The organism is Rhodococcus sp. C-2 (assembly GCF_027854095.1).
In the GTDB taxonomy this organism is placed as follows: Bacteria; Actinomycetota; Actinomycetes; order Mycobacteriales; family Mycobacteriaceae; genus Rhodococcus_F; species Rhodococcus_F qingshengii.
Genome location: NZ_JAQGFI010000001.1, coordinates 812,724 through 853,861 on the forward strand (window position 1 = coordinate 812,724; position 41,138 = coordinate 853,861).

The window sequence follows — 41,138 nt, forward strand, 5'->3', positions numbered from 1 at the left end:
TACAAACATAGTACTACGAACGGAGCGTTATATGCGAAAGCTTGTGTACTACGTGGGAGCTTCCCTCGACGGATACATCGCGGGGCCTGGTGGCGAATTCGATTTCCTCCCGGTCTCCGAACAGATCACGGCCTGGATATGCGATCGATATCCTGAAACCGTGCCAACGCATGTGCGGCCCGCTCTCGGAATCGAGGACGCGCCCAACAGGACCTTCGACACGGTCGTCATGGGCCGCGGCTCCTACGAGCCCGGGCTGGCCGCCGGAGTGAAAAGCCCCTTCGCGCACCTGCGTCAGTTCGTCGTCTCCACAACCATCCCTGACGCCGAGGATCCCCCCGTCACCATCGTTCGCGCCGATCCGCTTGGGGTAGTCAGATCTCTCAAAGAGGAAGAAGGACAAGATATCTGGCTGTGTGGCGGCGGAACTCTCGCCGGCGAACTACTACCGGAGATCGACGAGTTGATCATCAAGAGGTATCCGGTAGTCGCCGGCGCAGGCATACCGATGATCAGAGGTAACTTCGAGCCGACACCGTTCACACCGACTACAACCGAATCGCTCGACGACGGCGCAAGCATCACCTGGTTGAAGCGAAATACCTAAGGAAGAAGATCCGGTCGACGCTCGGCCGTGCGCTGCAGCGACTGCTCATGGCGCCACGCTTTGATCTTCGCGTGATCACCGGAGAGAAGCACCGGCGGAACTTCGAGGTCGCGCCACACAGCCGGGCGAGTGTAGCTAGGCCCTTCGAGAAGGCCGTCGGAAAACGAATCCTCTTGGTGTGAAAGCTGATTGCCGAGAACGCCGGGCATCAGCCGCACGACAGCCTCGACCATCACCAGCACCGCTGCTTCGCCGCCGATCAGGACGTAATCGCCGATGCTGACTTCTTCGACTCTGACCCGCTTGGCGGCGTCGTCGAAAACCCGTTGATCGATACCTTCGTATCGGCCGCAGGCAAACACAAGGTGCTTGGCGTTGGACCAGCGGTGCGCGGTCTCCTGGGTGAACGGAACGCCGGCGGGAGTGGGCACCACCAGAATGGTCTCGGCATCATCGGGGCCGGAAGAATCGGAGCGCCCGATCACGTCGTCCAGTGCCGGGCCCCAGACGGTGGGTTTCATGACCATGCCGGGTCCGCCGCCGTACGGGGAATCGTCGACGGCTTTGTGTACGTCATGGGTCCACGACCGCAGATCGTGGACGTCGACCGAGATCAAGCCGCGTTCGATTGCCTTGCCCAGCAAGGCAGCACGAAGCGGTTCGAGATACTCGGGAAAGATGGTGACTACATCGAGACGCATGACAAGCGATCAGTCGCTGTCGGCGTTCGAATTGTCGCTGTTCGACTTGTCACCGAAGTCCGGGTCGAGCAGTCCCTCGGGGGGCTCGATCACCACGACGCCGTCGGCGATCGACACCGAGGTGACGATGGCGGCGACAAACGGGATCAGCAATTCGCCGGATGCCTCACCGGTACGGCGAATCGAAAGCAATTCGCCTGCGGCGGAATGCAATACCTCGATGACCGAACCGACCTCGGCACCGTCCGTGAGGACGACCTTCAGTCCTTCGAGTTCGTGATCGTAGAACTCGTCCGGATCATCCGAAGGCTCGAGTTCGGAACTGTCGATGACAAACAGTGTGCCGCGCAACGCATCTGCGTCGCCACGGTCACTGACGCCTTCGAGGCGCAGCAGAAGCCGCCCGGAATGATCCCGGGCGGCTTCCACTGTGTACGACTTCAGTGTGGACTCGCGCGGCTTGCGCCCACGCAGCACGGAACCTACGGCAAAACGATCTTCGGGCTCGTCTGTACGAACCTCGACTACCAATTCACCTTTGATGCCATGCGACTTCGCGACACGACCGACTACGAGTTCCACCTGTTTACTGCCGTCTACTGATCGGTGTCGACGACATCAACACGGATACCGCGGCCACCGATGCCGGAGACCAAGGTCCGCAGAGCGGTCGCCGTGCGACCACCCCGACCGATGACCTTGCCGAGATCGTCTGGGTGCACGTGCACCTCGACGGTCCGTCCCCGACGTCCGGTGATCAGCTCGACGCGCACATCGTCGGGATTGGCGACGATGCCACGCACGAGATGCTCTACCGCATCAGCGACGACGGCACTCACTTGTCAGCAGCCTCGGCGTCTGCAGCGGGAGCCTCGGCGTCAGCCGCGGTGTCTTCTGCCTTGGCCTCGTCAGCCTTTGCAGCCTTCTTCTTCTTGGGGGTGATTGCTTCTGCAACCGGCTCGTTCTCGGCCTGCGCGAGCGCAGCCTGGAAGAGCTCGAGCTTGGTGGGCTTGGCTTCCTTGACGCGCAGGGTGCCTTCGGTGCCCGGCAGGCCCTTGAACTTCTGCCAGTCACCGGTGATCTTGAGGAGTGCCTCGACGGGCTCGGTGGGCTGTGCGCCCACGGACAGCCAGTACTGAGCGCGCTCGGAATCGATGTCGATCAGCGAGGGCTCTTCCTTGGGGTGGTACTTGCCGATGGTCTCGATCGCACGGCCGTCACGACGGGTGCGCGAGTCGGCGATGACAACGCGGTACTGAGCGTTGCGGATCTTGCCGAGGCGGGTGAGCTTGATTTTGACAGCCACAGCTGCAGTTCTCCTTCAGCGCGCACAACAGTGCTGCGCATGTCACGTGCAATTCAGCGACCCACACGATTTGTGAGCCCGGTTTTGCCTCTATCCTGTGACCGTCGCAGCGGTACGTAACCGGTTGCGACGAACAATGGTCCATTGTGCCAGATGGGTGGGCTCGTTCGGAAACCACCCTGTGCGCGCTTCGAGAGAGCGGGGACTCCCTAACCACTCACGGGGGTTCCGCGGAGGATCACACGCATCGGCTTCGCGAGCACATCGGGGTTTCCGCGCGGATCTTCGGAATAAACCACCAGGTCGGCGGGCGCTCCTTCTTCGATCCCCTGCGCACCCAGCCAACTCCGCGCGTCCCAGCAGGCTGCGCCCAGCGCCTGATGCGCCGTCAAACCGGCAACTTCGAGTTCGGCGATCTCGTCGGCGATCCGCCCGTGCCTGATCGATCCGCCGGCATCCGTTCCGGCATAGATCGGAATCCCGGCCTCGTGAGCGGCACCGATCGTCCGATGTCGACGAGCGTGCAGATCCCGCATGTGCGCCGCGTAGATCGGATACCGCGTGGCAGAGTCCGCGATCTCGGGGAAAGTTGCGATGTTGATCAGCGTCGGAACCAAGGCCGTGCCGTGCGCGACCATCAACTCGATGGTCGCGTCCGTCAATCCGGTGCCGTGCTCGATGCAGTCGATGCCGGCGTTGATCAGGCCGGGCAGAGCATCCTCGGCAAAGACGTGAGCGGTGACCCTTGCGCCTTCGGCATGGGCGGCAGCGATGGCCTCGACCAGAATCTCGTCGCTCCACAACGGGGCGAGGTCACCGATGGAACGATCGATCCAGTCCCCGACGAGCTTGACCCAACCGTCACCGGCGCGTGCCTGACGCACCACCTCGGCCGGCAACTGAGATTCGTCGTCCAGGTCGACCGGCAGGCCCGGGATGTACCGCTTCGGTGCTGCGATGTGCTGACCTGCGCGAATGATCCGCGGCAGATCGAGGCGCTCGTCGATGAACCTGGTGTCGACCGGCGATCCGGCGTCGCGGAGCAACAGCACGCCCGCGTCACGTTCGGTCTTCGCCTGCCCCAGCAAGCCGTCGACGGTTTCGCCCCCGCCACCGCCGTAGCGGATACCGACGTGACAGTGCGCATCCACGAGACCCGGTGTGATCCAACCCGATTCGACGATCGTCTCCGCACCGGACACCGGCTCGAAGGAAATCACCCCGTCGACGATCCACAATTCGATCGGCTCGGCATCGGGCAGACCGATACCCCGCAGATGAAGCGCAGCCACCGACTACTTCTTGGGCAGCTTGAGCTGGGAGAGATCGATGCCTTCCAGTCCGGGCGGCAACTGATCGAGACCCTTGGGCATGTTCGACAGGTCGGGCATGCCGGCCGGCATTCCGCCGGGCATACCCGGGAATCCGCCCATGCCGGGGAATCCTCCGCGCATCTTGGGCTGCGTCGGGCCCTTGCCGCCCTTCTTGCCCTTCTTGCCCTTCTTGCTGCGAACCTGCTTACGCGCGCCGGGCATGCCCATACGGCCGGCCATGGCAGCCATCATCTTGCGGGCTTCGAAGAAACGATCCACCAACTGGTTGACGTCGGAAACCTTGACGCCCGAACCGTTCGCGATGCGCAGTCGGCGTGAGGCGTTGATGATCTTCGGATCGTCGCGCTCGGCCGGCGTCATACCGCGGATGATGGCCTGAATGCGATCGAGTTGCTTCTCGTCGACGTTGGCCAGCGCGTCCTTCATGCCGCCGGCACCCGGCAACATACCGAGGAGGTTGCCGATCGGGCCCATCTTGCGGACGGCCATCATCTGATCGAGGAAGTCTTCGAGGGTGAGCTGACCGGAACCGATCTTCGCTGCGGTCGCTTCGGCCTGATCGGCGTCGAAAACCTGCTCGGCCTGCTCGATGAGGCTCAGGACATCGCCCATACCGAGGATCCGGCTGGCCATGCGATCGGGATGGAAGACGTCGAAGTCTTCGAGCTTCTCGCCGGTGGAGGCGAAGAGGATCGGCTGGCCGGTGACCTCGCGGACGCTCAGCGCGGCACCACCGCGGGCGTCGCCGTCGAGCTTGGTGAGGACGACACCGGTGATGCCGACTCCCTCACGGAACGCGTCGGCCGTGCTGACCGCGTCCTGACCGATCATGGCGTCGAGGACGAAGATGGTCTCGTCCGGGTTGACGGCGTCACGGATACCGGCGGCCTGCGCCATCAGCTCCGAGTCGATACCGAGGCGACCGGCGGTGTCGACGATCACGACGTCGTAATGCTTGTTGCGTGCTTCTTCGACGCCGGCGCGGGCGACCTCGACGGGGTCGGCTGCGGACACGCCCAGTGCGTTCTCGCCGCCGCCGATGGAGGTACCGGGATGCGGCGCGAAGACTGCGGCGCCTGCACGCTCACCGACGATCTGAAGCTGAGTGACGGCGCCGGGACGCTGAAGGTCACAGGCGACGAGGAGGGGCGTGTGCCCCTGATCCTTGAGCCACTTGGCCAACTTTCCGGCCAGCGTGGTCTTACCGGAACCCTGCAGACCGGCCAACATGATGACCGTCGGCGGAGTCTTGGCGAACTGCAGTCGACGGGTTTCACCGCCGAGAACCTCGACCAGTTCTTCGTTGACGATCTTGACGACCTGCTGAGCCGGGTTCAGTGCACCCGAGACCTCGGCGCCCTTGGCGCGTTCCTTGATCTTGGCGATGAAGCTGCGCACTACGGGAAGCGCGACGTCGGCCTCGAGCAGGGCAAGGCGGATCTCGCGGGCCGTAGCGTCGATGTCGGCGCCGGACAGACGACCCTTGCCACGCAGATCCTTGAGAGATCCGGTCAATCTGTCGGAAAGGGATTCGAACACCGAGTGCGCTCCTGAAGGTCGTGCGAGTTAGCCGTGGATATTCTCGGGCACCAGCCTAGCCGCTACGCCCGCACCGATCCCAGCCGATGCGGGCGTAACTGCCGAAACCGGTCCGTCAATCCTCTTTCTTCTTGGGTTGTGGCACCGGAACCACCGCCAGCACCGCCTCCTCGACGCGCTCTCGCGCCGCGCGGGTATCGGCCTCACCGAAGTCGAGGCAGAACGCGTCGACCACCGAGGAACCCAAGGTGGCGACCTTCGCCCACCGGATGTCGGCTCCACTGTGTTCGAGTGCTGCGGCCAGTCGGCAGAGCAGGCCGACGCGGTCCTCGGTACGCAATTCGAGGATCGCCTGACCGTCACCGGGCGCGTCGAACCAGATGACCCGCGGCGGCGCCTGCGCATAGAGCACCGGAACCGCGGAATCCTTGTTGGTCTGGATCGGGTCGTCCCACTGCTCTGCCCGTGCCTCCTCGTCCTTCGCGTCGAGAAGTTCGAGCAAATTCAGTTCACCGGCCGAAGCCCGGATCAATTCCTGCCGGAGCAACACCGCCTGCGGGGGTGTGCCGAACCTCGGCGTCACGACAAACGAGTTGACCGCCGAACCTGCATGCGACCCCAGCGATGCGGAATGCACCCGCAACGACTGCAGCGCCAGAACTCCGGCAGCCCGAGACAGCAGCCCGGGTGCGTCGGGCGCGATGACGGTCACGACGTAGGTGTGCGCATTCTCGGCCGGAACGAGCGAGACGTGAACCCCGCCCTCCTCGGCGATGGCCAATTGCTCGGGAGCGAGTGGATCGGGTTGCGGGAGCTCCTCCCCTGCCATCAGCAAACGACAACGACGCACCAGCTCGCCGATCAACGACGACTTCCAGTCGCCCCAGACACCAGGCCCGGTGGCCAGCGAATCCGCTTCCGCCAACGAATGCAGGAGATCGAGAAGGGTCCCGTCTCCCTCGAGTGCGTCGACCACTCGCTGCACCGTTGCCGGATCGTCGAGGTCGCGACGGGTGGCGGTTTCCGGCAACAGCAAGTGGTAGCGCACCATCGCCGTCAACGTCGCGACGTCGGAAGGCCAGAGTCCCAAGCGATTTCCGATCGCGGTGGCCAATTCGGCACCGACGACGCTGTGGTCTCCCCCTCGCCCCTTCCCGATGTCGTGGATCAACGCACCGAGCATGAGCAGATCCGGCCGAGCGACGCGAGTGGTGAATCCGCTTGCATACGCGGCGGTTTCGACCAGGTGCCGATCCACCGTCCACGTATGGACGGCGTCGCGCGGCGGAAGATCGCGAATGGTCCCCCACTCCGGCAGGAGTCGACCCCAGAGCCCGGTCCGGTCCATCGCCTCGATCACCGGAACCGCACGCGATCCCGAACCCAGCACGACCAAGAGATCGTTGACTGCATTTTTCGGCCACGGCTCACGCAGTTCCGGGGCGTTGTCGGCCAGGCGATTGAGCGTCGACGCGGAGATGGGCATGCCGTTGGTGGCCGCCGCTGCCGCGACCCGCATCACCAGACCCGGATCCTTCTTCGGTCTCGCATCGCGCGCCAGAACAACTTCGCCGGCATGCTCGACGACGCCCTCGTCCAGTGGCCGCCGCACCGGCGCGCGACGCAGCCGCGACAAACCACGCCGGGGCAAGGAGTTTCCGGCGGTACGGATACCGACGTCGACCGAATAGCTGATGGTGCGCGCCGATTCGCTGAGAAGGCGGGCCAGATCGAATCGATCACCGATCCGTAGCGCCGCACCGATCTCGTCGGCGTCCTGTGCTCGCAGTTGGTCGCGGGCGCGACCGGCAACGCGGTGAAGTTCGGTGCGCACGTCGAGCAACCGCCTGTGCGCAAGTGCCAGACCGCCGCCGGGCGAGTTGGGTCCCAGCCCCGGCATCCCGTCGGTCAATTGCGCGATGGACAGGGCGTTGAGCAGTTGGACGTCACGCAGCCCGCCACGACCGCTCTTGAGATCCGGTTCGGCGCGATGGGCGATCTCGCCGCTGCGCTCCCACCTCGTACGGGTCTGGGTGATCAATTCGTCGAATCGGCTGCGGATGTCCATGCGCCACTGTCGTCGGACACCACTGATCAACAAGTTGCTCAGCTCCACGTCGCCGGCAATGTGGCGTGCTTCGAGCATTCCGAGTGCTGCCGTCATGTCGGTGGCCGCAACCTGAAGCGCCTGCGGAAGCGTCCGCACGCTGTGGTCGAGTTTGATGTGCGCGTCCCACAGCGGGTACCACAGGCTGTCCGCGACCTGGGCCACGACTGCTGGGTCCATGTCGTCATGCAGCAGAATCAGATCGAGATCGGAATACGGCAGCAGTTCGCGTCGGCCGAGACCACCCACGGCGACGATGGCAAACCCACAATCCGGTTTGATGCCCAGTTCGGTCCCCTTGGTGGTCAACCAGAATTCGTGGAGATCGACCAGTGCATGTCGCAGCGCGGGGGCGTCGAGCCTCCTGTTCTTGACGCCTCCGGTGAGTAGGGCCTTGCGTGCGCGGGCCAGGTCCGCAGCTTCGTCGGATCCCCCTGACGAGACCGGCCCTGGCCCCGTCGCTTTCGCGACGGAACCAGGGCCGAAGTTCTCGGACCCTTTCGGGTCAGAGTGCATCGCCACCGCGTTCCCCGGTGCGAACCCGGATGACCGACTCGACTGGCGAGACCCACACCTTGCCGTCACCGATCTTGCCGGTTCGAGCGGCCTCGACGATCACCTCGACCACCTTGTCAACGGCCGCGTCGTCGACGACGACCTCGACCCGGACCTTGGGTACGAAGTCCACGGAGTACTCCGCGCCTCGGTACACCTCGGTGTGGCCCTTCTGTCGGCCGTAGCCCTGAACTTCGCTGACTGTCATACCCAGCACTCCGGCCTGCTCGAGTCCGGTCTTGACGTCCTCGAGCGTGAACGGCTTGACGATTGCTGTGATCAGCTTCATGTGCTCATCCCTTTCCAAACTCTGAAGTGCCTGAATTCACTTTAATCACGTGCTGATCACGCGAGGTCGTATGCGGTCTCTGCGTGTTCGGTCTCATCGATGCCGCGTGCCTCGTCCTCGGCCGAGATTCGCCAGCCCAGGGGCTTGAGTGCGAAGCCGATGATCGTCGTCAGAACGCCGGTGAAGACGAGTGCTGCGAGTGCGATCACGATCTGAACCACCAGTTGCTTGTAGTCGCCGCCGTAGAAGAGGCCGGTTGCGGTGCCGAAGAATCCGATACCGATCGTGCCCCACAGGCCGGAGACAAGGTGAACACCGACGACGTCGAGCGAGTCGTCGAAGCCGAAGCGGAACTTCAGGCCGACTGCGAGAGCGGACAGGATGCCGGCTACTGCGCCGAGGAAGATGGAACCGACCGGGTTGAGCGCACCGGCAGCAGGGGTGATGGCGACCAGACCGGCGACCGCACCGGAAGCTGCGCCGAGGCTGGTGGCGTGGCCGTCACGAATACGCTCGGTAGCGAGCCAGGCCAGGACTGCGGCGCACGTCGCGGTGGTCGTGTTGACCCAGGCGAGACCGGCGTTACCGTCGGCGGCGAATGCCGAGCCGGCGTTGAAGCCGAACCAACCGAACCAGAGGAGTGCGGCGCCGAGCATCACGAAGGGCAGGTTGTGCGGACGGAAGGCGGTCTTGCCGAAGCCGAGACGCTTGCCGACGATGAGTGCGAGGACCAGACCGGCCATACCCGCGTTGATGTGAACGACTGTGCCACCGGCGAAGTCGATCGGAGCGACGTTGGCGACGGTGACTCCGTCGTCGTTGACCGTGGTGCCGAAGAGCTTTGCCGCGATGCCGTCCTCGGAACCCGAGAGGAGTCCGCCGCCCCACACCATGTGTGCGAGCGGGAAGTAGACGACGGTGACCCAGATACCCGAGAACAGGAGCCAGGTGCCGAACTTGACCCGCTCGGCCAGGGCACCACTGATGAGGGCGGTGGTGATGATCGCGAATGTCACCTGGAACGCGATGTCGATGACGTTGGGGTAGCCCCAGGCGCCGGCGATGAAGTTGCCGTCAGCATCGGTGATGCTGTTCTTGAGGCCGAAGAACTCGAACGGGTTGGCAAAAATGCCCCCGATGTTCTCGGTGCCGTAGGACATCGACCATCCCCACAGAACGTAGATGACGCCGATGACGGCCATGGCCCCGAAGGACATCATCATCATGTTCAGGACGGACTTGGACCGAGACATCCCGCCGTAGAAGAAAGCGAGGCCGGGTGTCATCAGCAAGACCAGAGATGCAGCCATCAGCATCCATGCGGCGTTACCGGAGTTCGCCAACAAATCGTCGGTACTCACTTACTACCTCCTAGTCGCACGTGCCGGGCAGCACGTCGTTAAGGAGAAGAGTGCTGGGCTGGTGTTTCGTCCATGGCGCTGTCGCGTTTCGCAGACGTGAACCAATTGCCCAACTTTGTTGCAAACAGGTTTCGCCAGGGGGTTCTACCGACCCTGTGCGCCTTTTCGGTAGTTCGCGCTACCAAAAAAGCGCACGGGGGCGTCAGCCCAGCAGGGCGTCGACGAACGCACCCGGCTCGAAGGGCGCCAGGTCGTCGGCACCTTCACCGAGACCGACCAACTTCACCGGCACACCCAGTTCATGCTGAACCTGGAAGACGATTCCGCCCTTGGCGGTTCCGTCCAGCTTGGTCAGTACGACGCCGGTGATGTCCACGACCTCCGCGAACACTCGTGCCTGCGCCAGTCCGTTCTGGCCGACCGTCGCATCGAGAACCAGCAGAACGTCGTCGACCGACGCCTTCTTCTCGATAACCCGCTTGACCTTGCCGAGCTCGTCCATCAGGCCGGTCTTGGTGTGCAGGCGGCCGGCGGTGTCGATGAGGACCACGTCGACGCCGTCCGCGATGCCCCGTGAGACCGCGTCGAAGGCAATCGCAGCGGGATCGCCACCCTCCTTGCCACGAACAACTTCAGCGCCGACACGCTCGGCCCACGTCTGGAGCTGATCGGCGGCGGCCGCGCGGAACGTGTCCGCGGCACCGAGCACGACGCGACGACCGTCGGCGACGAGCACGCGAGCCAACTTGCCGGTGGTCGTTGTCTTGCCGGTCCCGTTGACGCCGACGACGAGCAGAACAGCCGGGTGATCATCATGCGGCAACGCGCGGATGGAGCGGTCCAGTTCGGGACGCAGTTCGGCGATCAACACCTCGCGCAGAAGGGCGCGGGCGGCAGCCTCGGTCCGGACGCTGCGGGCCGCCATCTGCTCACGAAGCTTCGTGACGACTTTTTCCGTGGTCGCGGAGCCGAGGTCCGCGATGAGGAGGGTGTCCTCGACTTCTTCCCACGAGTCCTCGTCCAGATCGCCGCCACCGAGCAGACCCAGCAAGCTCTTGCCGACTGCTGACTGCGAGCGGGAAAGGCGCCCGCGCAGTCGGTCCAACCGACCCTCGGTCGGGTCGATCTCGTCCAGCACGCGCGGTGCAGGCTCGACTGGCGCGGGAACGACGACGGGCTCGGGTACGACAACGGGCTCGGGAACGACAACAGGTTCTTCGACAACCGGTTCTGCTACCGGCGCCTCTTCTACTACCGGCTCTTCGATAACCGGCTCCTCGACGGCGGCCGGCTTCTCCGCAACAGGTTCTTCGACAACCGGTTCCGCGACAGTTGGTTCCTCGATAACCGGCTCTTCGACGATCGGTTTTTCGACGACAGGTTCTTCGACGACGGGCGGCTTCTCGGCGACCGGAGGTGTCGGAACCACCGGAGGTGGCGCCGTTGCCGTCGACCCCTGACTGAAGTTGAACCCGCCACCGGCCTTGTAGCCGCCTGACTTGTCCTTCTCGGGGGCGCCGAGCTCCGGCTTCGTCTCGGGCGCCTTCAGCGATACCTGCCCCTTGCGGTAGCGCAGGAATCCGGCAACGAGAACGACGAGTAGTACGGCCGCTACAGCCGCGATGATGATCCAAGCCTGGGTAGTCACCGGCCCATTGTTTCAGGCTCCGACCCGGAAAGTGAGCAGGGCTTACGTCGAGGCCATGTCTTGACCGCGAAGTCGCTGCGAAATCACGGTGGTGATGCCGTCGCCGCGCATGCTGACGCCGTACAACGCATCGGCGATTTCCATCGTCGGTTTCTGGTGAGTGATCACGATCAACTGCGACTTCTCCCGCAATTGTTCGAAGAGTCCGATCAGCCGCCGCAGGTTGGTGTCGTCCAACGCCGCCTCGACTTCGTCCATCACGTAGAACGGGGACGGGCGTGCCCGGAAGATCGCGACCAGCATGGCCACCGCGGTCAACGACTTCTCGCCGCCCGACAGCAACGACAACCGTTTGACCTTCTTACCGGGCGGACGCGCCTCGACTTCGATGCCGGTGGTGAGCATGTCCGAGGGATCGGTGAGGACCAGCCGCCCTTCTCCCCCGGGGAACAATTTCTCGAACACTCCCACGAACTCACGCTCGACGTCGGCATAGGCCTCGGTGAACACCTGCAGTATTCGTGCGTCAACGTCTGCGACCACAGCAAGAAGGTCCTTGCGTGCGGTCTTGACGTCCTCGAGCTGAGTGGAGAGGAAGGTGTACCGCTCCTCGAGAGCTGCGAATTCTTCGAGCGCCAGCGGATTGACCTTGCCGAGGGTGGCGAGGTCCTTCTCGGCCCGCTTGGCGCGCCGTTCCTGAGTCGCGCGGTCGTACGGAAGCGGAGCGGGGGCGGTGACCTGCTCCCCACGCTCCTTGGCCTGCTCGTACTCCTCGATTTCGAGAGCGGTCGGCGGCAGTTCGACCTCGGGCCCGTACTCGGCGATCAGATCGTCGAGGCCGATACCGTACTGATCGAGGATCGACTCCTCGAGTTGTTCGATGCGCAGCGCTGCCTGTGCCTTCGCTACCTCGTCGCGGTGGACGGCGTCGGTGAGCGAAGCGAGTTGTCCGGTCAGTGCTCGGACTGTCTCGCGGACCTGATCCAGCTTGGCCGTGCACTCGCTGCGGGCCCGAGCCAACTCGTCGCGGTGAGCAAGAGCCGCGGCGACGACGGTCTCGAGTTCGGCCGCCACGCGCTGTCCCGACTCGGCGACGGCAGCTGCAACTTCCGCAGCGTGCGCTCTGGCGCGCAGAGCCCGCTCGGCGCGAATCCGCGCTTCTCGTTCCGCGGCGGCCGCACGCCGAAGCGAATCGGCCTTTCCGCGTACGGATTCCGCACGCTCTTCGGCGGTGCGGACGGCAAGGCGAGCATCCATTTCGACGATGCGCACTTCGGCGAGCGATGCTGCGGCCATTTCGCGATCGGCAGCGGTCGATTCCGCACCGTGTCCCGGTGCACTGCCGTCGGTTTCGGCGACGCGCAGACGTTCCTCCAGATCCGCGAGCTTTGTCAGCGACTCACCGCGGCCCTCCTCGGCACGCACTCGCTGGGCGGTCAACCGCTCGGATTCCGCGTGGGCGACTCGTGCTGCCTGCCCCAATCTGCCCAACTGCTCGTAGATGGCGGACATGGCGGCGTCCGACTCGTTGAGCGCTGCCAAAGTTTGCTCCGCGGTCTCGCGTCGAGCGGCTTGTTCGGCCAGAGCGCCGGACAGCGCCGCGTCGAGTTCCTCGGATCGGCTCTCCGTTGCCGCCAGTTCCGCTGCTGACGCGTCGATCGCCGCCTGCACCTTGAGCGTGCTCGGTTGCCGATCCGAGCCACCGATCATCCACCCCGAACCGTGCAGATCGCCAGAACGCGTCACTGCGCGAATTCCCTTGTGGTCAGCAACAACTCGAATCGCGTCATCGAGAGTCTCGACCAGGACGACGCCATCGAGGATGGCGGTCAATCCGGCACGCAACTCGTCAGGGCAGTCGATGACGTCGACGGCCGGACGACTACCCGGCGCGATCTCGGCCTCGCGCTTGATCGCCGGTTCACCGCTCACGATCAGTGATGCACGCCCACCGTCCTGATCGGCCAGTGCTGTGACAGCGGAGCGAGCAGAGTCCAGCGACTGCGCCACGACGGCGTCCGCCGCCGGCCCCATCGCGGCAGCGATCGCGGCCTCGTAGCCGGGTTCGACGTGAATCAATCCGACCAGCGAGGTGATGCCGTCGTCGCCGCGGTGTTCGAGCAGCCAGCCGCCACCGTCCTTGCGCTGCAAACCCATCGACAGTGCCTCGATGCGCGCCCGGAGCGAAGCGATGCGTTGCCCGCTCGTTTTTTCTTCCTCACGAAGCTCTTCGACGCGCGCGTCGATCATCTCGAGAGCCTCGATGGCGCGTTCGTGATTGGTATCGAGGCCGACTTCACCGGCGTCGAGGTCCCCGATGCTTTCTTGCACCGTGTCGAACTCGGCCTGTGCGGCATCGCCACGCAGACGAGCCTCGTCGATCGCCTCGGTCAGCCGAGACACTTCCGCGTCGACGGATTCGACGCGGGTACGCAGAGTGTCGACCTGACCGGAGAGTCGAGCAAGACCTTCACGGCGGTCGGCGACGGCACGAACTTCCGCCATGTGCGCCCGTTCCGCTTCTGCTGCAGCATCTTCGGTGGCTGCGAGCTGGTCCCGAGCAGCTTCCGAGGCCGCTCGCGCGATTTCGACGCCTTCGAGGAGTTCGGCCTCCTCGGCAGCAAGACGTTCGGCGCGCGCCTCCATCTCGTCCGGGTCCTGGCCGCGGTTGCCGACGGGTTCGGAGTCGAGATGACGCGCACGCTCGCGGGCGATGCGCACAGTGGCGTTCACGCGTTCGGCAAGCGCGGAAAGCTGGAACCAACTCTGCGCAGCGGCTTCCGATCCCGGAGTCAGACGAGCGAGAGCCTGCTCCTGGCGCCCGAGTTCGAGGTTGGCCTCGTCGAGCGCAGCCGCCACCTGGTTGTGCTGTTCACGGGCCGCTTTCTCGTCCTGTGCCTGGTCGTTCAACTGGTTTCGACGGGTCACCAGATCGTCAGCGGCCAGACGCATCTTTGCATCACGCAGGTCAGCCTGGACCGTCTGTGCTCGCCGAGCAACCTCGGCTTGGCGTCCCAGCGGTTTGAGTTGCCGACGCAGTTCCGCGGTGAGGTCACTGAGGCGAGCGAGATTGGCCTGCATGGAATCGAGTTTGCGCACCGCTTTTTCCTTGCGGCGGCGATGTTTGAGGACTCCCGCGGCTTCTTCGATGAAGGCGCGTCGATCTTCGGGACGGGATTCGAGGATCGCGGCGAGCCGTCCCTGCCCGACGATGACATGCATTTCGCGGCCGATGCCGGAGTCGCTGAGCAGTTCCTGGACGTCCATCAGACGGCAGGACGAGCCGTTGATCTCGTACTCCCCCGCGCCGTCGCGGAACATGCGGCGCGTGATCGACACCTCGGAGTACTCGATCGGGAGCGCCCCGTCGGCGTTGTCGATGGTCAAGGTCACCTCGGCGCGGCCCAGCGGCGCGCGGCCGGAGGTGCCGGCAAAGATGACATCTTCCATCTTGCCGCCGCGCAGGGCCTTGGCGCCCTGCTCGCCCATCACCCAGGTCAACGCATCGACGACGTTGGATTTACCCGAGCCGTTCGGGCCGACCACACAGGTAATTCCCGGCTCGAACCGAAGAGTCGTTGCCGACGCAAAGGATTTGAATCCCTTGAGTGTCAGACTCTTGAGGTGCATGGGGGGAAACTTTACCGCCAAACCGGTCAGCGTTCGACGAACCCTGTCAGGTCGCCCCTGGCGGTGTCCCAGCTGTCGACCACGAGATCCACCGTGCCCGGGGTAGTGCCGGAGCGCAGCAGCTCCACCAATCGCTCGAGCTGCGTGCGTTGGCCTTCCGCCACGACGAGCACTCGACCGTCACGCTGATTGGACGCATATCCGATCAATCCGAGTTCGAGAGCGCGGGCCCTGGTCCACCACCGGAACCCGACGCCTTGAACGTATCCGTGAACCCACGCCGTCAACCGCACAGGCGCTGCTTCAGCCATGACGCTCAGCCCGCCACACGTTCGAGACGGTGAACGTCACCCAGGAATCCGGTGGTGTAGAGCGCGTTGGGATCCCAGCCCGGTCCGGCGCCGAACTTGACCGCAGATGTGAACGGCAGACCCGAGGCGATCTCACACGAAGATCCCGAATCCGGATCGACGCGAACAACTTTGCCGCCTGCATTGAATGCGACGTACAACGCGCCGTCCGGTCCGACGGTCAGATCGTCCGCCATGTTTGCCGGACCGAACCCGGGGAGCGTGATCGTTCGCACCGGCCCGCCCAGATCGTTTGCGTCGAGGATGTGGACGGCGGTGACCATGTCGAAGGTCGTGCTCACGTAGATCGTCGAACCGGAGCGTGCGAGGCCGTCGACGGTGCCGAGGTCTTCACGAACGATCGAACTGCTTCCGTCACTGTTGACGACCGTGAGCCCCGGTCTGGCGAGTGTGCGGGCAGTGAGGAAACGGTTATCGTCCAGCTGCACAAGCCCGTTCGGCATCACCAGACCGTCGGCGATCGTTGTCACCGACCCGTCTGCGACGTCGACCTTGCGGAGGCTGCCGTCGGCGATTCCGAACAGTCCCGAGACAGTCGAGTTGCCCGTGGTGAAGTACACGGATCCCTCACGCGCGACCAGACCGCCAGGTCCGGTGAGGTCACCGACCAAAGTTGTCCGTGTTCCGTCCGGCGCCACTTTCAGCAGTGCACCCGGCCCGATCAGAGCCGACTGCGACAACACCATCGATCCGTTGCCGTCGAATTCGAGGTTCTCGAGCATTCCGGCACCAGTCGCCACGACGCTCGACGTCCATGTGCCGCAACTACCGGCCGAGCCGTCGGCCGGGACCGAGGCCTGTGCCGGAGCACTCAGCGCCACAACGGAACCCAGGGCGATCGCAGCGACAACGCTGCCGGCGCGGAACATCAGGCTTCCGTGTCGAACGACAGAGTGACCTTGGTTCCGGCCTTGAGGGTGCGCCCGACCGTGCATACCTTGTCCACGGAACGCTCGACGAGAGTGATGAGGCGCTGCTGTGCCTCGGCATCCAACTCGCTGAGATCGAGCTCGAGGACCTCGTCGAGCTGCGGGTAGACTTCGTTTTCACGATCGGCGGCTCCGGACACTCGGACCGTCGCATCGTAGTTGTCACCGAGCCGGCGCGAGATCGGGAAGTCGGAGCTCATCCCCGTGCATGCGGCCAGTGCAATTTTGAGGAGTTCGCCGGGCGTGAAGACTCCTGGCACCGATTCGGAGCCGATGAGAACCTCTGCGCCGCGCGAACTCTTGCCGGTGTAGAGGCGGGTTCCGGTTCGTTCGACCCAAAGCTCCGTGTGAGCCGGGGCGGTTGCAGTGGTGTCGGGAGTCTGTTCAGCCATGACGCAATCTTGCCACTCCGCCGAACCGAAGGGGCGGGAGACCTAGGCGATTCGCCGTGCCCTCGGGGTCGGCTGGCACCGCGGGCAACTGAACGACGATCGATTCATGAACTTCTCACGCTTGATCGGCGCGCCGCATCGCGGGCACGGGAGGTTTTCCTGCCCGTACGCCGACAGCGACCGGTCGAAGTAGCCCGATTCCCCGTTGACGTTCACGTACAGCGCGTCGAAGGACGTACCGCCCTGATCGAGCGCTTCACCCATCACCGAGTGTGCCGCGGTCAACAGTTCTCGAAGTTTGGGCCTGGTAAGCGTTTCGGCGATTCGGTTGCCGTGAATCTTGGCGCGCCACAATGATTCGTCGGCGTAGATGTTTCCGATTCCGGAGACCACCGTCTGGTCGAGAATCGCGCGCTTGATCTCGGTGTGCTTGCCCCGCAGGACTTTCACGACGGATTCGAGATCGAACGCCGCATCCATGGGATCGCGGGCGATGTGCGCCACCGACTCGGGCAGCATCGTTCCGTCGACCTCGACGAGGGGTGAAATCGACCAGCCACCGAAGGTCCGCTGATCGACGAATCGAAGATCGGCCCCGGAATCGAGGGCCAACCGAATGCGTAGGTGCTTTTCCCAGTCGACTGTCGGGGGTTGGACCAGCATCTGTCCGCTCATCCCGAGATGAACCACCAGTCCGACACCGGCAGGCTCGAGAACCAGCCACAGGTACTTGCCGCGACGCTCTGCCGAAGCGATGGTCTGCCCGGTGAGTTGGCCGATCAAGTCCTCGGAACCGAGAATGTGGCGCCTGATCGCGCGGGGATGGAGTACCTCGACGGCCTCGATCGCCGCACCTACAGCATGAGACTGTAGGCCGCGGCGAACGACTTCGACTTCGGGAAGCTCAGGCAAGAGTGAACTCAGCCGGCAAGATCAGGCGTGTCGTCAGCAGCGACTGCGGTAGCAGCGGCATTCTCCGACATCGTCTTCCATGCCGAACTTGCTGCCTTCTGCTCGGCTTCCTTCTTGGAACGACCGACACCGACACCCAAGGGTTTGCCACTGATGAGAACGGTGGCCGTGAATTCCTTGTCGTGATCGGGTCCTGTGGCGGTGATCTCGTAAACGGGAACTCCGGCACCGTGTTCTGCGGTCAGTTCCTGCAGACTCGTCTTCCAATCCAGACCCGCGCCCAGAAGCGGTGCGCGAGTGAGGAGATCGTCGAACAGATCGAGGACGACGCGTCGCGCAGTCTCGATGCCGTGCTGCAGGTGGATGGCGCCGAGAATCGACTCCATACCGTCGGCGAGAATGGACGGCTTGTCACGGCCGCCCGTCATTTCCTCGCCCTTACCCAGCAGCAGGTGTGCTCCGAGTCCACCTTCACCCAGAGTCCTGGCAACCTCGGCGAGTGCATGCATGTTGACCACGCTGGCACGGATCTTCGCCAGATCACCTTCGGATTTGTCCGGGTGGGACAGGTAGAGATTTTCGGTCACCGTGACGCCGAGAACGGAATCCCCGAGGAACTCGAGGCGCTCGTTCGTGGGCAGTCCGCCGTTCTCGTACGCGTACGAGCGGTGCGTGAGAGCCAGGGTCAGAAGACCGGGCTCTATATCTACGCCGACAGCGGCGAGGAGCTTGTCGTGATTGCCCTCGCCGCCGGCGGCTGAAACTGTATTTTCGCTCGTCATAGTCTTTCTCCGGGGAGAACTAGACAGCAGCGGTTACCTGGCGGCCCTTGTAAGTACCGCATGACGGGCATGCGATGTGGGGAAGGGTCTGCTCGCCACAGCCACGGTTGGGGCAGGTAACGAGGGTGGGCACAGTGGTCTTCCACTGGCTACGACGCGACCGCGTGTTGGATCGCGACATTTTGCGCTTGGGGACAGCCACTTCTACTTCTCCTCGGCTTCGGTGATCACAAGATTTTCGCTGGTGTTTGATTCCACGCCAAATTTGGCCGCGAGACCAGCCCAGCGAGGATCAAGTATGTCATGCCCATGCCCAGATTCCGCAATCGCCAGGCGAATGCCACATTCTGAGCACAATCCCAGGCAATCGTCACTGCACAGAGGCTGGAGCGGAAGCGCCAGCCCGACTGCATCGACGATGACCGGTTCGAGGTCGATTTCGTCGTCTTCGACCGCGTAGACCTCTCCCTCTTCCGTCGTCTCCTCGGTGGTGCTGTCCGGGTAAGCGAACAACTCCGTGAGATAGATGTCCACGGTGTCGGTGAAAGGTTCAAGGCACCGCGAGCATTCACCCTTGGTGGGTGCGTGCACGTTTCCGGTGACGAGAACGCCTTCGGACACTGCTTCGAGACGAAGATCGAGATCTATGTCCGCGCCCGCTTCGATCGCGATCAGATCGAGACCGATACGGTTCGGGGACTGAATTGTTCTCTCGACGGTACGCATCGACCCTGGACGACGACCGAGCTTGACCGTGTCCAGCAAAAATCCCGCATCACTTGACTGATGCGACGAACTACGACGATGCGTTGACAAAGAGAACTCACCTAACTGTTGAAACTGGTATGGGCAACCACTCCACAATACGGCAGCTACAAGGCAAATCCCAATTCGATCCACGAAAAAGTGGGCCGCCCCATATCGGACGACCCACCCTCGACTGACTTGTCTGCTCTATCGGCGCCGCTCGGAACGACGATCGTCGTCCTGGTAGTCGGGAACCCCCGAACCCGTTCGAAGCTGTTGACGACCACGCCCGACCGATCGAACCGTTCCGGTGAGGAACTCTTCGAACTCGGCCAACTTGGTGTCCACGTACAGGTCACACTCTGAACGCATCCTGTCGGACTCGGCATGAGCGGCGTCGATCACTCGCGCGGATTCCGCGTGAGCTGACTGGACAACCTCGGTCTGCGACACCAGACGAGCCTGCTCCGCCGTTCCCTCCGCCACCGAATGTTCGTACGAGGCCTGGCCGGACTCGATCATCCGATCGGCCTCGGCACGCGCCCGTCCGGTGACGGCCTCGTACTCACGACGGCCGTCGGTGACGGTCCGTTCCGCTTCTGCTTCGGCGTCCTCGACCAACTGATCGGCGTGCGCACGCGCTTCGGCAACCATGCGATCGGCCTGAGCCTTGGCATCGGACAGAATCCGGTCGGCGTCGTCGCGTGCGTTCTCCACAGTCGAGGTTGCCTCGGCATTGGCGCTGCTGACCGTCTTCTCGGCGTTTGCTCGCGCGTCACCGACCAATTTGTCGCGATGATCGAGGACGTCCTGAGCGTCGTCCAGCTCGCTCGGAATTGCGTCCCGGACGTCGTCGAGTAGCTCGAGTACGTCACCGCGAGGCACAACACACCCTGCGGTCATGGGAACACCGCGCGCCTCTTCGACAATTGCGACCAGTTCGTCCAGTGCCTCGAATACGCGGTACACAAGCAACCCCAATCTCTACCGGCCGAAATCGGCCCACATCGTCACCGGTCCACTCGGACCTGTGCCCGTTCCTGTCCAAGTTTGCCGGAAGAACGGCCAACGGGGTGTCGTCGTGGTCGGTGTGTCGGGGATCAGCTGTTTTCGGCTGCTCGCTCGGCGATACGTGCGAGTAGCCGAGAATGCACTTTGGCCGGCAACATGTCGGAGACGTCGCCGCCGAAAGTCGCGACTTCCTTCACCAGAGAACTCGACAGGTAGCTGTACGTCGGATTCGTGGCGACGAACAGTGTGTCGACGCCCGTGAGCTTCTGATTCATCTGAGCCATCTGCAGCTCGTAATCGAAGTCGTTCGCGCCGCGCAGACCCTTGACGATCGCGCTGAGACCTTCTTGTTTCGCGTAGTCGACCAACAATCCGTGCCACGACGTGACGCGAACGTTGGGCAGGTGACTCGTCGCGTCTTCGAGCATCTCGATCCGCTCGTCGATCGTGAACATGCCACGCTTGCTCTTGTTGATCAGCACGGTGACCACGACCTCGTCGAATTGCGCAGCAACTCTTCCGATTACGTCGAGGTGACCGTTGGTCACAGGGTCGAAGGATCCGGGGCAGACGGCGCCAGTCATGAGTCCAGACCGTAGCAGGTGGCCAGCTCGATGCGGGCTTCACCGTAGTTCTTGGCCTTGATCGGCTCGTAGCCCTGAGGCCACACGGTCTCCGGCGAGCGCGACGATCGTTCGAGTACCACGATCGTGCCCTCCCCCACCCATTTGTTGGCCTGCAGATCGGTGAGCATGGACACGACGGCCTCGTCGGTCACCGCATACGGTGGGTCCGCGATCACGATGTCGTATTCACGCGCGCTCGGACCCGAGACCACGGCCGCAACCGGAGCTGCGCGAACCGTCGCCCCAGGCAACGCGACAGTGCCGATGTTCGCCTTGATGACGGCAGCAGCCTTGGCATCCGATTCCACGAGAACAACGTGCTCGGCTCCCCGCGAGAGCGCCTCGAGGCCGAGAGCACCCGAACCCGCAAAGAGGTCGAGAACCGCGCACCCTTCGAGATCGATGCGCGCTTCGAGAGCACTGAACAGCGCCTCACGAACCCGATCCGACGTCGGACGGGTGCCGCTCGGCGGGACTCGCAGGCGTCGACCGCCCGCGAGTCCCGAGATGATGCGTGTCACTCTGCGGCGCTCTCCCCCGTCGAGACGACTACCAGCAGGTCTCCGCCCTCGACCTGTTGGACGGCGCTGATCGCGATCCGAGAGACGACGCCGGCGCGCGGCGAGGTGATCGCCGCTTCCATCTTCATTGCTTCGATCGTGGCCACGGTGTCGCCGGCCTCGATCTTCTGGCCTTCCTTCACCGCGAGCGTCACGACGCCCGCGAACGGTGCCGCCACGTGGCCCGGGTTGTTCTTGTCGGCCTTCTCCGCCACCGGTACGTCACTGGCAATGGAGCGATCGCGGATCGAGACCGGGCGCAATTGACCGTTCAGGATGCACATGACAGTGCGGTAGCCGCGCTCGTCGGGCTCGGAGATCGCTTCGAGACCGATGATCAGCTCAACGCCGGGAGCCAACTCGACGCGGTGTTCGTCGCCGCGCCGCAAACCGTAGAAGAACTGGTTCGCCGAAAGCCGCGACGTGTCACCGTACTTCTCGCGGTGTTCGAGGAATTCCTTTGTCGGGCCGGGGAACAGCAGACGATTCAGCGTCGCCTGACGGTCCTTCGACGAGCCCTCGAGCAGCACCTCGTCCTCAGCGGACAACGTCGCTTCGGGCTTGGCCTGGCCACGTCCTTCGAGTGCCTTGCTGCGGAACGGTTCCGGCCAACCACCGGGAGGCGTACCGAGTTCACCGCGCAGGAAGCCCACCACGGAGTCGGGAATGTCGAACTTCGCCGGATCTGCGGCAAACTCCTCCGAAGGCACGCCGGCGCCGACAAGGTGGAGGGCGAGGTCGCCGACGACCTTCGACGACGGCGTCACCTTCACGAGATGCCCGAGCATGCGGTCCGCGTCGGCGTACTTGGCTTCGACCTCTTCGAACCGGTCGCCGAGACCGAGAGCAACGGCCTGGGTCCGGAGATTGGAGAGCTGGCCGCCCGGAATCTCGTGCGTGTACACACGTCCCGTCGGCGCCGGCAGTCCGGATTCGAACGGCGCGTACACCTTTCGCAGCGCCTCCCAGTACGGTTCGAGGTCGCACACGTTCTGCAGGTTCAGCCCGGTGTCGAACTCGGAGTGCGCAGCGGCGGCAACGATGGCCGAAAGCGCAGGCTGACTGGTGGTTCCGGCCAGTGCCGCCGAAGCACCGTCGACTGCGTCGGCGCCCGCCTGCCACGCGGCGAAATACGTGGCCAACTGTCCACCGGGGGTGTCATGCGTGTGGACGTGAACCGGAAGATCGAAGTTGCTGCGTAGCGCCGTCACGAGCTTGGTGGCCGCCGGAGCGCGCAGCAGGCCCGCCATGTCCTTGATCGCGAGCACGTGAGCGCCCGCATCGACGATCTCTTCTGCCAACTTCAGGTAGTAGTCGAGCGTGTACAGCGTTTCGTTCGGATCCGACAGATCGCCGGTGTAGCTCAACGCCACCTCGGCGAGAGCCGTTCCGGTCTCACGCACCGCGTCGATGGCAGGGCGCATCTGGTCGACGTTGTTGAGCGCGTCGAAGATTCGGAAGATGTCGATGCCGGTGTCGGTGGCTTCCTGAACGAATGCACGCGTGACCTTTTCGGGATACGGCGTGTAGCCCACCGTGTTTCGACCGCGAAGAAGCATCTGGAGGCAGATGTTGGGAATCGCCTCGCGCAGTGCGGCAAGCCGGTACCACGGATCCTCGTGCAGGAAGCGAAGTCCCACATCGTAGGTCGCGCCGCCCCAGGCTTCGATCGAGAGCAGTTCCGGCGTCAACCGCGCAACGTGCCCCGCTACTCCGAGCAGTCCGCTGGTTCGAACTCGCGTGGCCAACAACGACTGGTGCGCGTCACGGAAGGTGGTGTCGGTGACGCCGACTGCCTTCTGCTCACGCAGTGCCTTCGCGAAACCTTCGGGTCCGAGTTCGAGGAGGCGCTGACGGCTACCGGCAGGAGGAGGCGTCGAAAGATCGATCTTGGGCAGCTTGTCCTGCGGGTACACCGCCGAGGGCCGCTCCCCGTGCGGCTTGTTGACAGTCACATCCGCGAGGTAGGTCAGGATCTTCGTGCCGCGGTCTGCCGAAGAACGCAGAGTCAGCAGCTGAGGACGTTCCTCGATGAAGGAGGTTGTCACGCGTCCGGCCCGGAAGTCCGGGTCGTCGAGAACCGCCTGCAGGAACGGAATGTTGGTCGAGACACCACGAATGCGGAACTCGGTGACCGCGCGGCGAGCTCGCGCCACAGCGGCTTCGAGGTCGCGACCGCGACAAGTGAGTTTGACCAGCATGGAATCGAAGTACGCTCCGACCTCGGCGCCGAGTGTGGCGCCACCGTCCAAGCGGATACCGGCTCCGCCCGGGGTGCGGTACGCGGTGATACGGCCGGTGTCCGGGCGGAATCCGTTTGCCGGATCCTCGGTCGTGATGCGGCACTGCAGCGCCGCGCCGCGAAGCTTGATCGTCTCCTGTGACAGACCAAGTTCTGCAAGCGTCGAACCGGACGCGATCTTGAGCTGCGACTGGACCAGGTCCACGTCCGTCACTTCTTCGGTGACGGTGTGCTCGACCTGAATTCGCGGGTTCATCTCGATGAAGACGTGGTTGCCGCGCTTGTCGAGAAGGAACTCGACGGTGCCCGCGCACGTGTATCCGATCTCCTTCGCGAAGGCGACGGCGTCGGCACAGATCTTGGCGCGCAACTCTTCCGAGAGATTGGGCGCCGGAGCGAGCTCGATCACCTTCTGGTGGCGACGTTGCAGCGAGCAGTCACGCTCGAAGAGGTGGATGACGTTGCCCTGCTCGTCGGCGAGGATCTGCACTTCGATGTGCCGGGGGTCGATGACGGCCTGCTCGAGGAAGACCGTCGAATCGCCGAAGGCCGATTCCGCTTCGCGTGCTGCGGCTTCGATCGATTCCTTGAGCTGTGAGCGCTCCGCAACACGGCGCATTCCGCGCCCACCGCCGCCTGCGACAGCCTTGACGAAGAGCGGGAAGGTCATGTCCTCGGCGGCTGCGAGCAACTCGTCGATGTCCGCTGACGGCTCCGAAGACGCGAGCACCGGGAGACCGGCGGCCTTTGCCGCTGCGATGGCCCGAGCCTTGTTTCCGGTCAACTCGAGGATCTCGGCGGACGGGCCGACGAACTTGATGCCTGCCTCGGCACACGCCGCCGACAAGTCCGGGTTCTCGGAGAGGAAGCCGTAACCGGGGTAGATGGCGTCGGCTCCGGCGCTCTTGGCGGCGGCGACGATTTCCTCGACCGAGAGATACGCGCGAACGGGGTGACCCTTCTCCCCGATCTGGTAGCTCTCGTCTGCCTTGAGACGGTGGATCGAATTCCGATCCTCGTACGGGAACACCGCGACGGTTCCGGCACCTAGTTCGTAGGCGGCGCGGAAGGCACGGATCGCAATTTCGCCGCGGTTCGCGACGAGCACTTTGGAGAACATTCGAGAAAACTACCCCGATTTCATCTTGCGTCTACATGCGGAGTCTCATATTTCGGACTGAATCGAGAAACCAACCCGGCGGTCCTCGTGCTATTCGATTTCAGCTTGTCGTCATACCCTTCACGACTTCTCGAGGTACTCGATCCGGTCGGAGTCCAGGGCAGCGGTCACCATGGAAGCGAGGGCGGGATGACCGTCGAGCGACGGATCGGAGTCGACGATTCCCTGAGCGAACTCCCTGGCGGACTCGAGGATGTCTCCATGGGCCATGAGGGAAAGCAGCCGCAGATTCGAGGTTGTGCCCGACTGCGCCGCACCGAGAATGTCTCCTTCACGTCTGGTCGCGAGGTCGAGTTGAGCCAGTTCGAACCCGTCGTTGGTCGCTGCCACCGCCGAGAGCCGCTCGTACGCCGGCCCCCCGGGATTGCTTCCGGTGACGAGGATGCACAGTCCCTGGTGTTTCCCTCGACCGACGCGGCCACGCAACTGATGGAGCTGACTGACGCCGAACCGCTCGGCGTCGACGATCACCATCACCGTCGCGTTCGGAACGTCGACACCGACTTCGACAACGGTCGTACAGACGAGGACGTCGATGTCACCGACGTTGAACGCGCTCATCACCACGTCCTTTTCGTCGGAAGGCAGTCGACCGTGCAGCAACCCGACTCGCAGATCGGCCAGCGGACCACTCGACAGCTCTTCGAAGACGTCAACCGCCGACTTGGTCTCGGGCTGCTTCTCCTCGGTGAACTGATCTTCGCCTGCACCCTGCTCGCCGTCACCGATCCGCGAGCACACGACATACGCCTGACGGCCGTCGGCGACGTCCTCACGGATTCGTTCCCATGCGCGATCGACCCACTGCGGCTTCTGCTTCGCGGGCACGACACTGCTCTTGATCGGGGTTCGCCCACGTGGAAGCTCTCGCAGGGTCGAGACCTCGAGGTCGCCGAGCACGGTCATGGCGATGGTTCGCGGAATCGGCGTTGCCGTCATCACCAGCAGATGCGGACTCAGTCCTTCACGGGCACGTGATCGCAACTGATCACGTTGCTCGACGCCGAAGCGGTGTTGCTCGTCGACGACAACCATGCCGAGGTTGAAGAACTCGACGTTGTCCTGAATGAGCGCATGGGTACCGATGACGATCCCGGCGTCGCCGGTCACGGCTTCGAGCAGAGCTGCGCGCTTCGCAGCGACTGGCAGCGAGCCGGTAAGAAGGGCGATACGGGTGGAATGTTCGGCAGAACCGAGTTCACCACCTGCAGCCAGCGAGCCCATCATCTTGCGCAGTGATCGCGCGTGCTGATTTGCCAGGACCTCGGTGGGTGCGAGCAACGCGCACTGATAACCCGCATCGACGACCTGCAGCATCGCGCGCAGAGCCACGATCGTCTTGCCTGACCCGACCTCGCCCTGAAGAAGGCGGCTCATCGGGTGTGGGCGGGCAAGGTCGGTGGAGATCTCCTCCGCGACTGCTTGCTGTCCCTCCGTCAGAGTGAACGGGAGCATCTCCTCGAACTGGTCCGCGATCCCGCCGGCGACCGGAGCGCAGGCCGGAGCCACACGCTCGGAATTGTCGTGACGACGCATCGCGAGGACCAACTGCAGAGACAGCGCCTCGTCGAAACGCAGACGATCCTGTGCTCGTTCGATGTCTTCCTTGGTATCTGGCAGGTGAACGGTGCGCAGCGCCTCGTCCAAACCGATGAATCCGTGCTCGGCCCGAGTCTCGGCGGGCAACGGCTCCTCGATCGGATCGAGTTGGTCGAGCACTTGCCGCACGCACCGCATGATGGTCCAGCTCTCGACCTCGCGGGTCGCCGGGTACAGCGGGATCAATGCGCGGTCGAAGACGGACAGATCGAGTTCGGCGCCGGGATCCTGATTTGCGCGAGCCAGGCCCGCAAGGTCACCGGCTCCCGTGATGGACGCAAGCGGAACTACCGAATCCTCTTCGCCGACACGAGGTTCCGGGAGAATCAGGTAGCTCGGATGAGTGAGAGACCACTTGCCGCGGAAGTACTTCACCGTCCCGGAGAACATCGCCCGAACGCCGGGCTTGATGACGTGCCGCACCTTCTGCGGGTTGAAGAACGTGACGTCCACGGTCTGCGAATCAGTCGCCAGCGATACTCGCAACATCTGCCCCGGACGGTTCTTCATCTTCACGACGGCGGCCGACGCCACACGCGCGATGATGGTGATGTGCTCACCCTCGGGCGGCTCCTTCTCGGCAAGTTCCTTGCCTGCCGACGCGTACCGGTGTGGGTAGTGACGCAGCAGGTCCTCGACGGTGCGGATCTCGAATGCCTCGTCGAGCGCGTCCGCGGTCTTCTTTCCCAGCAGCCGATCGAGTGGGTCGGCGAGCGTCGCCATCAGTTCCTCCAGCACAGTGTCGCGGTAAGCACATGTGTTCGTATATCAGCAGTCACCGACAGACCCGGTTCGATCACTCCACACCCAACTGGAACAGGTCACCCGGCTGATCACCCTGATAGACGAGCACGTCGACGCCCGGGTGGTGCGCGACGACGTGCGCCTCGAGCTGCCCGGCCAGGTCGTCCGGCGCGTCGGCGCCCATGAGTAGGGTCACGAGTTCGCCGCCGGATCCGAGCGCGAGGTCGACCAGTCGCGCACTCGACTCCGCGACGTCGGGACCGATGAGCACCACCTCGTGCCCCATCAGACCGATCGCGTCACCCGGATCACATGTCCCGACGTAGGTCAGCGAACGCTCGACCGCGATCCGCAACGATCCCCAGCGCGTGGCGGCCGCCGCCTCGGACATCGTGAAGCCGTCGTCGGCGACGTTGCGCTGAGGGTCGTGAACGGCAAGTGCTGCCAGGCCCTGGACCATCGACGACGTCGACAGCAGCAGAACCTGGTGAAGCGGATCGCGTGCAGCGGCACTGACTGCGACGAGTTCCTGAGCGGTCAAAGCTCCGTTCGGAAGCACCAGAACTTCGCTGCGTTCCATCTGACGAATGCGGCCGAGCAGTTGTGCGCGTGTCACCGGCGCATCGTCGCACCGAAGAACCGTCGCACCCTCACTCTCGAACAACGCCGCCGCGCTGTCACCGGCAACGACGGCCAGTACGCCGCGCGCGCCGGCCCCGGGGAATCGCCTCTCCGCCCGTGCCACCAACTGGTCGCGTTCGTCGACGAGAAAACTGCTGATGCGAATACCGTGCACCTTCCCGGCCTCGAGGCCGGCTTCCACGGCTGCACCGGCATCGCAGCAATGCACGTGCACCGACCAGCCGCCGAAACCGTCGCTGACGATGACCGTCGAATCTCCGAGGACGGACAGCCGCGTGCGCAGCGCCGTCATGCGATCGTCGTCGGAGTCGTCGACGAGGTACATGACCTCGAAATCCTGTTCCGAGTGATCACCACATTCGATCGGGCTCTTGTGAGCCCAATCGTGATCGAATGCGCTGACGTCGACAACTGCGCTCGACCTCGGGTCCGGCGTCCCCAGATCTTCGCGAACCTGCGGCTTCCCGGTCAGCACCTCGACAAAGGCGTCGAGGATCAGAACCAGACCGAATCCCCCGGCATCGACCACCCCGGCGGACGCGAGAACGTCCAGTTGCTCCGGCGTCTTGTTCAGTGCGACCGCAGCGGCGTCGGCAGCGGCGGCAACCACGGATGCAAGATCCTCGCCGCTCGGTGTCCTGGTGTCGACGCACTCCTGCGCTGCTTCTCCCGATGCACGCAATACCGTGACGATGGTGCCTTCCACCAGATCGGAGACAGCCCGAGAGGCCAGCGTCGTCGCCGTGGTCAGCGAGTTCGCGAAGCTACGGCCGTCGATGTGCTCACCTTGAACGCTCTCGGCGATGCCCCGGATCACCTGGGAGAGGATCACTCCGGAATTACCGCGAGCACCGGACACGGCGCCTCGAGCCAGAGCGTTGGCGACGCGGCCCGCACTGCGGACGTCGTCCTCGATCGTCTCGGCGGAATCGAGTGCAGCCCGCATCGTGAACAGCAGATTGGTGCCGGTATCCGAATCAGGGATGGGAAAGACGTTGAGGTTGTTGATCTCACCGCGACGTTTCTGGAGGCTGTCGACCGCCCGGCGGGCCCAGCGCCGCAGCAGATGTCCGTCCGCGACGGATTCCGCTTCTTCGGCGACGCGTTGCACTTCCCCCACTGACGGTTCCCCTCGACGATGGAAAGACTGACGATGAAAAAGAGATCGGTGATCGGTGCAGTCGAGGGTAGTCCGACGCTTCTGCGCAACCGTCATTACCGGGCGGTTTGGCCATTCGGGCCGGAAGCGGTTACTCTTACACGGTTGCCTCGAACGGGCTACACGAAATAATGCTGCACTTTGTTTGTTGCTGATTGACTGTTTTCACGTTCGGCTGCACAGTGAGCGGTCAAGGATCAGTTCGAAGTCGAGTATATTCGGATTGTAATTCTGGCTGCCCTACCGTGTAGGGTAACCACTTCAATATTCATTTCTAACAAGGAGTTCGCGACTATGGCTGCCGTCTGCGACGTATGCGCCAAGGGGCCCGGCTTCGGTAAGTCGGTCTCGCACTCGCACCGGCGTACCAATCGTCGCTGGAACCCGAACATTCAGTCTGTTCGTACCGAGGTTGCCCCGGGTAACACCCGTAAGGTCAACGTGTGCACCTCCTGCCTGAAGGCAGGCAAGGTCGCTCGGGGCTGATTGCCCGAGCACAAACTATTGCAGGCTCTGCCCCCGTCACTTCGGTGACGGGGGCAGAGCTGTATCTATATCTATGTGGCTGTATCTATGTGTCCCCGTGTTTCGTATGGCTGTCGGACACCCGTAATGTGCGTTGAGTGACTTCCATCGATGACCTGAGCAAAGTGACCCTCGACGAGGGCGTACTCCGCATCACCATTTCCACCGCCGCCAACGGCACCTCCCTCGACGACGAAGGACTGGTTCAGGGCGCGCAGGCGCTCGAGACAGTCGGAAACGACATCGGGAGCATCCTTCTGGTCGGCGAAGGCGCAAACTTCTGTGCCGGCGGCAACGTCCGTGCGTTCGCCGCAGCCCCTGACCGCGGCGAGTACGTCGCCGAGGTTGCCCGCGTCTTCCACGTGTTCGTTCGCGCGCTCGACGCTGCGACCGCTCCAGTGGTGGCCGGGGTCCACGGATGGGCTGCCGGCGCCGGAATGAGCCTGGTCTGCCTCGCCGACGTCGCAATCGGCGGCACCGGCACCAAGCTTCGCCCCGCGTACCCCTCCATCGGTTTCACCCCGGACGGCGGAATGTCGTGGACGCTTCCACGCATCGTCGGCGTGGCACGCGCTCGCGAGATTCTTCTCAACGATTCGGTGATCGGTGGCGACGAAGCCGTCCGCCTGGGGATCCTCACCCGACTCGTCGGTGACGACGAGGTCCAAGAAGAGGCAGCTCGCCTCGCCCGCGCTCTGGCCAACGGACCGAGTACGTCGTACTCGGGAATCAAAGCACTGCTGCGTTCGTCGCGGACGAACTCGCTCGCCGAGCAACTCGACGCCGAAGCCGCGTCCATCGCCATCGCAGCGAACAGCCCGATCGGACGCGAGGGCGTCGACGCGTTCGTCGACAAGCGTCGGCCCGATTTCACTTCAGCAAAGCAGGCCTAGTCGAACTGCCGTGCCGAACGTCGCGACTCGACGTTCGGCAGGCCGGTTCGTGCAGACACCGTTCGATCAGCCCAGATTCCAGTCGACCGGATCGGCTCCGAGTCCGGTCAAGAGTTCGTTCGCACGACTGAAGGGGCGCGAACCGAAGAAGCCACGCGAGGCCGAAAGCGGTGACGGGTGCGCGGATTCGATGATCGGTGTGTCGCCGAGCATCGGCGCGAGAGTGGCCGCGTCACGACCCCACAAGATCGCCACCATCGGCGACGACCGCGCGACCAGAGCGCGGATAGCCTGCTCGGTCACCGGCTCCCAGCCCTTCTTACGATGAGAAGCGGCTTGACCCGGCTGCACGGTGAGAACGCGATTGAGAAGCAGCACACCTTGTTTCGACCACGGTGTCAGATCGCCGTTCGGCGGTATCGGCAACCCGAGATCCTGGTGATACTCCTTGTAGATGTTGCCGAGACTTCGCGGAACCGGCCGCACGTCCGGTGCAACCGAAAAGCTCAACCCGACAGCGTGACCGGGCGTCGGATAAGGGTCCTGACCGACGATGAGCACTCGAACGTCCTCGAAAGGGTTCGTGAACGCACGCAAGACGTTCTCCCCCGCCGGCAGGTACTCCCGTCCCGCAGCGATCTCTTCGCGCAAGAACTTACCCATCGCGGAGATCTGCTCCGAGACCGGTTCGAGTGCCCGCGCCCACCCTGGATCGACGATCTCTGCAAGCGGCGCCATCAGTCGAGCCTGCGCAACGCGTCGCGGTAGTACGCCGCATTGGCTGCGTACATCTTGACGTTTCCGTCGAGGTGGCCGAGCGGAACTTCGTATCCCGCACGGACCTTGGCGGGCACACCGAGTGCCATGCTGCGCGGGGGAACCTGCATCTTGTTGGCCACCACCGCACCCGCGGCGACGATCGACCCCGTCCCGATCACCGTTCCGTTGAGAACAACTGACCCCGACGCGATCAGGCAATGGTCCTCGATGGTCGATCCCTCGATGTGCGCGTTGTGGCCCACGACGCAACCGGAACCGATGACAGTCGCATCGATGGCGGTGCAATGGATGACGGTTCCGTCCTGGATGTTCGATCCGATTCCCACCGAAATGGTTCCGTAGTCACCACGCAATACCGCTTGCGGCCAGATCGAGGTACCCGCTGCGAGAGTCACGGCGCCGATCACCACCGCGTCCGGGTGGACGTATGCGTCCGGATGAATGTCCGGAACTCTGTCTCCAAGTGCGTATACAGCCATGAACGCAACCTATACCGCGGTGGTACCGGTGGTCGAAAAGCTGTGCCAGCCCCCGTCGCTCTCGCGAAGCGAACCGTCGACGCTCACGCCCGAACCGGCGGCAACCTCACCGATCACGATCCAACCCGACGGAATCTCGACCTCAGGCCCGAAAGTTGCTGCGAATCCGTGATCTTCACCACCGGAGAGGATCCAGTCCAGCGGATCGACGTCGAGCGCCTCGGCCGCCGATGCGACATCCGGTGAGGTCGGAACCGCAGCCGAGAAGATGTCGAACCGCACGTGCGAGGCCTCTGCGAGATGTCGGAGGTCCGCGATCAATCCGTCGGACACGTCCGTCATGGAATGTGCTGATTCTGCGGCGTCCCATGCCGATTGATACGGCGGATTCGGAACGCGATGGGAGGCAAGCAAATCTGGAAAGTTTGCGGGCTTGTCGAGCAGTACGGCTTCGTCGAGCAGTAGTGCCAACCCTGCTGCCGAGCAACCGAACAACCCGGCGACCGCGATCTTGTCACCGATCTTTGCTCCCGAACGCAGAACTGCCGCACGGCCACCGAGATCGCCGAGCACGGTCACCGACACCACGATCACCGGTGACTGGACCAGGTCACCGCCGACCACACCGGCACCCAGATCGGTTGCCGCGTCCCAGATTCCCGCGGAGATTGCGTCGACCACGTCGACGGGTGTCGAAGGCGGGCACCCCAGAGACACCGTGAAGGCCGTCGGCCGCGCTCCCATCGAGACCACATCAGCAGCGTTCTGTGCCACTGCCTTCCGGCCGATGTCGCGTGGTGAAGACCAATCCATTCGGAAATGTCGACCTTCGACCAACATGTCGGACGAGACAACCACACGGCCGTCTCCGGAAGTCACGATGGCGGCATCGTCACCCGGCCCCAATTCAGTGGTGACCGGTTGGATTCGGCCGAGAAGAGATCGCGCGATCACGTCGAACTCCCCCACCTGCTCGACAGTGGGCTCCGACCCGAACTCCGATGACGCAGTGAACTCTGATGATGCAGTGAACTCCGATGATGCGATGAGTCTCTCCAATGCCGACGCAATTCGCTCGTAAGCGGCCTGCGGTACCTTCTAGCTGTGGTCGTGAATGCTTCTGCAAGCTCACGCGTGTGTCGGCAATCCTACCGATTCACCGACATGCTCTCAGAAGTGACAAGACCGCTGATCGACTGGACCAGGACCCGAGCGAAGAACTGAGCATGGCAGAAAACACCTCCACCGCAGACAACGCCGACATCGACCCCGACGGCGACGACGATCCGTCAGAGCGCCGCAGTCCGGCGCTGATCGCCACCGCCATCGCACTCCCGGTAGCCCTGATCGTCGGAGTAGTGATCGCGGCCGTCGTCGCGGGAAACAACCCTGAACTCTCGCCGGTTGCATTGGGACCCGTACCGGCACCGGCAGCGGAGTCGCCGGCCTGCGTTTCCCTTCTCGGCGCGCTCCCCGACAAGATCGACGACTTCACGAAAGCCGAATTGGTGGAACCTGCTCCGGCCGGTGCGGCAGCGTGGCAGCGCAGCGAAGGAGAGCCGATCGTCTTGCGCTGCGGACTCGACCGTCCGTCCGAGTTCGACCAGGCTGCAGCACTACAGGTCGTGAACGGTGTCCAGTGGTTCCAGGTCTCGGGAACCGACATCGGTTTGGCGGCGAGCACTTGGTTTGCCGTAGACCGCGGTGAATACATCGGTATCACGATCCCCGACGGGACCGGTCCGACGCCGATTCAGGAAATCTCCGACACCATCACGGCGACCCTCGAACAGAAGCCTCTCGACCCGGCGCCGGTCGCGGTTCCCTGATCAGCGAAGGCCGGTGCCGCGAGCGACGGCGGTGTCGACCAGAGTCGAAATCAAAGTGCGGTAATCGATTCCGGTGGCGTTCCACATCTTCGGGTACATCGAGATGGAAGTGAACCCGGGCATCGTGTTGATCTCGTTGATCACCGGGCCGTCAGCCGTGACGAAGAAATCGACCCGCGAGAGTCCCTGGCAATCTAGTGCCTTGAACGCGCGGACAGCAAGCTCCCTGATCTGGTCGCTCACCGACTCGTCGAGTTTCGCGGGGATGTCGAATTCACAGACGTCGTCGAGGTACTTGGTGTCGAAGTCGTAGAACGCGTCCGAATCGGCGTCGGAATCCGGCATCCGGATCTCGGCGACCACACTCGCCTTGACGTCGCCGTTCGGGAATTCGAGGACGCCGCATTCCACCTCGCGGCCGATGATCGCGCCTTCGACGATCACCTTGGGGTCATGCAGGCGTGCATGAGCGATCGCCCCGTCCAGACCGTCCCAATTGCTCACCCGAGTGATGCCGATGGACGAGCCTCCACGAGCGGGCTTGACGAAAACCGGAAGGCCCAATTCCGCCTTCTGCTCTTCGGTCAGCGTTGCGGTTCCCGGCCGAAGCACGACCTGCACTCCAACGGGAAGTCCTTCAGCAGCAAGAAGCTTCTTCGTGAACTCTTTGTCCATGCCGGCGGCGCTGGCCAGAACTCCGGGTCCGACGTACGGAACCCCGGCAAGTTCGAGCAGACCCTGAATCGTGCCGTCTTCGCCGTAAGCCCCATGAAGAACGGGGAACACGACGTCGACCGACGCGAGCACAGCACCGGCGTCGGAGCCGTCGAAGGAGATGACCTCGCCCTCGCGGGTGGGGTCCGCGCTGAGGACCACCGACGTTCCGTCTTTGTCGACCGACGGCAGCGCGCGCCCGCTGATCGCGAGGGAACTGGGGTCGCTCGAACCGAGCACCCAGGAACCGTCGACGGTGATGCCGATCGGTACGACGTCGTACCGATCGGGGTCGAGGTTGCTCAGGACGCTTCCGGCGGAAACACAGGACACTGAATGCTCATTGCTCCGGCCACCGAAGATCACGGCCACGCGGGTACGACTGCTGTTCACGCGTCAAACCGTACCGCCGAATCGACTGCGGCACGCGATCGGGCCGGACCGATTTCGTCGACCCGGCCCGTTTACGCGTCGAGTGCGCGCTCGATGTCAGCCAGGAGATCGGCGGTGTCCTCGATGCCACAAGCGATTCGGACAAACCCCGCACTGACCGGATCGCCCCAGCGCGCACGGCGATCCGCCGTCGTGTGGATCCCGCCGAAGCTGGTAGCAGCCGTGACGAGAGCGCTCGCTTCGACGAACGAGTGGAATGCCTGAGCCGAATCCAACTCGACGCTCACCAATCCACCGAATCGATTCATCTGACCGGATGCCGTTGCATAGGACGGGTCACCGCGAAGGCCGGGGTAACGAACGGACCGGACTGCTTTGTGATCCACCAACATCTCGGCAAGCGCCAGCGCGTTGTCGCACTGACGCCCGAATCGCAGGCCTGCCGTGCCGAGACTCCGGTGCGCAAGCCACGTCTCGAAGGGGCCGAGCACCGTTCCCGAGAGAAGTCGCTCACGCTCGATTTGCCGACTCACCGCCGTATCGGAGGTGGCGACGTAACCCATCAGGAGGTCACTGTGCCCGCTGAGAGCCTTGGTACCGCTGGCCACCACGACGTCGGCACCCAATTCGAGCGGGCGCTGACCCAGCGGTGTCGCGGTCGTGTTGTCGACGATCAGCAGCGCACCCGAACGGTGGCACACGTCGGCGAGCACGCGAAGGTCGACCACGTCCAGCACCGGGTTGGACGGCGTCTCGGCGACGACGACCACGCGGCCCGGTGACGCGTCGAGCAGATCTACGAAGCTCGCGTCGCCCATCTGCAGAGTCGAAACCTCGCGAACGGTGATTCCCAACGGCGCGAGGCGCTCGTTCGCGTACAACCGCACTTGGTAATACCCGTCCGAGGGCACGACGACGGTATCCCCCGCGACGAGGACGCTGCGCAAGGTAGCGGTGATCGCGGACATCCCCGATCCCATGACGAGGGCGTGGTCCGCTCTCTCGAGCGCCGCGAGCGCGGATTCGAGTCCGCGCCAACCCGGGTTCGATGCACGTGCATAGGTATCGGACTCTGAACCTTCGTCCGCCGAAAGTTGGTACGGCGCAGCGAATATCGGGCCCAGTTGCATGGGCTGACCCGCGGCGTGTTCGCGCGCGACGGCGCTCACGCTGCGCGTCGAATCCCCGTAATCCTCGAAGCGACCCACACCGATTTCACTCATTCCGGCTTCGTCCGGCGTCCGAGCAACTGACCGATCGCATCGCTGACGGCCATGCCTTCGTGGCACACCCGGTGGACCGCGTCGGTCAACGGCATCTCCACGTCGTATCCGGCAGCGAGTGCGCGTACCGACGTGCACGACTTCACGCCCTCGGCGACCTGACCGTTGGTTGCCTTCTGTGCCGACTCCATCGACCCGCCTCGTCCGAGCCGCTCTCCGAACGTCCGGTTTCGCGACAACTCGGACGTGCAGGTCGCTACCAGGTCACCGACGCCCGCCAAGCCTGCAAGAGTCGACGCCTTGGCGCCGAGCGCAACGCCGAGACGAATCGTCTCGGCGAGCCCACGGGTGATGATGCTGGCAACCGTGTTGTCGCCGAATCCACTGCCGGCGGCCATGCCGCAGGCCAGCGCGATCACGTTCTTACACGCACCACCGATCTCGCATCCGATGACGTCGGAGTTGGTGTACGGCCTGAAATAGCCGGTAGCACAAGCATCCTGGAGAGCGAGGGCACGCGAGGAATCCGAACAGGCGATCACCGTCGCCGCGGGCTGCCCGCCGGCGATCTCGTGTGCAAGGTTCGGGCCCGAGAGCACCGCGACGCGCCCCGGTTCCACGCCGGTCACCGACACGATGACCTGGCTCATGCGCATGAGCGTCCCGGTCTCGATTCCCTTGGCCAGACTCAGCAGAGTCGCATCGGGTCCGATCGAGCCTTTCCACTGCTCCAGGTTTGCTCGTAGCGACTGCGAGGGAACCGCCAGCACGATGAAGTCAGCACCTGCCATCGCCTCCTCGTGGTGGTGGGTCGCGCGAATCGACGAAGGCAAAGCAATGCCTGGCAGATAGTCGCTGTTCTCGTGCGTGGTGTCGATGCGCTTCGCGACCTCTTCACGCCTGGCCCACATCGTCACGTCGGTTCCGGCCTCGGCCATCACCTTCGCCAACGCCGTTCCCCACGAACCTGCGCCCAATACAGCTGCCTTACTCACACGCTCACCCCGTCTACCCGGCGAAGCGGGTCGCCGCCAGAAAAATCGTCTGCACAGAGTATCGCCTGTGGTGCACTGCGGTGGGCAGCCGCGGACACCGAGCGTGATGACTGGCAAGATCGAGGGATGGACAGCGCGGAACCCCCGTACCCACACGCCGTGGAGACACCGCATGCGCGCACGGAGATCGAACGCCCCATGCATGCGATAGTGGCCGTCAAGTCCTTGAGATCGGCCAAGTCCCGCCTCGCGGGCGAACTCGACTCGGACGCGCGTGCAGACCTCGTGTTGGCCATGCTTCACGACACCCTCGCCACAGTTGCAGCCGTCTCGGCCATCGACAGCGTCACAGTGGTCACCCCAGACCCCACCGTTGCCGCCCTTGCATATTCCGTCGGCGTGACGGTCTACGCCGATCCAGCTCCCGACGGCGCCCGAACCAACGGCGCAACACCGCGCACGGAGGAAACCCTCAACGCGGCGTTGAGTGCAGCGGCCGCCGATATCCGAGCCAAGCGCGGAGTGGTCGACCTCGTTGTGCTGCAAGCCGACTTGCCCGCCATGCAACCGAGCGAACTGACGGAGGCCGTGGCCGCGGCCCGAAGCGGCGGACGTTCAGTCGTCGTCGATCACCACGGCACCGGCACTTCCGCATTGTTTGCGTGCGGCGAAAGCGCGCTCGACCCTCGGTTCGGGCCGGAATCCGCACTTGGACATGCCAATTCAGGTGCTCGTCCACTCAACGGCCAATGGCCGGGACTGCGCACCGACGTCGACACCCATGCCGATCTCGGCACTGTGCGAGCACTGGGAGTAGGCCCCGCGACATCGGCTTCGTTGACCAGACTCAAGGCCACGCCGTCGAACAGTCGATGAATTTTCTTTCATCGATTGTCGGACCGCGCGATTGTGGGGGATGATCGACGAGTGAGCAATGGCGAAGCACTCGAAAACCGTATTTCCGAAGACCAGTCGGACGGAGACCACAGCTCCGGCCGGCACGAGAACGGCGCGGCCACCTCGCCGCGATCTCAGGCCGTCGCGGTCGCCACCAACATCCCGGGCGCTCCCCCTGCAGCTACCAAGGCAGAGCTACCCGAATTGCTCGTCGGACTTCCCGAGGATCGTTACCTCAACCGCGAACTCAGCTGGCTCGATTTCAATGCCCGTGTTCTCGCATTGGCTGCCGACGAGTCACTGCCGTTGCTCGAACGCGCAAAGTTCCTCGCCATCTTCGCTTCCAATCTCGACGAATTTTTCATGGTCCGGGTCGCCGGACTCAAGCGCCGCGACGAGACGGGACTGTCGGTCAGGTCCGCCGACGGCCTCTCCCCACGCGAACAATTGGCGCTCATCGCGCGTCGCACCCAGGAACTCGCTGACAAGCACGCACACGTGTTTCTCGACTCGGTCCGCCCTGCCCTGGCGGCAGAAGGCATTTCAATTGTTCGATGGGCCGACCTCAGTGCCGACGATCACGGCCGGCTCTCGGCGCATTTCCACGAGCAGGTCTTCCCGGTACTGACGCCGTTGGCAGTCGATCACGCCCACCCGTTCCCCTACATCAGCGGACTGAGCCTCAACCTCGCCGTGACAGTGAAGGACTCCGTCACCCGCGGCGAACACTTCGCTCGCGTCAAGGTTCCCGACAACGTCGGCCGGTTCGTGCGAGTCAAGAGCACGACATCTTCGTCCACCATCGATTCTTTCCTCCCGATGGAAGAACTGATTTCGGCTCATCTGGACGTGCTGTTCCCCGGAATGGAAATCGTCGAACATCACGCTTTCCGAATCACACGCAACGCCGATTTCGAGGTCGAAGAAGATCGGGACGAGGATCTGCTGCAGGCACTCGAACGTGAATTGGCGCGTCGTCGTTTCGGTTCACCCGTTCGCCTCGAAGTTGCCGACGACATGACCGAGCACATGCTCGAACTGCTTCTGCGTGAACTCGACGTCGATCCGGCCGACGTGATCGAGGTTTCCGGTCTCCTCGACTTGTCCTGCCTCTGGCAGGTTTACGCCGTCGACCGCCCCGCTCTCAAAGACGCTCCGTTCGTCCCGGCGACGCATCCGGCGTTCGGTGAACGCGAGACTCCGAAGAGCGTGTTCTCGACCCTGCGCGAAGGCGACGTGCTCGTCCACCACCCATACGACTCGTTTTCCACAAGCGTTCAACGCTTCATCGAACAGGCCGCCGCCGACCCGCAGGTGCTCGCGATCAAGCAGACCCTGTACCGCACTTCCGGCGACTCCCCCATCGTCAATGCACTGATCGACGCCGCCGAAGCGGGCAAGCAGGTTGTCGCGCTGGTGGAGATCAAGGCCCGCTTCGACGAGCAGGCCAACATCAAGTGGGCACGCAAACTCGAGCAGGCCGGCGTTCACGTCGTCTACGGTCTCGTCGGTCTCAAGACTCACTGCAAGACGTGCCTCGTCGTCAGACGAGAGGGCTCGACCATTCGTCGTTACTGCCACATCGGCACGGGCAACTACAACCCGAAGACCGCGCGCATGTACGAGGACGTCGGATTGCTCACCGCAGCACCGGAGATCGGTGCAGACCTCACCGACCTCTTCAACTCGCTGACCGGATACTCCCGAAAGACGAGCTACCGCAACCTTCTCGTAGCGCCGTACGGGGTTCGCCGCGGGATCATCGAGCGGATCGACAACGAGATCGCTCACAAGCTCGCAGGCCGCGATGCCGGTATCCGCTTGAAGGCCAACGCATTGGTCGACGAGCAGGTCATCGACGCGTTGTACCGCGCGTCCAAGGCCGGTATCCCCGTCGAGATCGTGGTCCGCGGAATCTGCGCGCTCAAGCCGGGCGTTCCCGGCCTCAGCGAAAACATCGAAGTACGTTCCATTCTCGGACGCTTCCTCGAACACTCGCGAATGTTCCATTTCCGCTCGGCCGACGAATTCTGGATCGGCAGCGCAGACATGATGCACCGCAACCTCGATCGCCGCGTCGAGGTCATGGTGCAGGTCAAGGACCCGAAACTGTCGAAGCAACTCGGTGACATCTTCGACTCCGCGCTCGATCCCCGAACTCGCTGCTGGGTACTGCATCCGGACGGGAGTTGGGTCGCTGCCCCCGAACGCGGTGAGGACGTACGTGAGCATCAACAGTCGTTGATGCGCAGTCGCACCGCCAGCGGGTCTTGACGGGCTCGGATCACACAATGAGCGACAAGCCGGTCAAAGCCAACATCTTTGCCGCAGGCGCGGTTCTGTGGCGGAAGGCTCCTCAGGATCCTTCCGCCATCGAGATCGCCGTCGTACATCGACCGAAGTACGACGACTGGTCATTCCCCAAAGGAAAGCTCGATCCCGGCGAGACCTTCTTGACCGCAGCAGTTCGCGAGGTCCGCGAAGAGACCTCGATCACCGGACGTTTCGGAAGGCACCTCGGTGGCGTGACGTACCCGATCCCGGGACATCGCAAACTCAAACGGGTCGAATACTGGTCGGCCGAAGCAGTGGACGGAGATTTCGGGCCGAATAGCGAAGTGGATGTTCTCTATTGGCTTCCGGTCACCGAGGTAGCCGATCATCTTTCCTACCCGATGGATCGAATGATTCTTCGCCGCTTCGTTTCCCTTCGGCCTGACACGAAAACGGTATTACTCGTCCGCCACGCAAAAGCTGGAAGCCGTAAGCGATACAAGGGCGACGACAACGTGCGTCCACTCGACGCCAAGGGCAAAGAGCAATCCGCCGCCTTGGTCGAACAGCTGAAAATCTTCGGAGCCGATTCGGTTTTCGCGGCTGACCGTACGCGCTGCATCGACACTGTGATGCCATTGGCGGAGGCATTGGGTGTAGAGATTTCGACGGAACCTCTTCTGACCGAAGAAGGTTACGAGGCCGATCCCGACGCCGCCAGGGCGCGTGCGCTGCAGATCGCCGCACTGGAGGGCACTCCCGTAATCTGCAGCCAAGGAGGCGTCATCCCCGATTTGATGCGCTGGTGGGCTGATACGGCCGGTGTAACACTGCCCTCGGCGCGCAACCGTAAGGCGAGCACTTGGGTGCTCTCGTTCCTCGACGGCCGTCTGGTAGCCGCGGATCACCTCGACAGCCCGCTCCCCAAAGTCGCCAACTCCTGAGGGATTTGGACCAACCGACACCCAGCTCGATTCGGTAGTTTTGCAAAGCACTGAAACACAGGAGAATTCACACTTCTCCCAGACAGCAAAAAAGAGGTGCAGCCGCGGATCTGATCCGCGGCTGCACCGCGATGGATTTACGCCAAGGGGTTTTAACCCCCACGCCCCAACTTTGGGCGCGTGGCCGGAGACAAATTGGCCGCTGCCGGAATGGCGGGC

37 protein-coding genes are annotated in these 41,138 nt (G+C 63.6%); 7 read left to right on the forward strand and 30 right to left on the reverse strand.

Translation table 11 applies throughout. The features are described from left to right. The first annotated feature begins 31 nt into the window (after positions 1–31). Complete coding sequence (locus tag PCS43_RS03685) at positions 32–607, forward strand: dihydrofolate reductase family protein (protein ID WP_064112681.1); 576 nt, start codon at positions 32–34, stop codon at positions 605–607. Here the strand turns inward: PCS43_RS03685 and trmD are convergent. The 24 genes from trmD to PCS43_RS03805 all read right to left on the reverse strand — a co-directional run bounded on the left by trmD (position 604) and on the right by PCS43_RS03805 (position 28,934). Continuing rightward, on the reverse strand, positions 604–1,308 hold the full coding sequence (gene trmD / locus PCS43_RS03690) for a tRNA (guanosine(37)-N1)-methyltransferase TrmD (RefSeq protein WP_003942745.1): 705 nt from the start codon (positions 1,306–1,308) through the stop codon (positions 604–606). The genes PCS43_RS03685 and trmD overlap by 4 nt on opposite strands. A 9-nt stretch (positions 1,309–1,317) precedes the next feature. After that, positions 1,318–1,890 (reverse strand): ribosome maturation factor RimM, encoded by a 573-nt coding sequence (gene rimM / locus PCS43_RS03695; protein ID WP_054802159.1) that lies wholly within the window; start codon positions 1,888–1,890, stop codon positions 1,318–1,320. A 14-nt stretch (positions 1,891–1,904) separates the two neighbouring features. Further along, positions 1,905–2,147 (reverse strand): RNA-binding protein, encoded by a 243-nt coding sequence (locus tag PCS43_RS03700; protein WP_003939023.1) that lies wholly within the window; start codon positions 2,145–2,147, stop codon positions 1,905–1,907. Continuing rightward, on the reverse strand, positions 2,144–2,614 hold the full coding sequence (gene rpsP, locus PCS43_RS03705) for a 30S ribosomal protein S16 (protein WP_003942818.1): 471 nt from the start codon (positions 2,612–2,614) through the stop codon (positions 2,144–2,146). Before rpsP ends, PCS43_RS03700 begins: the two co-directional genes overlap by 4 nt. Before the next feature lie 209 nt (positions 2,615–2,823). Next, positions 2,824–3,906, reverse strand: a complete 1,083-nt coding sequence (locus PCS43_RS03710; protein WP_064112680.1) for an amidohydrolase family protein — start codon at positions 3,904–3,906, stop codon at positions 2,824–2,826. Positions 3,907–3,909: 3 nt separating this feature from the next. Next, on the reverse strand, positions 3,910–5,487 hold the full coding sequence (gene ffh, locus PCS43_RS03715) for a signal recognition particle protein (protein ID WP_003942713.1): 1,578 nt from the start codon (positions 5,485–5,487) through the stop codon (positions 3,910–3,912). A 115-nt stretch (positions 5,488–5,602) separates the two neighbouring features. Then, complete coding sequence (locus PCS43_RS03720; protein WP_003942689.1) at positions 5,603–8,110, reverse strand: [protein-PII] uridylyltransferase; 2,508 nt, start codon at positions 8,108–8,110, stop codon at positions 5,603–5,605. Next, positions 8,100–8,438 (reverse strand): P-II family nitrogen regulator, encoded by a 339-nt coding sequence (locus PCS43_RS03725; protein WP_003942772.1) that lies wholly within the window; start codon positions 8,436–8,438, stop codon positions 8,100–8,102. The genes PCS43_RS03720 and PCS43_RS03725 overlap by 11 nt, the downstream gene beginning before the upstream one ends. A 56-nt stretch (positions 8,439–8,494) precedes the next feature. Next, entirely contained in the window at positions 8,495–9,754 is a 1,260-nt protein-coding gene (locus tag PCS43_RS03730; RefSeq protein WP_042450902.1) for an ammonium transporter, read from the reverse strand. Between the two features lie 247 nt (positions 9,755–10,001). Beyond that, positions 10,002–11,447: a signal recognition particle-docking protein FtsY gene (gene ftsY, locus PCS43_RS03735; RefSeq protein ID WP_007729309.1), complete on the reverse strand. Its 1,446-nt coding sequence runs from the start codon at positions 11,445–11,447 to the stop codon at positions 10,002–10,004. Positions 11,448–11,489: 42 nt separating this feature from the next. After that, on the reverse strand, positions 11,490–15,077 hold the full coding sequence (gene smc, locus PCS43_RS03740) for a chromosome segregation protein SMC (protein WP_209908321.1): 3,588 nt from the start codon (positions 15,075–15,077) through the stop codon (positions 11,490–11,492). A 26-nt stretch (positions 15,078–15,103) separates the two neighbouring features. Further along, positions 15,104–15,388, reverse strand: coding sequence for an acylphosphatase (locus PCS43_RS03745; protein WP_007729313.1), 285 nt, complete (start codon positions 15,386–15,388; stop codon positions 15,104–15,106). A 5-nt stretch (positions 15,389–15,393) separates the two neighbouring features. Continuing rightward, on the reverse strand, positions 15,394–16,317 hold the full coding sequence (locus PCS43_RS03750; protein ID WP_209908319.1) for an SMP-30/gluconolactonase/LRE family protein: 924 nt from the start codon (positions 16,315–16,317) through the stop codon (positions 15,394–15,396). After that, positions 16,317–16,769, reverse strand: a complete 453-nt coding sequence (locus PCS43_RS03755) for an OsmC family protein (protein WP_003942740.1) — start codon at positions 16,767–16,769, stop codon at positions 16,317–16,319. Before PCS43_RS03755 ends, PCS43_RS03750 begins: the two co-directional genes overlap by 1 nt. A gap of 42 nt (positions 16,770–16,811) precedes the next feature. Continuing rightward, the gene (mutM, locus tag PCS43_RS03760) at positions 16,812–17,681 is read right to left on the reverse strand and encodes a bifunctional DNA-formamidopyrimidine glycosylase/DNA-(apurinic or apyrimidinic site) lyase (RefSeq protein ID WP_003942752.1); all 870 of its coding nucleotides are present in this window, start codon (positions 17,679–17,681) and stop codon (positions 16,812–16,814) included. Positions 17,682–17,689: 8 nt separating this feature from the next. After that, positions 17,690–18,463, reverse strand: coding sequence for a ribonuclease III (rnc, locus tag PCS43_RS03765; RefSeq protein WP_003942759.1), 774 nt, complete (start codon positions 18,461–18,463; stop codon positions 17,690–17,692). A 19-nt stretch (positions 18,464–18,482) separates the two neighbouring features. Continuing rightward, positions 18,483–18,665 (reverse strand): 50S ribosomal protein L32, encoded by a 183-nt coding sequence (gene rpmF / locus PCS43_RS03770; protein WP_007729318.1) that lies wholly within the window; start codon positions 18,663–18,665, stop codon positions 18,483–18,485. Between the two features lie 2 nt (positions 18,666–18,667). Beyond that, positions 18,668–19,228 (reverse strand): YceD family protein, encoded by a 561-nt coding sequence (locus PCS43_RS03775; RefSeq protein WP_007729319.1) that lies wholly within the window; start codon positions 19,226–19,228, stop codon positions 18,668–18,670. Positions 19,229–19,417: 189 nt separating this feature from the next. Then, on the reverse strand, positions 19,418–20,179 hold the full coding sequence (locus PCS43_RS03780) for a DivIVA domain-containing protein (RefSeq protein ID WP_003942696.1): 762 nt from the start codon (positions 20,177–20,179) through the stop codon (positions 19,418–19,420). A gap of 131 nt (positions 20,180–20,310) precedes the next feature. Then, positions 20,311–20,805 (reverse strand): pantetheine-phosphate adenylyltransferase, encoded by a 495-nt coding sequence (coaD, locus tag PCS43_RS03785; protein WP_003942776.1) that lies wholly within the window; start codon positions 20,803–20,805, stop codon positions 20,311–20,313. Continuing rightward, on the reverse strand, positions 20,802–21,368 hold the full coding sequence (gene rsmD / locus PCS43_RS03790; protein ID WP_030535425.1) for a 16S rRNA (guanine(966)-N(2))-methyltransferase RsmD: 567 nt from the start codon (positions 21,366–21,368) through the stop codon (positions 20,802–20,804). The genes coaD and rsmD overlap by 4 nt, the downstream gene beginning before the upstream one ends. Beyond that, on the reverse strand, positions 21,365–24,769 hold the full coding sequence (locus PCS43_RS03795) for a pyruvate carboxylase (protein WP_003942675.1): 3,405 nt from the start codon (positions 24,767–24,769) through the stop codon (positions 21,365–21,367). The genes rsmD and PCS43_RS03795 overlap by 4 nt, the downstream gene beginning before the upstream one ends. A 120-nt stretch (positions 24,770–24,889) precedes the next feature. After that, positions 24,890–27,151 (reverse strand): ATP-dependent DNA helicase RecG, encoded by a 2,262-nt coding sequence (gene recG, locus PCS43_RS03800; protein ID WP_209908317.1) that lies wholly within the window; start codon positions 27,149–27,151, stop codon positions 24,890–24,892. Positions 27,152–27,224: 73 nt separating this feature from the next. Beyond that, the gene (locus tag PCS43_RS03805; RefSeq protein WP_050656645.1) at positions 27,225–28,934 is read right to left on the reverse strand and encodes a DAK2 domain-containing protein; all 1,710 of its coding nucleotides are present in this window, start codon (positions 28,932–28,934) and stop codon (positions 27,225–27,227) included. Positions 28,935–29,267: 333 nt separating this feature from the next. On the opposite strand from PCS43_RS03805, the gene rpmB reads away from it, so the two are divergent. Both rpmB and PCS43_RS03815 read left to right on the forward strand, forming a co-directional pair. Continuing rightward, the gene (rpmB, locus tag PCS43_RS03810; RefSeq protein WP_003942669.1) at positions 29,268–29,459 is read left to right on the forward strand and encodes a 50S ribosomal protein L28; all 192 of its coding nucleotides are present in this window, start codon (positions 29,268–29,270) and stop codon (positions 29,457–29,459) included. 137 nt (positions 29,460–29,596) lie between these two features. After that, the gene (locus PCS43_RS03815) at positions 29,597–30,391 is read left to right on the forward strand and encodes an enoyl-CoA hydratase-related protein (RefSeq protein WP_003942812.1); all 795 of its coding nucleotides are present in this window, start codon (positions 29,597–29,599) and stop codon (positions 30,389–30,391) included. Positions 30,392–30,457: 66 nt separating this feature from the next. Here PCS43_RS03815 and PCS43_RS03820 read toward each other — a convergent pair whose 3' ends face one another. From PCS43_RS03820 to PCS43_RS03830, 3 genes are read right to left on the reverse strand one after another with little or no spacing between them, the layout of a single operon-like run. Next, positions 30,458–31,129, reverse strand: a complete 672-nt coding sequence (locus PCS43_RS03820) for a uracil-DNA glycosylase (protein ID WP_007729326.1) — start codon at positions 31,127–31,129, stop codon at positions 30,458–30,460. After that, positions 31,129–31,650, reverse strand: coding sequence for a gamma carbonic anhydrase family protein (locus tag PCS43_RS03825; protein ID WP_007729328.1), 522 nt, complete (start codon positions 31,648–31,650; stop codon positions 31,129–31,131). The genes PCS43_RS03820 and PCS43_RS03825 overlap by 1 nt, the downstream gene beginning before the upstream one ends. A 9-nt stretch (positions 31,651–31,659) precedes the next feature. Next, positions 31,660–32,709 (reverse strand): thiamine-phosphate kinase, encoded by a 1,050-nt coding sequence (locus PCS43_RS03830; RefSeq protein WP_007729330.1) that lies wholly within the window; start codon positions 32,707–32,709, stop codon positions 31,660–31,662. 77 nt (positions 32,710–32,786) lie between these two features. Here PCS43_RS03830 and PCS43_RS03835 point away from each other — a divergent pair, with 77 nt between their 5' ends. Then, entirely contained in the window at positions 32,787–33,479 is a 693-nt protein-coding gene (locus tag PCS43_RS03835) for a DUF3515 domain-containing protein (protein WP_003942765.1), read from the forward strand. Here the strand turns inward: PCS43_RS03835 and PCS43_RS03840 are convergent, their stop codons facing one another. The 3 genes from PCS43_RS03840 to PCS43_RS03850 form a co-directional block, all read right to left on the reverse strand. Beyond that, the gene (locus PCS43_RS03840; RefSeq protein ID WP_042450837.1) at positions 33,480–34,586 is read right to left on the reverse strand and encodes a D-alanine--D-alanine ligase family protein; all 1,107 of its coding nucleotides are present in this window, start codon (positions 34,584–34,586) and stop codon (positions 33,480–33,482) included. 71 nt (positions 34,587–34,657) lie between these two features. Beyond that, a complete protein-coding gene (locus PCS43_RS03845) occupies positions 34,658–35,809 on the reverse strand; it encodes a cystathionine gamma-lyase (protein ID WP_042925741.1) in 1,152 nt (383 codons plus the stop codon). Beyond that, positions 35,806–36,804 carry an NAD(P)H-dependent glycerol-3-phosphate dehydrogenase gene (locus PCS43_RS03850; protein ID WP_030535420.1) on the reverse strand — a complete coding sequence of 333 codons (999 nt, stop codon included), beginning with the start codon at positions 36,802–36,804 and terminating at the stop codon, positions 35,806–35,808. The genes PCS43_RS03845 and PCS43_RS03850 overlap by 4 nt, the downstream gene beginning before the upstream one ends. Positions 36,805–36,930: 126 nt before the next feature. Between PCS43_RS03850 and cofC the strand changes: the two genes are divergently transcribed. The 3 genes from cofC to PCS43_RS03865 are packed head-to-tail and all read left to right on the forward strand — an operon-like array spanning position 36,931 to position 40,919. Beyond that, positions 36,931–37,680, forward strand: a complete 750-nt coding sequence (gene cofC / locus PCS43_RS03855; RefSeq protein ID WP_080552786.1) for a 2-phospho-L-lactate guanylyltransferase — start codon at positions 36,931–36,933, stop codon at positions 37,678–37,680. 51 nt (positions 37,681–37,731) lie between these two features. Beyond that, positions 37,732–39,975, forward strand: coding sequence for an RNA degradosome polyphosphate kinase (locus PCS43_RS03860; protein WP_003942685.1), 2,244 nt, complete (start codon positions 37,732–37,734; stop codon positions 39,973–39,975). 17 nt (positions 39,976–39,992) lie between these two features. After that, entirely contained in the window at positions 39,993–40,919 is a 927-nt protein-coding gene (locus tag PCS43_RS03865) for a bifunctional NUDIX hydrolase/histidine phosphatase family protein (protein ID WP_007729338.1), read from the forward strand. Positions 40,920–41,138: the final 219 nt, after the last annotated feature.

Excerpts from the sequence above, each read along its gene's own strand:
- PCS43_RS03685 (WP_064112681.1), top strand. The coding sequence starts at position 32 with ATGCGAAAGCTTGTGTACTACGTGGGAGCTTCCCTCGACGGATACATC.
- trmD (WP_003942745.1), bottom strand. The coding sequence starts at position 1,308 with ATGCGTCTCGATGTAGTCACCATCTTTCCCGAGTATCTCGAACCGCTT.
- PCS43_RS03720 (WP_003942689.1), bottom strand. The coding sequence starts at position 8,110 with ATGCACTCTGACCCGAAAGGGTCCGAGAACTTCGGCCCTGGTTCCGTC.
- PCS43_RS03725 (WP_003942772.1), bottom strand. The coding sequence starts at position 8,438 with ATGAAGCTGATCACAGCAATCGTCAAGCCGTTCACGCTCGAGGACGTC.
- PCS43_RS03730 (WP_042450902.1), bottom strand. The coding sequence starts at position 9,754 with ATGCTGATGGCTGCATCTCTGGTCTTGCTGATGACACCCGGCCTCGCT.
- smc (WP_209908321.1), bottom strand. The coding sequence starts at position 15,077 with ATGCACCTCAAGAGTCTGACACTCAAGGGATTCAAATCCTTTGCGTCG.
- PCS43_RS03745 (WP_007729313.1), bottom strand. The coding sequence starts at position 15,388 with ATGGCTGAAGCAGCGCCTGTGCGGTTGACGGCGTGGGTTCACGGATAC.
- PCS43_RS03750 (WP_209908319.1), bottom strand. The coding sequence starts at position 16,317 with ATGTTCCGCGCCGGCAGCGTTGTCGCTGCGATCGCCCTGGGTTCCGTT.
- PCS43_RS03755 (WP_003942740.1), bottom strand. The coding sequence starts at position 16,769 with ATGGCTGAACAGACTCCCGACACCACTGCAACCGCCCCGGCTCACACG.
- rnc (WP_003942759.1), bottom strand. The coding sequence starts at position 18,463 with ATGACGAGCGAAAATACAGTTTCAGCCGCCGGCGGCGAGGGCAATCAC.
- coaD (WP_003942776.1), bottom strand. The coding sequence starts at position 20,805 with ATGACTGGCGCCGTCTGCCCCGGATCCTTCGACCCTGTGACCAACGGT.
- PCS43_RS03795 (WP_003942675.1), bottom strand. The coding sequence starts at position 24,769 with ATGTTCTCCAAAGTGCTCGTCGCGAACCGCGGCGAAATTGCGATCCGT.
- recG (WP_209908317.1), bottom strand. The coding sequence starts at position 27,151 with ATGGCGACGCTCGCCGACCCACTCGATCGGCTGCTGGGAAAGAAGACC.
- rpmB (WP_003942669.1), top strand. The coding sequence starts at position 29,268 with ATGGCTGCCGTCTGCGACGTATGCGCCAAGGGGCCCGGCTTCGGTAAG.
- PCS43_RS03820 (WP_007729326.1), bottom strand. The coding sequence starts at position 31,129 with ATGGCGCCGCTTGCAGAGATCGTCGATCCAGGGTGGGCGCGGGCACTC.
- PCS43_RS03825 (WP_007729328.1), bottom strand. The coding sequence starts at position 31,650 with ATGGCTGTATACGCACTTGGAGACAGAGTTCCGGACATTCATCCGGAC.
- PCS43_RS03845 (WP_042925741.1), bottom strand. The coding sequence starts at position 35,809 with ATGAGTGAAATCGGTGTGGGTCGCTTCGAGGATTACGGGGATTCGACG.
- cofC (WP_080552786.1), top strand. The coding sequence starts at position 36,931 with ATGGACAGCGCGGAACCCCCGTACCCACACGCCGTGGAGACACCGCAT.
- PCS43_RS03865 (WP_007729338.1), top strand. The coding sequence starts at position 39,993 with ATGAGCGACAAGCCGGTCAAAGCCAACATCTTTGCCGCAGGCGCGGTT.